Source organism: Veillonella sp. S13053-19 (genome assembly GCF_002959835.1).
Lineage (GTDB): Bacteria > Bacillota > Negativicutes > Veillonellales > Veillonellaceae > Veillonella > Veillonella rogosae.
Window position 1 is genome coordinate 175,514 of sequence record NZ_PPDA01000007.1, and the last position, 57,671, is coordinate 233,184.

The 57,671-nt window shown below is 39.3% G+C and carries 52 protein-coding genes (2 of these 52 running past the window's edge); 38 read left to right on the forward strand and 14 right to left on the reverse strand.

The features are described 5' to 3' along the window. On the reverse strand, window positions 1–124 hold the start of the coding sequence (locus tag VEHSUH06_RS02655; RefSeq protein WP_105097664.1) for an MBL fold metallo-hydrolase. Its footprint begins 662 nt before the window's first position; only the first 124 of its 786 coding nucleotides appear in the window; the start codon lies at window positions 122–124; its stop codon lies off the left edge, out of view. A gap of 161 nt (window positions 125–285) precedes the next feature. On the opposite strand from VEHSUH06_RS02655, the gene VEHSUH06_RS02660 reads away from it, so the two are divergent. Both VEHSUH06_RS02660 and VEHSUH06_RS02665 read left to right on the forward strand, forming a co-directional pair. Beyond that, complete coding sequence (locus VEHSUH06_RS02660; protein WP_105097665.1) at window positions 286–885, forward strand: TetR/AcrR family transcriptional regulator; 600 nt, start codon at window positions 286–288, stop codon at window positions 883–885. Between the two features lie 464 nt (window positions 886–1,349). Next, window positions 1,350–1,712 (forward strand): hypothetical protein, encoded by a 363-nt coding sequence (locus VEHSUH06_RS02665; RefSeq protein ID WP_105097666.1) that lies wholly within the window; start codon window positions 1,350–1,352, stop codon window positions 1,710–1,712. 123 nt (window positions 1,713–1,835) lie between these two features. On the opposite strand, the gene bioB is transcribed toward VEHSUH06_RS02665, so the two are convergent. Then, window positions 1,836–2,864: a biotin synthase BioB gene (gene bioB, locus VEHSUH06_RS02670; RefSeq protein WP_105097667.1), complete on the reverse strand. Its 1,029-nt coding sequence runs from the start codon at window positions 2,862–2,864 to the stop codon at window positions 1,836–1,838. Between the two features lie 340 nt (window positions 2,865–3,204). On the opposite strand from bioB, the gene VEHSUH06_RS02675 reads away from it, so the two are divergent. The 6 genes from VEHSUH06_RS02675 to hemQ all read left to right on the forward strand — a co-directional run bounded on the left by VEHSUH06_RS02675 (window position 3,205) and on the right by hemQ (window position 11,930). Further along, a complete protein-coding gene (locus VEHSUH06_RS02675; protein WP_105097668.1) occupies window positions 3,205–4,476 on the forward strand; it encodes a DNA repair exonuclease in 1,272 nt (423 codons plus the stop codon). Continuing rightward, entirely contained in the window at window positions 4,466–7,348 is a 2,883-nt protein-coding gene (locus VEHSUH06_RS02680) for an AAA family ATPase (protein ID WP_105097669.1), read from the forward strand. The genes VEHSUH06_RS02675 and VEHSUH06_RS02680 overlap by 11 nt, the downstream gene beginning before the upstream one ends. Before the next feature lie 137 nt (window positions 7,349–7,485). Then, entirely contained in the window at window positions 7,486–8,529 is a 1,044-nt protein-coding gene (hemE, locus tag VEHSUH06_RS02685) for a uroporphyrinogen decarboxylase (protein ID WP_105097670.1), read from the forward strand. Between the two features lie 4 nt (window positions 8,530–8,533). Beyond that, on the forward strand, window positions 8,534–9,433 hold the full coding sequence (gene hemH, locus VEHSUH06_RS02690; RefSeq protein ID WP_105097671.1) for a ferrochelatase: 900 nt from the start codon (window positions 8,534–8,536) through the stop codon (window positions 9,431–9,433). Then, the gene (gene hemG, locus VEHSUH06_RS02695; RefSeq protein ID WP_105097672.1) at window positions 9,430–11,079 is read left to right on the forward strand and encodes a protoporphyrinogen oxidase; all 1,650 of its coding nucleotides are present in this window, start codon (window positions 9,430–9,432) and stop codon (window positions 11,077–11,079) included. Before hemH ends, hemG begins: the two co-directional genes overlap by 4 nt. 119 nt (window positions 11,080–11,198) lie before the next feature. Beyond that, window positions 11,199–11,930, forward strand: coding sequence for a hydrogen peroxide-dependent heme synthase (gene hemQ / locus VEHSUH06_RS02700; RefSeq protein ID WP_105097673.1), 732 nt, complete (start codon window positions 11,199–11,201; stop codon window positions 11,928–11,930). A gap of 313 nt (window positions 11,931–12,243) precedes the next feature. On the opposite strand, the gene VEHSUH06_RS02705 is transcribed toward hemQ, so the two are convergent. After that, window positions 12,244–13,581 carry an MFS transporter gene (locus tag VEHSUH06_RS02705; RefSeq protein ID WP_105097674.1) on the reverse strand — a complete coding sequence of 446 codons (1,338 nt, stop codon included), beginning with the start codon at window positions 13,579–13,581 and terminating at the stop codon, window positions 12,244–12,246. A 355-nt stretch (window positions 13,582–13,936) separates the two neighbouring features. Between VEHSUH06_RS02705 and VEHSUH06_RS02710 the strand changes: the two genes are divergently transcribed. The 10 genes from VEHSUH06_RS02710 to VEHSUH06_RS02755 all read left to right on the forward strand — a co-directional run bounded on the left by VEHSUH06_RS02710 (window position 13,937) and on the right by VEHSUH06_RS02755 (window position 26,681). Beyond that, complete coding sequence (locus VEHSUH06_RS02710; protein ID WP_105086443.1) at window positions 13,937–14,623, forward strand: Crp/Fnr family transcriptional regulator; 687 nt, start codon at window positions 13,937–13,939, stop codon at window positions 14,621–14,623. 71 nt (window positions 14,624–14,694) lie between these two features. After that, the gene (locus VEHSUH06_RS02715; protein ID WP_105097675.1) at window positions 14,695–18,372 is read left to right on the forward strand and encodes a nitrate reductase subunit alpha; all 3,678 of its coding nucleotides are present in this window, start codon (window positions 14,695–14,697) and stop codon (window positions 18,370–18,372) included. Then, window positions 18,362–19,789 (forward strand): nitrate reductase subunit beta, encoded by a 1,428-nt coding sequence (gene narH, locus VEHSUH06_RS02720; protein WP_105097676.1) that lies wholly within the window; start codon window positions 18,362–18,364, stop codon window positions 19,787–19,789. The genes VEHSUH06_RS02715 and narH overlap by 11 nt, the downstream gene beginning before the upstream one ends. Then, window positions 19,789–20,313 carry a nitrate reductase molybdenum cofactor assembly chaperone gene (gene narJ, locus VEHSUH06_RS02725; RefSeq protein WP_105097677.1) on the forward strand — a complete coding sequence of 175 codons (525 nt, stop codon included), beginning with the start codon at window positions 19,789–19,791 and terminating at the stop codon, window positions 20,311–20,313. Before narH ends, narJ begins: the two co-directional genes overlap by 1 nt. Continuing rightward, window positions 20,310–20,981 carry a respiratory nitrate reductase subunit gamma gene (gene narI / locus VEHSUH06_RS02730; protein ID WP_009352101.1) on the forward strand — a complete coding sequence of 224 codons (672 nt, stop codon included), beginning with the start codon at window positions 20,310–20,312 and terminating at the stop codon, window positions 20,979–20,981. The genes narJ and narI overlap by 4 nt, the downstream gene beginning before the upstream one ends. 335 nt (window positions 20,982–21,316) lie before the next feature. Continuing rightward, a complete protein-coding gene (locus VEHSUH06_RS02735) occupies window positions 21,317–21,919 on the forward strand; it encodes a hypothetical protein (protein ID WP_105081541.1) in 603 nt (200 codons plus the stop codon). Between the two features lie 253 nt (window positions 21,920–22,172). Beyond that, window positions 22,173–23,444: a putative porin gene (locus VEHSUH06_RS02740; protein ID WP_105097678.1), complete on the forward strand. Its 1,272-nt coding sequence runs from the start codon at window positions 22,173–22,175 to the stop codon at window positions 23,442–23,444. A 146-nt stretch (window positions 23,445–23,590) separates the two neighbouring features. Continuing rightward, window positions 23,591–24,196 carry a hypothetical protein gene (locus VEHSUH06_RS02745; protein ID WP_009351835.1) on the forward strand — a complete coding sequence of 202 codons (606 nt, stop codon included), beginning with the start codon at window positions 23,591–23,593 and terminating at the stop codon, window positions 24,194–24,196. A 190-nt stretch (window positions 24,197–24,386) separates the two neighbouring features. Continuing rightward, the gene (locus tag VEHSUH06_RS02750) at window positions 24,387–25,607 is read left to right on the forward strand and encodes an MFS transporter (RefSeq protein ID WP_105097679.1); all 1,221 of its coding nucleotides are present in this window, start codon (window positions 24,387–24,389) and stop codon (window positions 25,605–25,607) included. Between the two features lie 189 nt (window positions 25,608–25,796). Next, a complete protein-coding gene (locus tag VEHSUH06_RS02755) occupies window positions 25,797–26,681 on the forward strand; it encodes a LysR family transcriptional regulator (protein WP_105097680.1) in 885 nt (294 codons plus the stop codon). Between the two features lie 67 nt (window positions 26,682–26,748). Here the strand turns inward: VEHSUH06_RS02755 and VEHSUH06_RS02760 are convergent, their stop codons facing one another. Both VEHSUH06_RS02760 and VEHSUH06_RS02765 read right to left on the reverse strand, forming a co-directional pair. After that, the gene (locus VEHSUH06_RS02760) at window positions 26,749–27,363 is read right to left on the reverse strand and encodes a LysE/ArgO family amino acid transporter (RefSeq protein ID WP_105081544.1); all 615 of its coding nucleotides are present in this window, start codon (window positions 27,361–27,363) and stop codon (window positions 26,749–26,751) included. A 134-nt stretch (window positions 27,364–27,497) separates the two neighbouring features. Next, window positions 27,498–28,538 carry a YeiH family protein gene (locus VEHSUH06_RS02765; protein ID WP_105081545.1) on the reverse strand — a complete coding sequence of 347 codons (1,041 nt, stop codon included), beginning with the start codon at window positions 28,536–28,538 and terminating at the stop codon, window positions 27,498–27,500. Window positions 28,539–28,885: 347 nt separating this feature from the next. Between VEHSUH06_RS02765 and VEHSUH06_RS02770 the strand changes: the two genes are divergently transcribed. The 4 genes from VEHSUH06_RS02770 (at window position 28,886) to VEHSUH06_RS02785 (ending at window position 34,041) form a co-directional block, all read left to right on the forward strand. Continuing rightward, a complete protein-coding gene (locus VEHSUH06_RS02770; protein ID WP_009351966.1) occupies window positions 28,886–29,431 on the forward strand; it encodes a carbonic anhydrase in 546 nt (181 codons plus the stop codon). Window positions 29,432–30,175: 744 nt separating this feature from the next. Continuing rightward, complete coding sequence (bioD, locus tag VEHSUH06_RS02775; RefSeq protein ID WP_105097681.1) at window positions 30,176–30,928, forward strand: dethiobiotin synthase; 753 nt, start codon at window positions 30,176–30,178, stop codon at window positions 30,926–30,928. A gap of 134 nt (window positions 30,929–31,062) precedes the next feature. Further along, on the forward strand, window positions 31,063–32,451 hold the full coding sequence (gene bioA / locus VEHSUH06_RS02780) for an adenosylmethionine--8-amino-7-oxononanoate transaminase (RefSeq protein WP_105097682.1): 1,389 nt from the start codon (window positions 31,063–31,065) through the stop codon (window positions 32,449–32,451). A gap of 249 nt (window positions 32,452–32,700) precedes the next feature. Continuing rightward, a complete protein-coding gene (locus tag VEHSUH06_RS02785; protein WP_105081548.1) occupies window positions 32,701–34,041 on the forward strand; it encodes an anaerobic C4-dicarboxylate transporter in 1,341 nt (446 codons plus the stop codon). A gap of 92 nt (window positions 34,042–34,133) precedes the next feature. Here the strand turns inward: VEHSUH06_RS02785 and VEHSUH06_RS02790 are convergent, their stop codons facing one another. The 3 genes from VEHSUH06_RS02790 to VEHSUH06_RS02800 all read right to left on the reverse strand — a co-directional run bounded on the left by VEHSUH06_RS02790 (window position 34,134) and on the right by VEHSUH06_RS02800 (window position 36,262). Beyond that, complete coding sequence (locus VEHSUH06_RS02790; RefSeq protein WP_105097683.1) at window positions 34,134–34,544, reverse strand: Fur family transcriptional regulator; 411 nt, start codon at window positions 34,542–34,544, stop codon at window positions 34,134–34,136. A gap of 133 nt (window positions 34,545–34,677) precedes the next feature. After that, a complete protein-coding gene (locus tag VEHSUH06_RS02795; RefSeq protein WP_105097684.1) occupies window positions 34,678–35,496 on the reverse strand; it encodes a metal ABC transporter permease in 819 nt (272 codons plus the stop codon). After that, entirely contained in the window at window positions 35,489–36,262 is a 774-nt protein-coding gene (locus VEHSUH06_RS02800) for a metal ABC transporter ATP-binding protein (RefSeq protein ID WP_105097685.1), read from the reverse strand. Before VEHSUH06_RS02800 ends, VEHSUH06_RS02795 begins: the two co-directional genes overlap by 8 nt. A gap of 148 nt (window positions 36,263–36,410) precedes the next feature. Here VEHSUH06_RS02800 and VEHSUH06_RS02805 point away from each other — a divergent pair, with 148 nt between their 5' ends. From VEHSUH06_RS02805 to VEHSUH06_RS02840, 8 genes are all read left to right on the forward strand, one after another. Continuing rightward, on the forward strand, window positions 36,411–37,316 hold the full coding sequence (locus VEHSUH06_RS02805; protein WP_105097686.1) for a metal ABC transporter substrate-binding protein: 906 nt from the start codon (window positions 36,411–36,413) through the stop codon (window positions 37,314–37,316). A gap of 191 nt (window positions 37,317–37,507) precedes the next feature. Then, window positions 37,508–37,969: an IS200/IS605 family transposase gene (gene tnpA, locus VEHSUH06_RS02810; protein WP_005380067.1), complete on the forward strand. Its 462-nt coding sequence runs from the start codon at window positions 37,508–37,510 to the stop codon at window positions 37,967–37,969. A 333-nt stretch (window positions 37,970–38,302) separates the two neighbouring features. Next, window positions 38,303–38,872: a hypothetical protein gene (locus VEHSUH06_RS02815; protein WP_105097687.1), complete on the forward strand. Its 570-nt coding sequence runs from the start codon at window positions 38,303–38,305 to the stop codon at window positions 38,870–38,872. 170 nt (window positions 38,873–39,042) lie between these two features. Then, window positions 39,043–39,759 (forward strand): hypothetical protein, encoded by a 717-nt coding sequence (locus VEHSUH06_RS02820; RefSeq protein WP_105097688.1) that lies wholly within the window; start codon window positions 39,043–39,045, stop codon window positions 39,757–39,759. A 51-nt stretch (window positions 39,760–39,810) separates the two neighbouring features. Then, window positions 39,811–40,482 carry a hypothetical protein gene (locus VEHSUH06_RS02825; protein WP_105097689.1) on the forward strand — a complete coding sequence of 224 codons (672 nt, stop codon included), beginning with the start codon at window positions 39,811–39,813 and terminating at the stop codon, window positions 40,480–40,482. Between the two features lie 182 nt (window positions 40,483–40,664). Continuing rightward, window positions 40,665–41,348 carry a hypothetical protein gene (locus tag VEHSUH06_RS02830; protein WP_105097690.1) on the forward strand — a complete coding sequence of 228 codons (684 nt, stop codon included), beginning with the start codon at window positions 40,665–40,667 and terminating at the stop codon, window positions 41,346–41,348. Between the two features lie 163 nt (window positions 41,349–41,511). After that, window positions 41,512–42,141 (forward strand): hypothetical protein, encoded by a 630-nt coding sequence (locus VEHSUH06_RS02835; RefSeq protein WP_105097691.1) that lies wholly within the window; start codon window positions 41,512–41,514, stop codon window positions 42,139–42,141. A gap of 150 nt (window positions 42,142–42,291) precedes the next feature. After that, window positions 42,292–42,900: a hypothetical protein gene (locus tag VEHSUH06_RS02840; protein ID WP_105097692.1), complete on the forward strand. Its 609-nt coding sequence runs from the start codon at window positions 42,292–42,294 to the stop codon at window positions 42,898–42,900. A gap of 140 nt (window positions 42,901–43,040) precedes the next feature. Here the strand turns inward: VEHSUH06_RS02840 and fliB are convergent, their stop codons facing one another. Then, complete coding sequence (gene fliB / locus VEHSUH06_RS02845; protein WP_105097693.1) at window positions 43,041–43,943, reverse strand: flagellin lysine-N-methylase; 903 nt, start codon at window positions 43,941–43,943, stop codon at window positions 43,041–43,043. A 159-nt stretch (window positions 43,944–44,102) separates the two neighbouring features. On the opposite strand from fliB, the gene VEHSUH06_RS02850 reads away from it, so the two are divergent. From VEHSUH06_RS02850 to VEHSUH06_RS02860, 3 genes are all read left to right on the forward strand, one after another. Further along, window positions 44,103–44,666 carry a PepSY domain-containing protein gene (locus VEHSUH06_RS02850; protein WP_199179717.1) on the forward strand — a complete coding sequence of 188 codons (564 nt, stop codon included), beginning with the start codon at window positions 44,103–44,105 and terminating at the stop codon, window positions 44,664–44,666. A 516-nt stretch (window positions 44,667–45,182) separates the two neighbouring features. Then, entirely contained in the window at window positions 45,183–45,677 is a 495-nt protein-coding gene (locus VEHSUH06_RS02855) for a ribonuclease E (protein WP_105097695.1), read from the forward strand. Window positions 45,678–45,882: 205 nt separating this feature from the next. Then, entirely contained in the window at window positions 45,883–46,161 is a 279-nt protein-coding gene (locus VEHSUH06_RS02860; RefSeq protein ID WP_105097696.1) for a PepSY domain-containing protein, read from the forward strand. 506 nt (window positions 46,162–46,667) lie between these two features. On the opposite strand, the gene alr is transcribed toward VEHSUH06_RS02860, so the two are convergent. Beyond that, window positions 46,668–47,780: an alanine racemase gene (gene alr, locus VEHSUH06_RS02865; RefSeq protein WP_105081560.1), complete on the reverse strand. Its 1,113-nt coding sequence runs from the start codon at window positions 47,778–47,780 to the stop codon at window positions 46,668–46,670. A gap of 297 nt (window positions 47,781–48,077) precedes the next feature. Between alr and VEHSUH06_RS02870 the strand changes: the two genes are divergently transcribed. Next, window positions 48,078–49,028 carry a 2-hydroxyacid dehydrogenase gene (locus tag VEHSUH06_RS02870; protein WP_105097697.1) on the forward strand — a complete coding sequence of 317 codons (951 nt, stop codon included), beginning with the start codon at window positions 48,078–48,080 and terminating at the stop codon, window positions 49,026–49,028. Window positions 49,029–49,042: 14 nt separating this feature from the next. Here the strand turns inward: VEHSUH06_RS02870 and VEHSUH06_RS02875 are convergent, their stop codons facing one another. Then, a complete protein-coding gene (locus VEHSUH06_RS02875; protein WP_009352112.1) occupies window positions 49,043–49,606 on the reverse strand; it encodes a TetR/AcrR family transcriptional regulator in 564 nt (187 codons plus the stop codon). A gap of 200 nt (window positions 49,607–49,806) precedes the next feature. Between VEHSUH06_RS02875 and VEHSUH06_RS02880 the strand changes: the two genes are divergently transcribed. Then, window positions 49,807–51,702, forward strand: a complete 1,896-nt coding sequence (locus VEHSUH06_RS02880) for a cation-translocating P-type ATPase (RefSeq protein WP_105081562.1) — start codon at window positions 49,807–49,809, stop codon at window positions 51,700–51,702. A gap of 119 nt (window positions 51,703–51,821) precedes the next feature. Here the strand turns inward: VEHSUH06_RS02880 and pflA are convergent, their stop codons facing one another. The 3 genes from pflA to pflB all read right to left on the reverse strand — a co-directional run bounded on the left by pflA (window position 51,822) and on the right by pflB (window position 55,043). Beyond that, window positions 51,822–52,598, reverse strand: a complete 777-nt coding sequence (gene pflA / locus VEHSUH06_RS02885; protein WP_105097698.1) for a pyruvate formate-lyase-activating protein — start codon at window positions 52,596–52,598, stop codon at window positions 51,822–51,824. Between the two features lie 12 nt (window positions 52,599–52,610). Then, entirely contained in the window at window positions 52,611–52,850 is a 240-nt protein-coding gene (gene grcA3 / locus VEHSUH06_RS02890; RefSeq protein WP_005387698.1) for an autonomous glycyl radical cofactor GrcA3, read from the reverse strand. A 75-nt stretch (window positions 52,851–52,925) separates the two neighbouring features. After that, window positions 52,926–55,043, reverse strand: a complete 2,118-nt coding sequence (gene pflB, locus VEHSUH06_RS02895; protein ID WP_105097699.1) for a formate C-acetyltransferase — start codon at window positions 55,041–55,043, stop codon at window positions 52,926–52,928. Window positions 55,044–55,525: 482 nt separating this feature from the next. Between pflB and VEHSUH06_RS02900 the strand changes: the two genes are divergently transcribed. The 3 genes from VEHSUH06_RS02900 to VEHSUH06_RS02910 form a co-directional block, all read left to right on the forward strand. After that, window positions 55,526–56,392, forward strand: coding sequence for a DMT family transporter (locus VEHSUH06_RS02900; RefSeq protein WP_105097700.1), 867 nt, complete (start codon window positions 55,526–55,528; stop codon window positions 56,390–56,392). A 252-nt stretch (window positions 56,393–56,644) separates the two neighbouring features. Further along, on the forward strand, window positions 56,645–57,667 hold the full coding sequence (locus VEHSUH06_RS02905; protein WP_105097701.1) for a methionine ABC transporter ATP-binding protein: 1,023 nt from the start codon (window positions 56,645–56,647) through the stop codon (window positions 57,665–57,667). Further along, window positions 57,667–57,671, forward strand: partial view of a methionine ABC transporter permease gene (locus tag VEHSUH06_RS02910; RefSeq protein ID WP_005381510.1) — the start only. Its footprint extends 667 nt past the window's final position; 5 of the gene's 672 nt are visible here — the first part of the coding sequence; it begins with the start codon at window positions 57,667–57,669; its stop codon lies beyond the right edge, outside the window. Before VEHSUH06_RS02905 ends, VEHSUH06_RS02910 begins: the two co-directional genes overlap by 1 nt.

Here is a 57,671-nt window from a genome sequence, read left to right on the forward strand (position 1 = left end):
AGTTAAATGTTCCTTCGAAGCCAGGATAAGTATCTTTTGGTGCTAAAAATGGATCAATAAGGAAGGTTGTATTTTTTATTGTTAATTTTCCTGTGGCATTTCGAATGTGAGTATATTGTGTCATAGTTATCTCCTTAATTAAATTATTGTCGATTTAGTTGAATAGATTATTATTTGTAATCTCTAGAACTAGTGTACCTTGTTTTGTTATACTAGTCTCAACAATAATTAACACTATGTTTATTAATAGACACATTGTATAAAAGTGTCTATATTGGAGGTTATATGATAACTCGAAAAGAAATGACACGTATGTTGTTAAAAGAAGGCTTGCTTAGTTGTTTGGCAAACAATTCTTTTGAGTCTGTAACAGTAACATCGTTGTGTAAAGCTTCGAGTATAACTCGTTCTACTTTTTATTTACACTATAGTAATATCATGGAAATTGTTGATGATTTAGTAGATGATGCAATCGCTTATTCAAAGCTAGGAATGTTAGATAACAATAATTTACAAATTATAGCTAAAACTTTATCAGCTGCTTCTAATTCTGTTTCGTTGAGAGAAGCATACGATTCTATTTTTGATAGATTGCCTCTATGTCAGCGTATTATACGACATAAAAAGTATTTACCTTTATTTTTAGATGAACAAATTTCAGAATATGTATTACAACGCATTATCAGGAGTGAAAAAGATCGGCAAGGGCTCGTTATGGCAGAAGCACTTGGGATTTCGTTTGATGTAGGTGTATCCGTTTTTGTATTTTTAGTACACGGATTATATGCTATTAATAAAGAATATAAGTGGACTCAGAGTGATGAGTGGTTAGAAGCTCAGAAAGTTATTTTTGAACTCGTTTATCGTGGTTTACAAAGCAAATAGAATTCATACTCGTATATGTTTTGTCCTATAACCCTATGTTTTAGTATTCTATGAAGTTTTTAGACAACGAAAAAAGGACTCCATATGGAGTCCTTTTTTCATGTAAGGGGAGTGTTAGTATTAATATCAAATGAACCATGTATTTAAACAAGTAGTAGGTTTGGGGTTAGTATTACTTGTCGGGAGATAAATACACGTATGGTAACCAGGGAATTGTTACCTCTATTTATCATTTGATGTAGTTATTATAAAAACAATAAATGAGTTAAAAATGAAGATATTTAATAAATTGCTTTAAATTTCTTATATTTCTAAAAAACTTCGTAATTTAGTTTAATTATTGTTGATAAATATGGGGCAATTTTGGTATTATATATAAAGGAGAAGTTGTATATTTTATAAAGGTTTGATGCCATTAAGCTTTTATAAAGTATACAGCTCTATAGCATGAGAGGAGCAGTCATATGAGTAAAATATTAACCATATTATCGCTTTTGTGGCTACTCAGTATAGGGGGGACTGCTTACGCAACGGACTGGTACTATGTTGGACCAGATGCATCAGGAAACCAATTATTTATTGACAACGACAGTGTACAAAAGAGTGATTATGACGCACTTTTGTGGCTGCGAGTCAATGAACTGGGTGGCGACGAATTGCGGTACAAAGTTTATATCAGTAGATATAATAGAACCATGGAAACATTGAAGGTTGATGCGTACATGGCAGACGGGACGCCGTATGAAAATGTAGAATTTAATGAAAACCCTGAGCCTATTGAGGGTAATACTAATGGGCATGCTATTTACAATTTATTATGGAATTAAAAGAACCATCTAGCACAGCAAACTAGATGGTTCTTTTTATGTGTAAAATATTTATAAATCCTTAGGAATATTATCTATATACTACATTCTCAGAACACTGAGAATGGTATATACATGAAGAGATTAAACTTGGGCAGAATTACGACTCAATTCTAAGTCTTGAATCATTTGAAGATCGTCTTGAGGAGAGCGACCGCCCGTTGTTAAGTAGCCACCAACCATGATGCCGTTAAGGCCACCTTTTAAAGCATAAGCTTGTAAGTCTCGTAGATTTACTTCGCGACCACCAGCTGTACGAATCAATGCGTTTGGCAAGATGAAACGGAATACAGCGAAGGTACGTAAAATATCTAGAGGACGTAAAGCTTTATTACTTTCAAATGGTGTACCTTTAACAGGATTTAAAATGTTGAGTGGTACAGAGTCAATATGCAAACGTTTAAGCTCGAATGCCATCTCTACGCGTTGTTCTAATGTTTCATTAAGCCCGAGGATGCCGCCAGAGCAAACGCGAATACCTGCTTTTTGAGCATTATCGATAGTAGACATTTTATCTTCGTAGGAATGGGTTGTACAAATATCTGGGAAGTGACTAGGCGCTGTTTCGATATTGGAGTGGTATCGAGTTACACCCACTTCTTTTAATTTGAGAGCTTGTTCATAAGTTAACAAACCAAGGGAACAGCAAATTTCGAGACCTACTTCGTTTTTAATACGGTCTAATACGCGAATGATTTGGTTAAATTCATCTGGGTTATTAGTATTACGACCACTCGTTACGATAGAAAAACGAATAGCGCCTGCTTCTTTAGCTTTGCGCGCCGCATCGAGGATGCTTTCATCATCCATGAACGGATATACTTGAACACCTGTTTCGTGATGGGCAGATTGGGCACAGAATTTACAGTTTTCAGGACATTTGCCGGATCGTGCATTTACAATGGCGCATACATCCACGGAGTTGTCATTGAAATGCTGGCGAATTTTATCAGCCATAGCAAGTAAAATCATGGTGTCATCGTCTGACGTATGAATCAGCTCGATTGCTTCTTCCTTAGTGATTTCGCCGCCGTTCATAATGCGGTTGGCAATAGTAAGGATTTTTTCGTATGTACCCACTTGGGATGGTTGTTGATCTTTAGGCAAAGCCATAATAGCCTCCAAGAATTGTTAACTTAATAAAAACATAAAATATTGACAATCTGATTGTAAACCTTCGTGCATAAATTGTCAACCAAATGTATTTATTGGTTAACATAGTTAAATCTAGGTTGCTATAAATTTAGTTTGTATTCCTTTTTATGAAAAAAATATGTGATTATCCTATAATTTATATTTATTAATAATTAGGAGAAATTTATTTTAACTATATCTTTTTTGGGCTAATTGATAGCTATTTTTAACTTATCTTTAACGTTTTGTAGTATAATAGACTATTGTAATTACTATATATAACTATAATAAAAAGTACTAATACAAGGAGTGGATATAGATGCAGCCGTTTCGATTTATACACTGTGGTGATCTGCATTTAGGGGCACCCTTTCAATATGCTACAGGTATTAGCCGCGCCGTTGATCGTGCCGTGAGCGAAGCTACCTATGTAGCCTTTGATACAATCATTGACACTGCTATTGACGAGCATGTTCATGCCGTTGTTATAGCTGGTGATATTTATAATAGCGAAGACCATAATTTAGAGGCTCAAGTGCGTTTTGTGCGCGCTATGTACCGTTTAGCGGAACATCGCATTCCGGTCTATATGGTGCAAGGTAATCATGATCCTGCTGAAAGCTGGAAGGCGCAATTGCAAATGCCAGATAATGTACATGTATTCTCTAGTGAACAAGTACAACGTTTCCCGCTCATCGTTAACAATATTGAAATCGGTGGCGTATATGGTATCAGTTGTGGTCATGGTAATGAAGGCGAGAATTATGCGCGTCAATACCGTGCGTTTGAACGAGATGAGTTTTCTCTTGCCGTTATGCATGGCACTGTTGGTTCTAGTGTAGGCGCCGAAAATCACAATGTGACTGGTCCGTGTAATTTGACGGATTTAGCTGAGGCCGCAATGGATTATTGGGCTTTAGGACATATTCATAAATCCCAAATTCTCAGCGAGGAACCTCTCGTTGCATATGCCGGCAATCCTCAAGGCTTACATCGTAAAGAAATAGGTCCTAAAGGGTGCTATTTAGTTTCTGTATCCCATAATGGTCATTGTGAACCGAGATTTATTGAAACCAGTGCCATTCGCTTTGAGGAAATTAAAATCGATATTGCGGGTATGCAAAATGAATCTGATTTATTGGAGATTTTGCGCCATAAAAAAGAGAACTTGCGTAAGCAACACAAGAAAAATATTTTGCTATCCATAGTTCTCAATGGTACTGGCCCTCTACATCGCCTATGTACGCAAGAGGGCGTGCGCAATTTGTGGCTTCAAGAGTCTCAAAGTGAAGAAAAGAGTAAATCTGTATTCGTAATGCCTTATCGGATTATCTCCAATACGCGGCTTAGTATTAATTTAGCGGAACGCCGTTTATTATCTGATGTAGTCGGCGACTATTTGCGTGCTTATGATGATATGGTGGAGGGCAATGCTGTACAGGCAGCACGTCAAATCTTGGCGGATCGCCCTGAATTTAAACGGTTAGGCGTATATGCAGATTTGTTGAGCGATGAATTATTAATGCGCGCTTTGAAACGTTGTGAAATAGAAGGTGTTACGGTATTGATGGGAGCAAATGATGAACATTAAACGCATACGATTTGATGAATTTGGCCCGTATCGTGATTGGTCTTTCACAACGGGTAATAATGGGGTTCAGCTCATGTATGGCCCTAATGAAAGCGGTAAAACATCGCTGCTCGAAGGGATGCGTACCTTATTATTTGGTGGCACTCATAAGGCCTATGGTCCGATGACTGGCGCTCTCGATGTGGAACGCAATGGTGAAAGCTATTATATTGGCCGTAAAGGCAAACAGTTAGACTTTTACAGTCCTGGAAATCCTGCCATCCATGAAGAGCCTGCTCAATATTGGTGGCATGGTATCGATAAAAAGACATATAACCGCATTTTTGCATTAACCTTAGAAGACTTGCAAGGCCTTGATGTGTTGCAAGAGGTAGAGGTTCGGTCTCGTTTCTTTGGCGCTGAAGGGGGCGAGCATTTAGGCTCTGTCGTGAAGGACGTCGAAAAAGGGGCTACCGATTTGCTCGTAGCATCCTCTAACGGGAAACGCCGTATTAATGTGTTGATGGATGAGCTGAAGGAAAATCGCCAAAAGTTAAGTCAATTGGCGGAGCACGAAGCACAATACGTGGAGTTACAGAAAGCCTTTCACAGTACGGAGCAGACGGAAGCTGAGTTACAAGGTCAGTTGCAAGAGTGGAAGGAATACCGCGATGGCGTAGATGTAGTATTGCGCGCCTGGGATACGTATCGCCGCAGTGAAGAGGCACGTATGCACATGCAGCAGTACAACAGTGAGCTTGCCTTGAGCCGTGATGAATTCCTGAATATTGATGAGGAAATTAAACGGGCTCGCGATAATATGCAACTGTGGCAAGAAAAGGAAGCAGCGTTGATGCCAGCTAACTTTAGCCCAGATAGTCCGTTTGGTACCTATGGTCAAGATATTGAGGACCTTATTCAACAAGGTGCTAAGTGGGAGCAATTGCGTCGAGAGTGCGAAGAAGGGGATGCGTATATCCATAAGGTACGAGAGCAACTAGAATACTCTCGCAAGATGTATTCTGCGTGGCGTGATGATGAGCCTATGGCTGAGGATGTTAACTGGTTTGAAGGCGAACGCCTAGCCAGTCGTCTACGCACTGCTAAAGATCAATTGTTGCATTGGCAGGACCGTAAGCCTGCAGAGGCTTCTGATGACCTCCCAACAGCTAACCTTGAAGGGGCCTCTTTGCCAAATTATAGCGAAGAAGAGTTGGCGAAAAAAGAACATCTCGAACGTGAGTTAGAGCTAATCTTAATGGATATAGATCGAGTGACTGCAAAACGAGATAGTTATGGTCCAGATGCTCAACCGACGAATTTACCAAAATGGTTACAACGCATTAGCGGCATAGGTGCTGTTATTGGCGTATTGCTTGTGTTAGCAGGATTATTAGTTCTTGAATCTGTACTCTATACTATTGGGGGCTTTATCTTATTGATTCTGTCTATGGCGCTATTCTGGTACGCTACGTGGAGAGCTCATAATGGTAACTCCGATGTGTCTAAATTGAACTATGAGTTACAAATCTTATCCTCTCGTAGATCCGATGTAGAACATCAGTTAGAAGCGTTGATTAAGGCAGCTACACCAGTCATTAGCCCTGTGCCATCTCTGGAAGGGGCAGCTCACCTCGATCGATGGATTCAAGAAGGCCATACATTGCAAGGTATTTATGATGAAGCCCTTGTGGCTTGGCAGTCTTGGTTGCCTCAAGGGGCGGCGAAGAGCCTCACAGAAGATGATTTCTTCGGCCTCAAGCATGAGTATGATCAATACCATGAACAGTTGCGGACTATTGAAGGTTACGAGAAGCGTTTAGCAGAACATAAAGAAGGGTTACGCGTTATCGAAGACCAAGCGATGACCTTGTGGTATAACCTTGGTGTAGAGGCGCCTGTATCTCCAACCGAGCTTAAACGCATTTACAACCAATATAAAAACTTCCAACAAAATAAAATCGTATGGGAACAAAAGGAAGCACAACGCAAAAGCTTCCGCAACGAATACGATAATTGGCATCGAAAGGAAAAAGAATTACTCCTTCGCCAAAAAGAATTACTCCATAAAGCTGGTATGGAAAGCTCTAACGAGTACCGCCAACATCTTATTGATGAGGACCAATATAAACAGTGGCAAACCATTTACAAGCAAAGTCAGGTACAACTAGATTTATTAGCACCTGATGCGGAGAATAAAGACTTGTTCTACCGTCGTTTGCGAGAAGGTAATAAAGATAATTGGCTCGATGAATTGGCTCATTCCGAACGGGAGATGGCATCTATCGAAGATAAATTAGCTACCTTGTACGAGCGTCGTGGTCAAATTGTGGAGGCTATGCGCGCTCTTGGGTCTGACCAAGAGCAACAGCAAATGTTGCAAGAGCGCGAAGCTCTTCAAAGCGAATTAGAGGCTGCCTTGGAAGACTGGGCTACACAAGTTTTGATGAGCCACTGCATGGATAAAGCACAACAATCTTACGAGCAAGAGAAACAGCCTCATATGCTTGAACTGGCATCCTCTTATATAGAACGTTTGACTGGTGGTATCTATACCTTTGATATCCTCGGTATCAACGAAGGGGTTGCTCTTGTTAACGGTAATGGAGAGCGATTAGAGCTTAAGTTCTGGTCTAGCGGCTTAGCTGACCAAGTATACCTAGCGTTGCGCTTGGCACTGGCAAAGGTATTCTCATACCAAGTCGAGTCCTTGCCGATTATCTTAGACGATATCCTTGTGCGTTTTGACGAAAACCGTCAACGTAGTGCTTTGGAACTATTGGCTGAAATTGGTAAGAACCAACAAATCTGGTTATTTACTTGCCAACGTACTGTATATGATATGGCTCAATCTATTACTGGTATTGATCGGCATAGATTAAGTCGCAATTAACTTAAAATCCCTGTGGAGGCTTTTCGCTTTCACAGGGACTAGTAAAGAATAAAATCATGTAAGAGGTTGTAACTTAAATAACTGTTTTAGTTATGTAACTGTGTTAGGATACATTTAGAAAGAAAGGGGTTGAACACTTGAATACAGCATATTTGGACATGATCCAAGGGAAGAACCCTGGTGTGACACCTGTGTGGTATATGCGGCAAGCTGGTCGTAGCCAAGCGGAATACCGCAAAATTAAAGAAAAATATACTTTATTTGAAATTACAAAAGAACCTGAATTATGTGCTCGTGTTACGGAGTTACCTGTTAAGGAATACGGCGTTGATGCGGCTATCCTTTATAAGGACATCATGAGCCCTATGGTGGCGATGAATGTAAATGTAGAGCTGAAAGCTGGCGTGGGGCCTGTATTCAGCACGCCTATTCGCTCCATGGCTGACATAGATAAATTAGACGCCTTTGACCCTACAAAGGTCGACTATATTGCAAAGACGATTACGTTATTAACATCTGGCATGCTTGACGTACCGCTCATTGGTTTCTGCGGTGCGCCGTTTACGATTGCATCCTACCTCATCGAAGGGGGTCCGACGAAGAACTATAATAAAACTCGCGGCATGCTCATCGGTGCACCCGATGTATGGGATGCGTTGATGACAAAATTGGCTGACATGTCTATTGCGTACTTATCCATGCAAGCCGAGGCAGGTGCTAATGCGCTGCAAATCTTTGACTCTTGGGTAGGTGCTGTTAATGCGGATCAATATAAACAAGGGATTTACCCTCATATGGAACGCATTATCAAGACGGTAAAGGCAAAATACCCTCATTTGCCTATGGCTATGAATGGTGTTGGTACAGACCATTTAGTATCTATTTGGTCTCATTTGCCCCTTGATGTTATCGCTCTAGATTGGCGTAGCTCTATCGTTATGGCGAACGAACGTGGCGTAACACAAACGGTACAAGGTAACCTTGACCCAGCATATCTATTCGGAGATGAAAAAACATTGGCTCGCGAAGTGGACCGTATCTTGCTCGAAGGCATTCGTTATGGTCGCCATATCTTCAACTTAGGGCATGGTGTATTCCCAGAGGCAGATCCTAAAAAACTCCATTGGCTAACGGACTATGTCCATGAACGTAGTCGTGAGCTATGGGCTCAAGAGGGTTAAGCTGGTGAAAGTAGAGAAAAAAGGATTATTATTTCTATCCTATGGAAGCCCTTCGAGTAAGGAGGATTTGGTGCCGTATATGACGAGTATTCGTCATGGCCGCGTGCCCACAGAAGGCGAGATTGCAAATCTTACTCGTCGCTATGACGTGATAGATCAATGGTCTAATATAGAGTTGCAGAAGATGGCAGAGAATCAATATAAAACGTTGATGACTTTATTGCCAACTATGCCATCAGCTGTTGGTTATTTACACATGAAACCATCTATTGCTGAGGCGGTAGACTCTTTAGCCCTCCAAGGGGTGGAGCATATTATCGCTATTGTGACGGCTCCGTTTTTTACATCTCTTGGTACTGGTGCCTATGAAAAACAAGTGCAAGCAGCCATTGGTAAGCATGGGGCTGTAACATTCGATTTTATTCGTTCTTGGTGGGACCAACCGGCTTTTACAGAATACTGGAAACAAGCAGTCGCAGATTGTGTGAATGCGACTGAAGATATATTCGTTATTTTTAGCGCTCATAGCATACCTCTTATCGATAATCACGGCGGTGATTCTTATGCATTCGCCTTACATGAAAGTGCCAAAGAGATTGCAGAGCATTGTAAGTTATCTAAGTGGACAGTGGCGTGGCAGAGTGCGGCTCCTCACGGTCAATGGTTAGGCCCTACAGTGGAAGAGGCTATCGACCAAGCTTTACAGACTGGTGCCGCGCATATTGCTTTCGTGCCTTTTGGCTTTGTAAGTAATCATGTTGAGGTCCTATACGATAATGATGTAGAGTGTAAAGAGCTTGTTGAAAATGGGGGCGCAATGTATTTGCGGGCACAGATGCCGAATTGTAATGAAACATTCTTACAAGCCATGGCGAGTGCAATAGTAGAAAGGATTCATTCGTGAACGTAACAATTGTGGGCGGTGGCCTAACAGGGCTAACAGCGGCTTATTATCTAGGTCATGCTAAGCCAGAGTGGAATATCACTCTTTACGAACAAGCACCACGATTTGGTGGGAAAATACAAACACAACGAGTTGATGATTTCGTTGTAGAACTCGGTCCAGATTCTTATTTGGGCCGTAAAACTGAAATGACAGATCTAGTACACGATTTAGGTTTAGGTGATACCCTTGTATCTAATGAGACGGGGCAAGCCTTTGTATATGATGAGGGCTCAATTCATCCGATCCCTGGAGGCTCTATCATGGGCATCCCTACGGAAATGATGCCTTTTGTGAAAGCAACGCTCATTTCTTGGTCTGGCAAATTGCGTGCTGGCTTAGATTATTTTAAAAAGCCTTATGAGCTCGATGAAAATGGTGATGTGTCTATTGGTCATTTCTTTCAATACCATTTAGGTCAAGAAATGATGGATAAGCTTATCGAACCACTATTAGCTGGTATCTATGGTGGTGATATCTATAAAATCAGCCTATTGTCTACATTCCCTCATTTTATTCAAGTAGAACAAAAATATGGGAACATGGTAAAAGGGATGATGGCGGCTAAGATGGGACACTCAAAGGCGGGCGTCTCTAAGGCTGCCAAAGGTGCCGTAGCAGAAGGCGATATGCCACGTGCTGGTAAAGGTATCATGACAGACCGTCAATTTGAAAGCCATGAAGCAAAGTCCACTAAGGCTCAAGCGGATATGGCAAGTCGTAAGGGGACTGCTGCTCAATCTGGTATGTTCCGCCAGTTAACAGGTGGTCTTGAAAGCGTGATTACCGCTATTGTTGATGTTATGCCTAGTAATGTGCACTTGCATACAGGGACACTAGTTTCTAATATTCGATATGTTGAAGGTATGTATGCTATTGATGTGGAGAACTCTGGAAACGATGCTTGTGGCTGTCAGTCTCATTCTAAATCTATTAGAACTGCGTCTATTAATGCTGAGAACAGTGTAGAAGCTAGTGATTCTACTACAGATTCAGCTATAGAGGTACTCCTTGATAAAGCTCCTGCTATGGCGGATCATGTGATTATCGCGACACCGCCTGCCACATATACGCAATGGTTTAAGGATGACCCGGGTTTTGATTTCTTGCGTTCTATGGAGCAATCAAGCTGTGCGATTGCTATTATGGCCTTTGATAAAAGTACCTTTGATGGCGACTTAAAGGGCTCTGGACTGTTGATTACTCGTAAGACAGACACACCGCTTACAGCGTGCACCATTCTAAATCAAAAATGGCCGCAAACAACGCCTGATGATAAAGTGGTATTGCGCGTCTTTATCGGTAAGCCAGGCAATGATGTGGTAGAACAATATAGTGATGAAGAACTTTCAGAATTAGCAGTCGAAGAAATTCAACACATTATGCGTTTCTCTGCTAAACCTGAATGGGTACGCATCAATCGCCTCATTCACTGCATGCCGCAATATAATGTAGGGCATCGTGCAGGTATCAAGGCTGTACGTGAACATGTAGCTGCAAACTATCCAAATTTACACCTCATCGGCACGCCATTTGATGGCATCGGTATTCCTGACGGCGTAAAACAAGCAAAAGAATTAGTGCAAAAGCTTGTAAATGAGAAGTGAAATCGAAAACTAACTTGAAAAGACTCCATATGCTATAATAGTATATGGAGTCTTTTCGATTCCTATTGTAATAAAACTATATCATTTTAATAGAATCACCATAGATAGGAGTGATCATAATGGGAAAAGCAATCCCTACAGTAGAAGGTTGGCATAGCCAACACATGGTATTTGCCATGGATTTTAGCGCATGGAACTGTTTTACAGCTGATGAAAAAGCAGCAGCGCGCAACGAATTAAAAGCATTTTTAGCAGACCTTGAAGCTACACATCAAGCTAAAGAAGGTAGCTATGCATTCTATGATTGTAATGGTGCAAAAGGGGATTTGATCCTATGGATTCTTGGTCCATCCCTTGAATACTTGGCACAAGTAGAACGCAAGTTCCGTCGCCTTGCAATTGCTAGCGTATTGGTACAAACTTACTCTTATACATCTGTAACAGAAGTAAGTGCCTATGTTAAGGCTAAACTTGATACAGAGGAAGTTAATAAAAAACTATACCCTCATGTACCTCGCGATAAATATATCTGCTTCTATAACATGACTAAAAAACGTGATGGTGCAGATAACTGGTTTATGTTACCACAACAAGAACGCGGTGCGTTGATGCGCTCTCACGGTGAACTTGGTAAAACATACCTAGACGTGCTGTCTGAATACACTACAGGTGGCGTTGGTTTAGACGACTGGGAATGGGGCATTACTATCTTCAGTAACGACGACATCCAATTCAAAAAAATCGTATACGATATGCGCTTCGAAGAAGCCAGCGCAAGATACGGCATCTTCAGCGACTTCTATGTTGGTACCATCATCGACGATGCACTACTAGAAGAAATCTTTGGATAAAAAAGGGGACTGCTTAGCAGTCCCTTTTTCTTCCCTTAATATGAAGGCTATAATTTTTTATAGAAAATTTGCTGTTCGTATTGAACTTGTACTGCGTAAAATATAATTCACGATGTATGAGTACTGTACTTATAACTATATTTCCATAAAAGAGAACCCCGCATCGATCCGACTTACGAGGTCAAGGCCCTAGGCCGCAGACCTGATTCGTATGGAGGAGAGATGCGGGGTTCTCTTTTATCACTTAGTTTAGAAACGTGAATTATATTTTGTTGTACTGTGGAGTGAACGTAAATTTTCTGTTTCCAGAAAATTATACGTTCATGTTTGCTGCTTTACGCACATAGAACCAGTAGCACACAGCTACTGTTACCAGGTTGAATACAAGTAATGCAACGAAAGCTGGGTAGATACTACCGAATGTAGTATATGTGAAACCGAAGATCTTAGGTGTAATGAAGGCGCCGTATGCAGCTACAGCAGCTACGAAGCCAGTGATTAAAGAGGATAATAGCGGATTGCCAAATACGTGTGGAATCATACGGAATGTTGCACCTGTTGCGAAACCACAGCATACGAATGTCAACACGGACATAGCAAAGAAGAATGGGAAGTTGTGCATATCTACGCCAACTGCAATTAGCGCTGTTGTTGCACATAGACCGAGAAGGCTTACAAAGGTAACTTTTGTACCGCTGTTAATTTTGTCTGCTAACCAACCACCTACAGGGCGAAGTGCACCTGATACAAGTGGACCTACGAATGCGATAGAAGCAAATGGTACTTCTGGGAATTCTTTACCTACTAATAAGCCAAGTGCTGCCGCATAACCAGAGAAAGCACCGAAGGAACAAGTGTATAGCAATGTAAGTGCCCAAGTATGTTTGTTCCCAAAGATTTGAACAAGGTTCTTAGGATTTGGTTTTTCTAGTGGCAAGTTATCCATGAAACGTGTCATAAGTGCAAGGATAACAACAAGTGGTACAATCCACATGAAAGCCGCATTGGCAAGGTATACTGCGTTACCTTTGATGATAGCTGGTGTTACACCAAATACGCTACCTAATGCAGCAGAACCCATAGCGAATGGAGCCAAGAAGTAGATTACAGAAATACCAAGGTTACCAACACCGCCGTTGATACCAAGAGCAGTACCTTTTTCGGATTTAGGGAAGAAGTTGCCAATGTACGCCATGGAGGACGAGAAGTTGCCACCCGCTAAACCGATGAGGGCAGTTAAGATCATGAATGTCGTATAAGAAGTTGTTGTATCTTGAACGGCAAAGCCGAGCCATACAACAGGAACTAATAGAATAAGTGTGGAAATAAATGTCCAGTTTTTACCACCGATTAAGGCTGGCATGTAGGTATATACAAAACGTAATGTAGCACCTACAAGACCTGGTAATGCGGCTAATGTAAATAATTGATCGGTTGTGAAATTAAAGCCTGCGCCGTTGAGTTGCGCTGCAATGGTTGCCCACAAGTACCATACACAGAATGAAAGGGTTAATGCGATTGTGGATATAACCAAGTTTTGTTTAGCAATTTTTTTACCAAACTTTTCCCAAAATTCTGGATTTTCTGGTTGCCAATTAGCCACAATTTCGCTACGGCTTGCCCCTACTTGAGGCATTTTTAGTTCGCTCATTTTGAACTTCTCCTTACTGAAAAACTATACATGCAATGAAGACATGGAGGATACAATTATCAGTCAATGTATATGAATATTGCAATTTATAGGATTTCTATAGAAAATATTCGAATTACTTAGAGAACTGAGTTATAATTATTGTATCAACAAAATTTGCAATGTCTTATATCACAAATATATTATATATTGTAAATTTTTTTGTGAATGTGACATAAAACACACATATTCTGAAATTAATAAGTTATAATAATCTTATATATACAAAAAAGTATATAATACATGTGCTTTTACTATAAATAGATTAGTATAACTAATGGATTTTATTTTAAAAGTACAATGGAGTGGTGAAGGTATGGATAAAAATTTAATTAACCAATTACTTGCTTTGCCGGGCGAGGAACTCCATCTTAAAAAAGGTGATTTTCTCTTCCACGAGGGGGACAAGGCAGAACACTTTTACGTAGTGTTAAAAGGTAGAATGAGCATTAAGAAATTCGAATCTAGTGGGCACATTTTTGCGTTGCGTCTAGTAGGTCCGAATAATGTAATTGGTGAGGTTCCGTTGTATGAGGAGAACACAAGAACTTATGTGTTCAACGCCATCGCTCGGGAGGATTGCTCTGTTTATTCCATTCGCTATGATGTGTTAGAGCCAGCTATTGCAAAAGATCATTCATTGGCTATTGCGATGATGCAAATCTACACATTACATATGCGTCGTCAACAGGCAAAATACCGAGACTTGCTACTATATGGCAAGAAAGGAGCATTTTATTCTACCTTGTTGCGCTTAGCCAATAGTTATGGTGTAGAGCGCGAGGATGGTATCTTTATCGATATCGCCCTAACAAATCAAGAGTTGGCTGAATTTGCTGCCACATCAAGAGAAAGTTTAAATCGCATGCTAAGTGAGTTGCGTAAGTTGGGCTATGTAGCCTATGACAAACACCATCTAGTAATCTGTGATTTTGATGCTTTAATCGGATTACTTGATTTAGAGGTTGATAATATAGACCCTAATATTAGTAATATCGAATAACAGGATTTTCTCCCTTGTGTTAGCTCAGCTGGCACAAGGGATTTTTTTGTAGTTTTGAAGGAGGACACGAGATGAGCTTGTTGTCTCAAAAGTTTAAGTTTCTTCGCAAGAAGAACGTATCTCCAAGCGGCCATCAAATAACTGAAGATGGCGGTCGCGAGTGGGAAAATTTTTATCGTGACCGTTGGTCTTACGATAAAGTTGTCCGCACAACGCATGGCGTAAACTGTACTGGTTCTTGTAGCTGGAATATCTACGTTAAGAATGGTGTTGTAGCGTGGGAAAATCAGGCTACTGATTACCCTGAAACACCAGATGATATGCCGGATTACGAACCACGTGGGTGCCCTCGTGGTGCAACATTCTCTTGGTATCTTTATAGCCCATTGCGCGTAAAATATCCATATGTGCGCGGCGAATTGGCTGAGCTTTGGAGAGAAGCTAAAAAGCATGCTAAGAACCCAATCGAAGCTTGGAAATCTATCGTAGAAGATCCTGAAAAAGCGAAGAAATACAAATCTGCCCGTGGTATGGGTGGCTTTGTGCGCTCCACATGGGATGAAGCGACAGAAATTACTGCCGCATCCTTATTATATACTGCAAAAACATACGGCCCTGACCGCAACGCTGGCTTCTCTGTAATTCCAGCGATGTCCATGTTGTCCTATGCAGCAGGTGCTCGTTTCCTTAACTTAATGGGTGGTTCACCATTGTCCTTCTATGACTGGTATGCCGATTTACCACCTTCTAGTCCTCAAGTTTGGGGTGAACAAACTGATACTCCTGAATCTGGTGACTGGTACAATGCTGGTTACATCATGACTTGGGGTTCTAACGTACCATTGACTCGTACGCCAGACGCTCACTTCTTAACAGAGGTTCGTTACAAAGGTACTAAAGTAGTATCCGTATCCCCTGACTATGCGGAATCTACAACTTCTTCCGATGCTTGGCTCAATGTAAAAGCCGGTACTGATGCGGCTCTTGCTATGGCAATGGGCCACGTAATCTTAAAAGAATACTACATCGATAAAGAAACTCCATACTTCAAAGAGTATGCTAAAGAGTTCACAGATATGCCATTCCTTGTACGCGTTGAAGAAATCAACGGCTCTGTACAACCAGGCCGCTTCTTGAATGCTAAGGATTTGGGTCGCCAAGAGGAAGGCGCTGACTTCCAAATGGTATTGATCGATGAAATTACAAATGAAATCATTATCCCTAATGGTACAATGGGCGAACGTCACACAAATCCACAAAAATGGAATTTGCGTCTTGAAAACCGTGATACAGGGGCTAAAATCGATCCTCGCTTATCCGTATTTGATCAACGTGAAGATGTGACTGTTGTTAAGTTGCCATACTTTGGTGATGAAGAGCACGAAGGTGTTATTAAACGTGCTATTCCAACGATTACTGTACAAACTGTTGATGGTCCTGTAAAAGTAACTACAGTATATGACCTTATTCTTGCTAACTATGGTATCGACCGTGGTATCGGCGGTGAAGTGGCTAAATCTTATACTGATGACACTCCATACACACCTACATGGCAAGAAAAAATCACTGGCGTAAAAGCAGACATCGCTATTGCTACGGCTCGTGAATTTGCAGATAATGCAGAAAAAACTAAAGGTCGTTCCATGATTATCATGGGCGGTGGTATCAACCACTGGTACCATGCTGACGTGATTTACCGTACAATCTTGAACCTTATCATGTTCTGTGGTACAGAAGGTGTTAACGGTGGTGGCTGGGCTCACTACGTAGGTCAAGAAAAACTTCGTCCTATTGAAGGTTGGGGCGGTATCATGACAGCTAACGACTGGAGTAAAGCTCCTCGTTTGCAAAATGGTACATCTTGGTTCTACTTTGCTACAGAACAATACCGTTCTGATTGCATCGACTTGGCAGACCGCGTATCTAAATTAGCTAAGCCTCGTTACCGTCACCCTGGTGACTATAATGTATTGGCAGCTCGTTTAGGTTGGTTGCCATCTTACCCTACTTTCAATAAAGGCAGCCAAGAATTGATTAATGATGCTCGTGCAGCTGGTGCTGGTACAGAAGCAGAAATTAACCAATATGTGGCGCAAGCGTTGAAAAATAAAGATTTACAATTCTGCGTAGAAGATCCAGCGGCTAAAGAAAACCATCCACGCAACTTATTCGTATGGCGTGCAAACCTCATCGGTTCCTCTTCTAAAGGTCACGAATACTTCTTGAAACATTTATTGGGCACTAAAAATGCGGTATTGGAAGATGATGATGCGCCTACACGTCCAGAAGAAATTAAATGGCGTGAAGCTGATGCAGCAGGTAAACTAGACCTTCTCATCGATATCGATTTCCGTATGGCATCTACAGGCTTGTACTCTGATATCGTATTCCCAGCGGCTACATGGTATGAAAAAGAAGACTTGTCCTCTACAGACATGCATCCATATGTACACGTATTCCAGGCTGCTGTTGATTGCGCATGGGAAACTAAATCTGACTGGGATACATTCCGTACCCTTGCAGAAACAGTATCTCGCGTAGCAAAAGAGTCTGGCTTCACAGAATACGAAGATATCGTAGCATTGCCTCTTGGTCATGACAGCCCAGGTGAAGTGGCTCAACCAGAAGGTAAGGTTCTCGACTGGAGCAAAGGCGAATGTGAACCAATTCCTGGTAAAACAATGCCTAACCTCGTTCATGTAAAACGCAACTATAGCCAAATCTTTGAAAAATTCATTGCTTTGGGACCTAACATCGAAAACAAAATGGGTGCTCATGGCTTGGCTTGGGATGTATCTGATGAATATCAAACATTGTACGCACAAAATGGTACAATCGATAATCCAGAATTCATTTCTCATGGCCGTCCAAGCATTTACGAATGTAAAGAAGCTTGTAATGCTGTATTGACATTGTCTTCTTGTACAAATGGTAAATTGGCTGTTCGTTCTTGGAAGGCAATGGAAGAAAAAACTGGTCTTTCTGATCTTGAAAAGAACGCAAAAGGTCGTGAACAAGAAAAAATTACCTTTGATGACATGGTTCGCCAACCACGCTTTATCATTAGCTCTGTAACAAGTACTGGTAAAAACGATAAAAACCGTCGTTATTCTCCATTTACTACATCTACAGAGGATAAAGTACCATTCCGTACCGTAACAGGTCGTCAATCCTTCTATTGTGACCATGAAATGATGCGCGATTACGGTGAAGCTATGGCATTGTATAAACCTGTATTGTCCTACAAACCAGTACAAGGTGATTACAAACAAGAAGGCATTCCAGAAATTACATTGAAATACTTAACACCACATAATAAGTGGTCTACACATAGTATGTACTTCGATAGCCAACAAATGTTGACATTGTTCCGTGGTGGTCAAACAATTTGGCTCAACGAAGATGATGCAGCAGAAATCGGTGTTAAAGATAATGACTGGGTAGAAGCTTTCAATAAAAATGGTGTTGTAGCAGCTCGTGCAGTAGTATCCCCTCGTATTCCTCGTGGTATTTCTTACATGCACCACTCCCAAGATCGTCACATTAACGTTCCTGGCACGCAAGTTAAGAAAGATCGTCGCGGTGGTACACATAATGCACCAACTCATATTCACCTGAAACCGACACACATGATCGGCGGTTATGGTCAATTGAGCTATGGATTTAACTATTATGGCCCGACTGGTAACCAACGTGATATGACAATTGTGGCTCGTAAATTGAAGGAGGTGGATTGGCTTGAAGATTAAAGCTCAAGTATCCATGGTCCTAAATTTGGATAAGTGCTTAGGCTGTCATACATGCTCTATCACTTGTAAAAATACATGGACGAACCGCGAAGGCGCGGAATATATGTACTTTAATAACGTGGAAACTCGCCCAGGCGTAGGCTATCCACGTAATTGGGAAGACCAAGAAAAATGGAAGGGTGGCTGGACGCTAGATAATTCTGGTAATTTAGCTCTTTCTACAGGTTCTAAAACAAATCGTTTGATGAAGTTATTCTTCCATCCTGAACAACCAGAATTGAAGGATTATTTCGAACCTTGGACATATGACTATGAAACATTGATTCATGGTGGTCGTAAAAATAACCAACCAGTAGCTCGCCCTCGTTCCCTTGTAACGAAACAAAAAATGGAAGTGACTTGGGGCCCTAACTGGGATGACGATTTGGCTGGCGGTCAACATGCTCGCTCTGATGTGAACTTGACTAAGATGGGGCAAGATATCGTATTTGACTACGAAGAAGTATTCATGCGTTACTTACCGCGTCTTTGTAACCACTGTTTGAATCCTGCGTGCGTAGCTGCATGTCCATCTGGCGCGATCTACAAACGCGACGAAGATGGTGTAGTTCTCGTATCTCAAGACGTATGTCGCGGTTGGAGACATTGCGTTCCATCTTGTCCATACAAAAAAATCTTCTATAACTGGGAAACTAATAAAGCTGAAAAATGCGTATTCTGTTACCCACGCTTGGAAAATGGCTTGCCTCAAATCTGTGCTGAAACTTGTGTAGGTCGTATGCGCTATGTTGGCGTTGTATTCTACGACATGGACAAAGTAGAAGAAATGGCAGCTACAAAAAATGAACAAGACATTTATGAAAATACAGTTGAGTTAATCTTAGATCCTCATGATCCTGAGGTTATTAAAGCTGCTCGCGAAGAAGGTATCTCCGAAGCATGGATTAAAGCAGCTCAAAAATCTCCTGTATACAAACTTGTAAAAGAGTGGGGCGTGGCATTACCATTGCATCCTGAGTATCGCACATTGCCAATGGTTTGGTATGTACCACCACTCAGCCCAATCTTGCAACGTGTAACATCTGATGTATACTTGCCAGATGCACATGAAATGCGCGTACCTGTACAATACCTTGCTAACTTGTTTACAGCAGGTAATACAGAAATCTTAGCTCGTACATTGCAACGTGTTCTTGACATGCGTGAATATATGCGCCGTCGTGAAACCGGTGACGGTCCTATTGAACATAAAGTTGATTTAACAGAGGATCAAATGTACGCTATGTACAAATTGTTGGCATTATCCAAATACAATGATCGCTTTGTTATTCCATCTGATGTAAAGGTATCTCGCGAAGGTCGCCTTGAAATGCAACATAATCGCGGGTTTGCTTGCCCTACAGGGGGATGTCAATAATGAAGGATGCTCAGAAAATCGCTCTTATTGCGTCATTTCTTCTACGCTATCCCGATGAACAATGGTATAACGAACTACCTGAATGGAGAGAGGACGCCCAATCCGTTGGGCATCCTCAACTTCGCCAAGGTTTATTAGAGTTCTTTGACTATGTAGAGGCTGCTAATAAAAAGGAATTCGAAGACCAGTATGTTCGTACCTTTGATTTTAGTCAAAATACAACGATGTACTTATCGACGTATGAATTACAAGGTACAGGGGAACAAGCAGAAGAACTCGTTAGATTTAAAGCTTTCTTCCTAGAAAACGACTATGATTTGCCAAAAGAAATGCCAGACTATATTCCAGCACTTCTTGAATTATGTGCCGTTATCGATGATGAAAAAGCAAAAGAAATTTACGACTATTGTAAGCCAAAATTGGAATACATTAGAGAACGCTTCATTGAGGCTAAATTGCCTTATGCATTCTTGTTTGATATTATCTTGTCTGTTGCAAATGGATTGGAGGACGGTGCACGATGAATCTATTCCTTTGGGGCGCATTGCCTTACATCGCTTTCACCTTCTTAATCGTAGGTACCTTGGTTCGTTTCTTCTATTTTGAAAGAAACTGGACTACAAAATCGAGTCAATTTTTAGAGAAAAAACAATTGCGTATTGCCAATCCATTGTTCCACTTTGGTTTGCTATGCGTTATCGGTGGTCACGTAGTAGGCGTATTAATCCCTAAAACTTGGACTGCTGCTATTGGTATTAATGACCATATGTACCATCAAGGTGCGTTATATATGGGCGCTGTAGCGGGGCTTATCTTTATCGTAGGCTTCTTGCTCTTGATGAAACGCCGCTTCACAGTAGCTGAGTTAAAAGTTAACACATCTCGCCTTGATAAATGGTTATACTTGTTCTTAACATTAGCCATTTTCAGTGGTATGGCTGGTACATTGCTCAATGCATCTGGTTTCTTTGATTACCGCGTATCCATCGGTCCTTGGTTCCGCAGCCTATTAGCGTTTATGCCGGATCCATCCTTGATGGAAGGTGTACCATTTATGTTTAAATTCCACATGTTCGCGTGGATGGCAGTGGCAATCATCTTCCCATTCAGCCGTTTGGTACACTGCTTGAGTGCTCCACTCAACTACTTAACACGTCCGTTTATCGTTTATCGTAAACGAGATGAAAAATAACTAGGATGATGATTGATTTGTATGTCCTTTATAATATGACAAATTAATCTAAGCCCCTTGTATTGCTATTAGTTTATGCTAAGCAATACAAGGGGCTTTTATTTGCTAATTTTGGTTAGCATACTTTAGATACTATAACATTATTTCTGATTGAATTACCTATTTTACCGAAACACTTTGGAGTTGTTTATATAGTTAGAATGAAAGACTAAATTAGAATTATTCTTATAATGAATGGTACCTATCTAATAAAAGTAATCTACAAATCTCGATTTAAATGATAAAATATATTAAGTAAATTTGGCGTTTTAGGAATTATGTTAGAGAGGTTTAAGATGAATCAAGTGGAAACGAAACAGTATAAGAGTATTTACCATATCTTTATATGGATTGCAGTATTTTCTTTAATTATGATCGGTTTGTTGGAATGGGGGTACATTGAGAGTGGTCGTGCCTTTGGTAACTATAAAGTATATACAGGCCTTGTACCTTGGTGCGCGTGGATTGTGATGACTTATTTGGCGACGCGCCCTAAATGGTTTACTAGTCGTTATAACTTAGGTGAAATGTTCAAGATTCACCGTGCATTAGGTATTGCTTCTGTAGCTGTTATTGCGTTCCATTTATATCTCTATTTTGGTAAAGCTGCTAAATCCGTTCTCGGTTGGTGGGGTGGCTATGTAGCCCTTACTTCCTTCAGTATTGGTACAATCTCGGGCCTTGCATTTTTAACTCCAAAACTTAGAAAAGTAACTGCATCTAGCCGTAATGTTGGTATTTGGCTGCATCGTTTCAACTTAGTTGCATTGGTAGCTGCTTCCGTTCATATTCATGGCTTTAAACGTATCTCCAAAATGGTACCATTCCTTCCTGTGTTTGATATCATTACATATGGCCTTGTTATCTACTGCATCTACTTGATGTTTAAAAAGAAATAATAAGATACATACAAATCCCTTCTGTATTATACAGAAGGGATTTTTTCGTTATATTTTTATTGTTTAGGAAATTAAATAGGCCATATTATTAGTTAAAGGTATATATATTTGTGAGATTGATATACATTTTCTCTTTACTCTGTTAATGAAAGTTGTTATTATTTCTATGTTATGTTTGATAATGATAATTAAGTTCATATATTCATTATCTACTCATTTTATTTTTTATTATTTTTAGTGTGTGAGGTTCATTATGATGAAACGTAAAATGACTAGTGCTTTTGCAGTAGCAGCTGTGATGGGTGTAGCTACAGCCTTTGCTGTTAACCCGTTTTCCGATGTTCCGTCCGATAGCTGGGCTTACCAAGCAGTAGATCAATTGGCTACAGCGGGTATTATCAATGGTTATCCTGATGGGACTTTCAAAGGCCAAAATAACATTACTCGTTACGAAATGGCTCAAATGATTGCGAAAGGCATGGCTAATCAAGATCGTGCTAATGCAGAACAACAAGCTATGTTGAACCGCTTGGCTGACGAGTTCTCCAATGAATTGAATACACTCGGTGTGCGTGTAGCTAAATTGGAAGACCGCGTAGGCAATGTTAAAGTAACTGGTGATGCTCGTATCAATTACATTGGTAAGGAGGGTATCGATGGTTACGATTACGAAGACAAAATCACTGCTCGTGTGCGTTTAGGTATCGATGCGAAGGTTAATAAAAACACCTCCGTGAAAGCCCGTATTACGACAGGTTCTATTGAGTTAGGCGATAGTGCTAAAGCGGTAGAGCCTAATTGGGATCTAGTTTATGTAGAGCATAAATTTGGTAAAAATTTTGTAGTAGATGCAGGTCGTTACACTCAAAAATTTGGTGGTGGCTTGATTTATAGCTCTAACTTTGATGGTGTAGGCGCTACAGCGAAGCTAGGTGAAAAGGTTACATTAAATGGTGCATATGGTTATATGACAGCAGGCCGTTTTGCTAAGACTGATAAAGATAATAATGGCGATGTGGGTATCGTAAATGCTAATGTAGCCGTTAATGACCGTTTTGCTTTCGGTGGTATGTTCGCTCATGTAGGGGCTGCAAATGTTCGCATGGGCAATGGCTTGAAAAACAATGATTTTGATAATGTATATGGTTTTAATGCAAAATACAATGTAGGTAAACTAGATGTTCATGGTGAATGGGTAAAAGCATCTGGTTTGAGTGATTCCGATGTTTGGAATGTAGGTGCTAAATGGGGCAACTATAAAATTGATAAAAAGAATTCCTGGGTAGTAAGCTTAGATTACTACGATCAAGCTAAAAATGCGCCGATTTTCAAAACACAAAAATATGAATCTAATGATTTACAAAAAACAACACGTTTTGAAGGTTATAAAGCTTGGGAGTTAGGTGCATCTTACGCTCCAGAGAAAAATATTGGTATTAATGCATACTACGGCTTCAATGCTAAAACACAAGAGGGTAATCGTGTAAATGATTACTACCGTGCAGACCTCAACTTCAAATTCTAGTTCTAATTTTAGGATGGATCTGGATTTAATAACTAATTAGTTTTAAGTTCTAAGTAGAATGCTATGTGGATTGAAATTGTTAGCATGCTACATTAGACCAAACTAGTTATATACTTGTAGTTTGCATAAGGCATAGAGAGGTTTATATGGCAGAAGTAGTAAAAAAACAGTTTAAGAGTAAATACCATATTTTAATATGGATTGCGGTTTTATCCCTAATATTTATGGGAATGGTAGAATATGGTTATGTAACAGGAGGTAAATCATTTGGTAACTGGAAGGTTCACTTAGGTCTTATTCCGTATGTTGCATGGCTTGTATTAACATATATTGCAACAAGACCAAAATGGTTTATCAAACGATATAATCCAAAGGAAATGTTTGAAGTTCATCGCATCGTAGGTATCGTTAGTGTTGTTCTTGTATGTGCACATTGGTATGTATACTTCTTGAAAGCATTGAAGTCCTTCTTAGGATTCTGGGGTGGTTATATCTCTCTTGGAGCCATGTTTATTGCTCTTATCTTTGCCGTATTGTACTTAACGCCTTGGGTAGGCAATATGGCAAAATCTGTATCTCGTAAAAAAGCAATCTGGATTCATCGTTTGAATCTTATTGCTATCATTGCAGCAAATATTCATGTTCATGGTTTTGGACGTTTGTCTAAAATGGTACCATTCTTGCCTGTATTTGATGTAGTGACGTATGCACTTGTTATTTACTACATCTATTGGATGTTTAAACAAAAATAATAGGCTGTATAATTTATCTTTCCTTTAGTAAAAGGAATCATATTATGTTGTAAGAAGACCATCTCTAAACCTTATTGCAAGGAAGAGATGGTCTTTTGTTATTGTTTGCGATACAATAGGACTATAAGTATATATTCTACGGATTTGTGTAAGTATATGCTGTTTGTTATTGTTAAGAAAGAAGGTCATTATGGATTCTTCTTGGAAACGAATTATATATTTAATCTGCACCATACAGGTTGGTGGCGGTATAACCATTATAGGGGTAGTTTCGTTTATTCCTTTGTTTTTGGCTGAACTAGGACTTCATGATCAAGGACAGGCGGCTATGTGGGCAGGGATAGTATCTGGAGTTACACCTTTAATGGTAGCGCTTAGTGCGCCTTATTGGTCTCGTAAGGCAAATCAATGGGGACCTCGTAAGGTGATGATGCTCATATTGTTTATTTTGATGATTACTGTTGGCGCTTGTGCTTTTACACAGACGCCAATGCAATTATTGATTTTGCGTATTTTGCAAGGTGTTGTGGGTGGATATGTTCCGATAGGATTAGCTATTATTGTCCTTATAACACCTGAGAATAAAGTGCCTTGGGCGATGGGCTTATACCAAGCGTCTATGGTTATGGGCCTCGTCTTTGGACCGCTCATGGGTGGTCTTGTGGCTGACTTCTTAGGTTATCGTGCACCATTTTTCGTATTTTCTGCATTGACTGGGATTTGTATGTTAGGGATTTACTTCTTAATGCCCAATTTACAGTTCAAACATAAGGTGGATGAAAGTGTATCAGAAATTTCTCTGATTAAATATTTTTTATCTATACCTCGTGTACGACTCCTTGTAGGAATGCTATTCTTGTGTAATTTTGGTATTACTGGTATAGGTCCTATTTTACCGTTATATATTAAGCACTATATGCATATGACTGACGAGTTTGTGGCGACTATCGTAGGTATTATTATCTTCGGTGCCGGTTTATTCAGTGCCTTAGCATCGATTTCAATTAGTAAGGTAACCAGGTGTGTGACTATGCCTCGTATAGTATTTACTGCTACGTGGGCGGTGGGGACCTTGTTTATACTTCAATATATGATGCCTAGTATATGGGGCCTTGGTATATTCCGTGCTATTGCAGGCTTCTTCATGGGGTTCGTTACCCCTATTGCTAATACGCTCATATCTAAGGCGGTTCCTGTTGAGCGGCGTGGCATTGTGTTTGGTGCTGTATCGAGTGTAGCTATGATGGGCAATGTGTTGGGTCCTGTTATTAGTGGTATGATTGCTCGTACTTTTGGTTATGGTGCTGTATTCTGGACTACGGCAGCCATATTCTTTGTAGCAGCACTATTTATTTATCGTAATTTAGTGCTTCCAAGTGAAAGTGACGCATCACAACTAAGTGACTCTTAGTGAAAGCAACGGACCGCAATTAAGTGATTCTGAGTGAAAGCAAAGCATCGTAATTTAGGGACTTTCACAATTACATACAATTAAATATAATTAGTAATATAAGAAACAGAAGCCAATGAGAGGGGTTGGATTGTGTTGTGGTTGTACGGTGGTGGTCCGTACGATGTTGAGAGATGAGAGTGTATAGTTATGCTATTAAAACAGTTAGAGTATTTTGTGTGTGTAGTAGACAATAATAGTTTTACCCAAGCGGCAACTGAGCAGTATGTGTCCCAGTCTGCAATTTCACAACAAATTAAAGCGCTTGAAAATAGTCTTGGTGTTGAATTGATGGTACGGGAGAAACGCAGCTTTCACCTAACACCTGCAGGGCAATATTTATATCGATCTGGTAAAAAGTTACTAGAACGGTTTCATGATGTTAAGGTAGAAACGACACGCATTGGTACTGATGCGCGAGTGAGTTTGCGCATTGGCTATTTGAATCGGTATAGTGGTATTGCGATGCAACAGACTGTAATTCGTATGGCAAAGCGCTATAAGAATCTAGATATTCGTATGTATAGCGGCAGTCATGAAGAATTATATGGTATGTTACAAGATCGTCGTGTAGATGTAGTATTTAATGATCAATGGCAAGTTTTATCTGATGATTATGAAAGCCAGTTGATCGATAAAGCCACTACTATCATCGAGGTTCCACAAGGCTACACGGATGCTGGTAGTGTGGAGCTGAAGACCATTGATGATTTGCCACTGATTTTAGTGTGTCGCGGTAAATATACTTTGACGGAAGAAGACCATTATCGAAAGGCAATGGGCTATAGTGGTGCTTTTGCGTATGCCCGAACTTTAGAAGAGGCTCGATATTTAGTGGCTGGACAACAAGGTTTGCTATTGTTAGATCGCTTTAAATACCTAACAGATGCGCTACCAGGAATAGAGAGAAAGGCTCTTACGAATTATGGTAAGACCATGGAACGTCATTATTATTTCGTATCTCAAAGGAGTCAGGATAACACCTATGTAGAAGCCTTTAAGGATATGTTTATACAAGTATTAGATGAATTCTAAATGCGAATTAAAATTTGAATTCTAAAACCAAATATAAAAGCCGTTAGCATTGCTAACGGCTTTTATATTAGAAGAACTCTAGTAACATCGTAACACCATCGATGAATAATTTAATACCATAAATAGTAAGGACCGTACCACAGAAGCGATTGATCCATACCATATGACTGATTTTGATTTTCTTAGCTAATAGATGCATAACTGTGGCTAGAGAACCAAACCAAATTGGTGTCATCGCAAGGAAACCACCAAAGAAATAGTAAATTTCCTCTTTTGGAATATTCGCTTGGAACGCTCCAAGTAGCATGGTTGCATCAAGAACAGCTTGAGGATTTCCCCAAGACACGGCAATGGCAGACATGATGAGTTTACGAATGGGAATGTGTGTATTTAGATTGCGCATGTCGGGTTCTGTTCTAAAGATATTGGAACCCATATATATGATAAGCAAGCTACCGAATAGGATAACAATGAGCTTCATAATCGGCCACATTTCTAATACGGCACCTATACCGTAAAAGGCGGCAGCACTAAGACTCATATCAAAAAGCGCTAGAATAGCTAGCGTCAATATAATACGCCGTACAGGCTGAACTAACGCTGTATTAATAATAAATAGGTTTTGCATGCCAACAGGGGCAAACGTAGCGAGGCCGACAAGAAGTCCTTGTAAGAAGTACATATTAACCCTCCTGACTATGGTATGATAAAGTACTAATAAGGTGAATAGTAGCACGAAACCCCTCCATTACTGGAGGGGTTATTACTATTCTAACTATATACAATTATATCATACTATATAAAGTATGTACATTTTTACCATAAATCGATCATATGTTGTGTTACAAGGCTTACGGCCGTGATAGCAATCCAGCAACAAGCACCTAATGCAAGGGCAGAGCCACCAGATTTCAATAATTTCACAATATTAGTATTAAGGCCGATTGCCACCATGGCCATTGTAATAAAGTATTTGGAAATTGTTTTGAAGATACTTAAGAATCCGATATCTACATTAGCATAGGATAATGCTGTTGTAATAAGGGAGCAAATTACAAAGTAGAGAACGAATTTAGGGAAGATTTTCGCAACGCTTACGCTAGATCCATCTGTTTGAGCTGCATTTTGTTTTGCTTTGTATACTTGGTAACTAGCAAGACCTAAACAAATAGGAATAATAGCAAGGGTACGAGTTAATTTAACGATTGTTGCATATTCTAGTACTTGTGTACCAGTGCCTTTCATACTATCCCATACAGCAGCAGTTGCAGTTACAGAGGATGTATCGTTTACAGCAGTACCTGCGAATAAGCCAAAACCCATGTTGGAAAGACCGATAGCATCGCCAAATTGAGGAAAAACGAAAGCGGCTACTACATTGAAGAAGAATACAACAGAAATCGCTTGTGCAATATCTTGATCTTCTGCCTTAATAACTGGTGCTGCCGCAGCGATAGCGGAGCCACCGCAGATGGAAGAACCTACACCGATAAGAACGGCCGTATTGGAATCGATGTGGGTTAGGCGATAGATAACATAAGCCACGATTAAGGATGTAGCGATGGTAGAGATAATGACGGGTAAAGAAATCCAACCTACATGTAAAATCTGTGTAATGTTAAGCCCAAAGCCTAATAAGATAACAGCCCATTGTAAAATCTTTTTGGATGTAAATCCAATGCCAGCACCTGTTTTTTCTCGTTTCCAAGAGGTGAAGATAGTGCCAATAATTATACCTAAAATGATGGCAAAGATTGGACTACCTACTAGATGAAACTGCTGTCCTAGTAGCCAACAAGGAATAGCGAGAACGGCACAGAGCAAAATGCCTGGCAACGTTTTTTGATTGATACCCATTATAAAACCTCCTTACTGTACATACAGTTTACGTCATATGCGGTATCATGTGACGTTTGTTTTCTATAGTATTAATAGTACCACAGGAGTGGTTTTTTAATCTACTATTTATGTAAGAAATATACAATATATTCATCTTTGTGAATGTATTGGTACTGGTGGATATTAGTATGAATATTAATGATGAATATAGAATTATTATGTAATTAATGGTCTTTTTATGAGCTTGATAAGTTATAATAATTATTTATAAATGATAAATTTAACTTGTTTTGTGATGAATACGGTGTATATAATGAGTAGAATCTATTTCAAGTGGAAATAGAATACATATAGTGAGGTACCTTATGATTGACATTGCAAAAATAATAGAAACTAATAAAGAATATGTGAAACAACACCCTGAACTACCTAAGGCTGGGTTAACAAGCCACCCTACTAAGAAGCTTGGCATCGTAACATGTATGGACACACGTTTAGTATGCATGTTAGAAGACGCATTAGGGTTTGATCGCGGTGAAATCATCGTTATTAAAACTGCAGGTAACAGCGTAACACAACCTATCGACAATATCGTACAAAGTCTACTCGTAGCCACCTATGGGATGGAAATTGAAGACGTACTAATCATCGGTCATGAAAACTGCGGCATGATAGATTTTTCTGCTACAACATTTATGGAATCTATGAAAGCAAAAGGCATTAGCGAAGATGCGATTCGCATGATTGAACCAGGCCTTATCGACTGGATGGACCGGTTCCATATATCTGAAGATAATGTAATCTATACAGTAAACTTCTTGCGCCACCATCCACTATTCCCAAAAGGAATGGGATTCTATGGAGGGATGATGGATCCTGATACAGGCGAATTCCGCTACCTCGAAATATAATCCGAGATTTGATGGGGCCCAAGTTGATTTGTACATTTAAGTGAAAAAGGACGCGAACTAACCTCTACGCTCCAAAGCGAGCTAAGTCGCTAATCGGTTAGTTCTCGTCCTTTTTCCTACTGTACCTATGAATTAGTCCCATCAAATCTGAATATCCATTAACGAGTTAGCGTAATTTCGCCATATCAAGAGGGGGGAGAATTTAATGGGGTCCCTCTACATAACTACATTTAGGTAAAAAAGAGTGATGACTAACCTCTACGCTCCAAAGCGAGCTAAGTCGCTAATCGGTTAGTCATCACTCTTTTTATAATTGTATTTATGAACTAGTCCCATCGAGTCTATTCATAAATCAATAAAACGAAATTCACTGTATCAAATAAGTAAGGGGCAAAAAAGTTCGCATCCTTTCTCTTTCCCCATACAGCCAACCTATTATTCTCGCATTTAAGGGTGTAGATAGGACTATATGGGACTGTTACATAAGTACAGCCATAAAAATCACAGAACCTAGTAAAGAGCGACTTAGCTCGCTTTGGAGCGATGAGCTAGGTTCTGTGATTTTTAACAAGGCTCTCACTAATGTGTCGGGGCCCCATATAGTCCTATTACGGTAAACCTTAAGCGTAATAATAGGTTGACTATATATTCCCTTTCGCTGTATATTGTAGTTAGATTGTAAACTTAATCACATAAGTTAGTTAACCTATGCAGCGGTGAGTATTCGCTTGAGAGGAGCCATGTATGAAGCAGTTAGGTATTTCTATAATTGGTACGGATACGGATGTAGGCAAGACGTTTGTAACAGGCTTGTTGGGGGCTATGGCTGTAGATGATGGTTTTGCCGTTGGTATGGTGAAACCCGTATCTTCTAGTGCGGTACCTTTTCCTGAGTGCGTAACGATGGATGAGGATAATTATAATGTAGGCCTTGAAAGTAAGGATGCTACGCATTTAATGCGTGCTGTAGGTATTCCTGAGTCCCGTCGTCATGAAGTAAATCCTTATGCGATTGCTGGAGATTTTTCTCCTCGTCTCGCAGCGGAACTAGCAGGCATAGAAATCGATTATGATAGTGTTGTACAGCATACTCTAGATGTGGTGAACCGCTATGATCTAACCTTTGTAGAGGGGGCAGGTGGTATCACGACTCCTCTGTATGGCGATAAAACTTTCACCGATTTTATGAAGGATATAAAACTACCAGCTATTGTCGTAGCAGATGGCCGACTTGGCTCTATTAACCGTGCTATTTTGACTTGTGAATATGCAAAGATGCATGGTATTGAGGTGAAAGCTATTATCGTAAATGATACGACGGCAGTAGATCCATTCTTGTTGAAAACAAATGTAGCTGACATGGAACGTTATACAGGGATTCCTGTCCTAGCTGTTGTACCGCCATACCAAGGGCCAGATATTCAAAAGGTTCAACTTGGTTGGGCTCGCTCGTTTATTGATTCTAAAAAGTTATGGAATACAGTGTTAGGTCTATAAAGCTTAGGTAGAATGATTTTGTATAAATTAGATCTACAGTTCTGTATAGATTAGATCTACAATTTTGTATACATTAATTAGTTATGTAATAGAGAGTTATAGTTTGTAATACTTGTTAAGTATGAGGTGACAAAATGGCAGAGAAACAGCTTTCACAAGCAGCACAATGGGACCACGAGTTTGTATGGCATCCATTTACACAAATGCAAGATTGGCTAGCACAAGAGCCGGTAGTAATCGAACGCGGTGAGGGGGTTTTCCTCATCGATGAGAACGGTAAAAAGTATTACGATGGCGTTTCCTCCTTGTGGGTTAATATTCACGGTCATAATCATCCTGTGTTAAACCAAGCGTTGAAAGATCAAATCGATAAAATTGCCCACAGTACATTATTAGGTCTTGTAAGCCCACCGTCCGCACAATTATGTAAAGAGTTAGTAGAACTTGCTCCAGAAGGTTTAGATAAAGTATTCCTATCTGATGATGGCAGTACGGCTATCGAGGTAGCTATTAAGATGGCATATCAATACCGTCAACAAGTAGGACAAACGAAAAAGACTAAGTTTATCGCCCTCAATGCAGGCTATCATGGGGATACATTGGGTACCGTATCTGTAGGTGGGATTCAGTTGTTCCATCAAGTATTTCATAATCTATTATTCAAACCATTAACGTTGCCAAGCCCTGGCGTCTATGCAGATGTAGCCGATCGAGATAAAGCCTTTGAAGAATCATTGGCGGAACTAGAGCGTATCCTTAATGAAGAAGGCGATGAAATTACAGCGCTCGTTATGGAACCATTAGTACAAGCAGCAGCAGGTATGCTCGTAATGCCTCACGGCTATTTGAAACGAGTTCGTGAGTTGACAGAAGAACACGATGTATTCCTCATCGTCGACGAAGTAGCGACAGGCTTTGGTCGGACTGGTAAATTCTTTGCTTGTGAACATGAAGGCGTATCTCCAGACTTCATGACCTTGTCTAAAGGTATTACGGGCGGTTATATGCCGTTGGCGGCAACTTTGACTACAAAACGCGTGTTTGATGCATTCCTTGGTACCTTTGAAGAAAAGAAAACCTTCTATCATGGTCACTCCTATACAGGGAATGCCTTGGCGTGTGCCGTTGCATTGGCTTCCTTGAAAGTATTCCGCGATGAAAAGGTTATCGATCAATTACCTGCGAAAGTAGAAGCTTTCACAAAGGCCTTAGAACCTATTAAGTCCTTGAAGCATGTTAAAGAGGTTCGTCAACGGGGCCTCATCGTAGGTATTGAGCTTGAAAAAGATGTGGCTACGCACGAAGCATATCGTCCAAATGATGCGGTTGGTGCTAAGGTGGCCATCCTTGCTCGTGAACAAGGTCTCATCTGCCGTCCTATCGGTGACGTAGTTATCCTCATGCCTCCATTGGCATCCACTGTAGAACAATTAGAGGATATGGTTCGTATCGTTGGTGAAAGTATCCAACGTGCTACCGAAGAAGAAGGCTTGTTGGAAGATTTACGCCCAATTATTTTGTAAATAATAAGGCACACCTTACTATTGAAATATAAGGTATAGAGTTTATTCTATTCATCTATTAAGCATATGTAATTAAAATAGCTACACCTATTGCTTCTTTACGCCTGTGTAAAGGTCGTTAGGTGTAGCTTTTTTATATAAAAAATCGATATTTTCATGAAATTTTTAAAATATATTCTATACATTCTCAAAATCCGATGATTAATTAGCATATCTATGATACTATATATGTATAAAGGAGGTCATCGTATGGACATTTATGTAATTATGCAAGTTCTTATTTTATTTGGTGCCATCTTCCTCGGTGTTCGCCTCGGTGGTATGGGCATCGGTTACGCTGGCGGCCTTGGGGTTGTATTGTTAAGCCTTGGTATGGGTATGTTCCCAGGTCAGATTCCGTGGGATGTAATTCTCATCATCATGTCTGCTATCGCAGCCATCTGTGCCTTACAGTTAGCTGGCGGTCTTGATTATTTGGTGCGTATTGCAGAAAATATTTTGCGCAAAAACCCTAAGCACATTAACTATTTAGCACCAACAGTAACGTATTTCTTAACTCTATTAGCTGGTACTGGTCATACAGCATTCTCTATGATTCCGGTAATTGTAGAGGTGGCGAAAAGTGAAAACATTAAGCCATCTGTACCATTATCCATCGCCGTTGTAGCGAGTCAAATCGGTATTACAGCGAGTCCAGTATCCGCAGCAGTTGTTGCAATGAGTGGTTTCCTTGAGCCGTATGGCGTAAACTACCCTACATTGCTTGCTATCTGTATTTCTACAACATTCGTAGCGGTTATGATTACAGCGTTTATCATGTCTACCTTTGCGAATAATGACTTGTCTTCTGATCCAGTTTACCAAGAACGTTTGGCAGCAGGTCATGTGGCACCGCCTCGTGAAAAAAATACAGATTTCGCTTTGAAACCAGGTGCAAAAACTTCTGTATTGATTTTCTTAATTGGTATTATTTGTATCGTATTCTATGCAACTGCAATCTCCAAAAACATTGGTCTTGTTAAACCAGTTATTTTTGGTCGAAATGATGCTATCATCGGCTTCATGATGATTATTGCAGCAGCAATCACTTACTTCTGTAAGATTGATACAGCACAACTTGTTAATACTAGCACATTCAAATCCGGTTTATCCGCATGTGTCTGCGTACTAGGTGTAGCATGGTTGGGTGATACTTTCGTAAAAGGTCATATTCCTGAAATCAAAGCTCTTGCTTCTAGCATGGTAACGGCATATCCGTTCTTGTTAGCCGTAGCATTCTTCTTTGCAAGTACATTGTTGTATAGCCAAGCGGCAACTACACAAGCATTGGTACCTGCTGTAATTCTAGCTCTCGGTATTACTCCAGAGAACCCAGGATCCGTATACATTATTATCGCATCCTTCGCAGCTGTATCTGCACTCTTCGTATTGCCTACATATCCAACACTCTTGGGGGCTGTACAAATGGATGATACCGGCTCTACACGAATCGGTAAACTCGTATTTAACCATCCGTTCTTTATCCCTGGCGTACTATCCATTGCTATCGCAGTAGCACTTGGCTTCGTAGTAGCTCCATTGATGCTGTAATTGGTGAAAGCTAAATAAGGTTAATACAAAATATATTAAAATCAGAAAAGGACGTAACTTTAAAGGTTACGTCCTTTTGGTTTGCTTATGTATTATTTGTTTTTGCTATTACATTTCTTACAGAGACCTGCAATTTCTAGATGATGTTCTGTGACGGTAAAACCTACGTCGGAGAGCTCTTTGGGCATCTCTACAACAGGGCAAGTATGGAGTGGAACCATAGTGCCACAGCTAGTACATACCGCATAGTGGCGGTGTGTATGCGGCGTAATTTCATAGTAGGCCATATCGCTACCCATGAGTGTTGTACGGGTAACGATTCCTTTTGTTTCTAGTAATTCTAGGGTGCGATAGATAGTAGACATCCACGTAGTATCGCTATCGCCTAATTTTTCAGCAATCTCAATAGCTGTCATAGGTTTATCCGCTGTTATTAATACCGACCAAATGGCTTCGCGCTGTTTGGTTTTTTTTATGCCTTCTGGCCAAGGTGTTGTATTCATAACTCTCTTTCGATTCTATTTAAATACTAAAACTGTTATACACCTGTATGGTTAAATGACTTATATGGCTAATAATTAGATGTCTTATATGGCTTATAATGTAGCTGTTTAAATATATTAACTATTATTTTGTTTATTTGCTAAATTGCATTCGTCTTATGATCGCCCGAATATTTTTAATGACTAACACCACTAGCAAGATTCCTACCGATGTTAGAGATACAAAGCCACCAGGAGCTACGTTGAGATAGTAAGATCCGAATAGACCAATAATCATAGCGAGTAAACTAAATCCAATGGAGCATAGTAAAGTTGTTCTAAATCCTTTTTCTAGCTGTAGTGCCGATGCTATAGGTAAGGCAATCATAGCACTTAATACGAGGACGCCAACGATTTTAATGGAAATAGACACGGCTGCAGCCATTAGGATGGCAAAGATATAGTTAATAAAATCTACCTTAACACCGGCTACGCGAGCTGCTTCTTCATCGTAAGCGATGTAGAGTAAGGAGTTATATAAGAAGTATAGCGTTAATACTGACAAAATAGTAAGGACCGCAATGCTAATCATATCAGCCGCATTTACTGTTAAAATGCTACCGAAGAAAAATACATTGGCATTAGCTTTCAGTTTACCTGAACTAATAAGCGTAATGGCAGTACCAATACTGAGGGATAAGATGATGGTAAGAATTAAATCGAGATGGTGGGAGAAGTATTTTCGCAAAAACTCGATGAGGGCACCACAGATGGCGGTAAAGATGAAAGCCCCTAAGATAGGGTTTGTACTTGTTAACAAGCCTAGAGTGATACCTGCCAGGGATGCGTGGCTCATGGTATCGCCAATCATACTGGACCGGCGTAATACCATGAAAATACCGATACATGGGCATAATAGTGATATGCAGATGGCTACGAAGAAGGCATTTTGCATAAAGTCATAACTAAACATTGCGCACCTCCTCAGTTGTAGTATCATCAGCCTGAGCCTGAGCCTGAGCCTGAGCCTGAGTTGTTACATCTGTGAAGCAAGAACAATTTTCGTGATCTACAGGGTTACGACCTGTATTATGCATGATTTCGCAAGCGTATTGCTCAGGTGAGCAAAGGTGGCCGTGGCCATTTGAGATATGGTAGATGTTGGTAGAATTAGCGATTGCCATTTCCAAGTTATGTTCAACAGAGATTATCGTAATATGATGCTTTTGGTTTAAATCGCGAAGAAGTGTGTAGATGCCTTCTTGGCTTTTTCTGTCGATGCCTGTGGATGGTTCATCAAGGATGATGAGGTCAGGGCTGCCGATAAGGGCTCGGGCGATGGATACTCGCTGTGCCTGACCACCAGAGAGCTTACTGATGAGGCGGTCTTTAAATTCCGTCATATTTGTGAGCTCTAATACGCGATTAACTTCGTTTTTATCTTTTAATTTTAAAAGCTTGCGGTAGGAGTCGAGAATTTCTGTTACCGTAATAGGGAAACCTGCATGGGAGAAATCATTTTTTTGCGATACGTAGCGAATATTATTCGTATTCCGTTTGATAGAGCCTTTTACAGGGGTAAGAAAACCCAATATGAGACGGAGTAAAGTACTTTTACCACATCCATTGTCCCCGACGATGGATATATAGTCACCGCTGTGAATATGTAGATTTAGGTCATTTAACACGTAAGGTGGCTGACCTTGATAGGAAAAATAAAGATGTTCTATGGATAACATATAAAAAACCACATTTCTAATTGACAAAATTCTGAGTAAGTTTATACTATAACTATATTACAAATGCAACTGAGTCGCAACTGCAACAAAAGAATAAGCAGTATTCTATGGAGGCATAGCGTTCAGGATTAACAAAAGGAGGACTACGATGGTCAAGAAACTGGTTTTGTTAGTTGTAGGCATTATGATGGCTGCTCTATTTGCAGGCTGTGGTAATGATGCACCGAAGGAACAAGCAAGTAAAAAGATCCAAGTGGTAACAAGTTTTAATGCAATGGCTGAATTTACAAAGGCTATTGGCGGTGACAAGGTAGAGGTATCTACTATTATTCCAGATGGCGTTGAGCCACATGATTTCGAGTTGAAACCAGAAAATATGAAACAATTGGCAACAGCTCAAGTATTCGTTTATAACGGTTTTGGTATGGAGCCTTGGGCACAACAAGCTATCGAAGCAGCTAAAAATGATAAGCTCGTAACTGTTGTAGCTACTAAAGGCGTAGAAGCTATTAAAAATACTGATCCTGAAGAAATTAAGGAACATGGTGCAGAAGATCCACACGCATGGTTATCTTTAAAAGACGCTAAAATTGAAGTGAAAAACATCAAAGATGCTCTTGTAAAAGCTGATCCAGCAAACAAGGATTACTATGAAAAGAACTACACTGAATACGTTGGTAAACTAGATGCAATGATTAAAAAATATGAAGAGCAATTCGCTAAAGCTCCTCATAAAAACTTTGTTACAGGCCATGCGGCATTTGCTTACTTAAGCCGTGACTTTGGTTTGGAACAAAACAGTGTCGAAGATGTATTTGCTGAAGGCGAACCAAATGCAGCGCAATTAGCTAAACTCATCGAATATGTTAAAGAAAATAACATCACTACTATCTTTGCAGAAGAAATGGCTAGCCCAGAAGTATCTAAAACTTTGGCAAAAGAAGTGGGTGCTAAGGTAGAAACTATTTATACTATTGAAAGCAAAGAAGACGACAAAACATACCTACAACGTATGGACGAAAACCTTACAAAAATTGCAGAATCTTTGAAATAAGATAAACGAAGAGCAGCCCTAAATGGGCTGCTTTTTTATTATTGTCTTTAGACTGGTTCGCGACGTAGTCGCGAATCATAAAACCACCCGCTATGCGGGTGCGGCAACGAAAGTTATACAAAAAAATCACCTTGCTTAAGTATAATGTAGGTGTTCAAGCCGCATTATATACAAAAGAAAGGTGATTTTATATGGCAACAAAGACACAGAGCCTTGCGCACACAAAATGGTTATGCAAATACCACATAGTATTTACACCTAAGTATAGACGTAAAGTTATATATAATCAATACAGAAATAGTTTACGTGAAATACTGAGACGTTTATGTGAATATAAGGGCGTCAAGATTATAGAGGGGGAGCTTATGGCAGATCATGTGCATATGCTAGTGTTAATTCCACCTAAAATATCAGTTTCATCTTTTATGGGATATTTAAAGGGTAAAAGTGCGCTAATGATGTTCGATAAACACGCAAACTTAAAGTATAAATTTGGAAATAGACACTTTTGGTCCGAGGGATATTATGTAAGTACGGTAGGATTAAATGAAGCTACCGTAAAAAAATATATACGTGAGCAAGAGTTACATGACCAAATGAAAGATAAACTTAGTGTAAAAGAATATGAGGACCCTTTTAAGGGTAGCAAGTAATACATATCCCCTTTAAGGGGACCGTTACGAGTCAATGGCTATGCGGCTTGAACGTAGTGAAAGCCAGCGCCTTTAGACGCTGGCCTAGTACTACGGGCTTATAGCCCGTGAGCAAACCACCCGTTTTACGGGTGGTTCTGATTTGGTATGGTATGTTAGTTTCAACTAAAGTTTAACGAATATAGTATAATATATATTACGAGATAAAATAAAAAGGAGGTCCAATATGGTTATCACTAATAAATTAGGTGTTGCTGAATAGGACCTTGATCATAGTTATTATTTTGAAGGATATCAATTGTTTAAGAGTGAGGAGTTATAAGGTAGAGTATTATGAATGGTTTGTTTGGTCCTTATATAGAAAAATGGATGCATTTTGTGACCATTAAAAATATGTTATTACTAGCTATTGGATCGGTTATTATAACGGATTTAGGTTTACATTTGCTAAGAGTAATCTTTCCTAAAAGCTCTTTTTATGAAAGTACTTTATGGCAAGTTATTGGCCCTCTTGACTTTACAATAGATGATATTATCGGCTTTCTAGTTGGTAGTATTATTATGGTTTTGTTAATGTCCGGGGTGTTGTATGTCATTTTTAAAGTTTTTAAAGGGACAGGAACATTTAAACAGTTAGTAGCAGATATGCTACTTACGCTTTTCATAAATAGCTGGATACACTTGGCCTTGGCGTTGATTATTATTCCTATCACTGTTCTTTTAAATGTATCAGCTCAATCTAACTCCTATGGACTAAACTACTTGGAATGGATTAATGTTATTATTATGGCACTGTTGATGGCCAAGCAATTTAATCTTAGCCCATGGTTAACAGGTATTGTTTATTACTTTATTAGTTTTGTTATCACTATAATACAACTAGCATTCTCCGGCATGATTTAGGTGAGTATATAATATAAGATGTTGATAGATATCGTTTAGGTATCTATCAATTTTTTATTTGCTAATCGTGGTCGCTAATCAATTTAAAATAAATTTATATTTATTTTAAAAGTGTCTTGTGATAAAATGAAAAACATATATGTGCGTTGTTTGCGTTTGAAGGAGGGCTTATGGAAACAAAATGGTATTCAGATTTTAAGGAGTTGTGTATATCTCCCTTTAAGAAGGGAATACCCCAAATCGTAGCGTATGGATCTTGTATGAAAGGCTTTTACGGGGCTGCAGCAGTTAGTGTTGTAGGCTCGCTGCTGACCACGTTTATACCGGCTCTTATTATATCGATGATGCAGTTGCATCATACATTCTATGGCCGTATTTTTGTAATGAGTGCCAATGGTGGCGTTGCTATGCAATTAGCCTTTAATTTATTTCTTACCTTTTTAGGTCTATCTCTTAATGCCTATTTAGTTTCTTGGGTGGCTAATAAATTTGATGCTCAGACGACTCCGCAGGAAGTGCTAAAGGTGAATTGGTATTCCTATGCGTATGGACAATTACTGGCGCTTATTGGTGGGCTTTTGATAATGCCTGCTAGCATCTATTTCTTTATTAATATTGATAATTTCGGGCCCTTACAAGATCCACTCGACTTACCTTTGTCGATTATTCTATATGTACTTATCTCTTTCTTTATCCTAATGGGGATTTCTCTGTGGACTTGGTGGGTAAGTCTAAATTTATTAAGCCAACAAATTAACAAACCTAAACTCTCAACATTTGGTATTAGCCTATTGGCTGGTCTCATTCCATTTGTTATTATAAGTGCTATTATGGCGTTCATAGTTTTTACAGTAATGAACATGAGATATTCTAGTGGGTTATTTTAAATAGCCATACTTAGATTGTATGTGATGTAGAGTTATAATTTTGGAGGTTGTATGGAAACAACTTGGTATTCTGATATGGGGGCCCTTATAGTGGCTCCATTTAAACGTGGTATTCCGCAGATAGTGGAGCATGGTTCTTGTAAAAAGGGATTCTATGCTACAGCAGCTTTGGCATTGGTGTCCTTCTTATTTTCAAATATTCTACCGACTCTTGTAAGTATGATATTTGCAGATAAACTTGAGGTTGCTTTCACCGGTGCGGCAGCGTTATCTGGTATTGGCATATTAGGCCTTGCATTTGGCTTGCTATTTGCGTTTATTGGTATTGCTATTTATTCGGCTATTTTTTCTTGGGTGGCCAATAACTTTGATGCTCATACTACCTATGAATCTGTGTTGAAAATCATGTGGTATGAACAAGCTTATAACCAGATTATGGGGCTATTCTATTTCTTGGGTATCCTATTATTATCAGTGCCGTTTTTAGTGATACTAGGATTTAATCCTGATTCTACTGTTTTTGGTATTGTATGGATAACTATGATTATATTTGCATCAATCGCATTTGCAATCTTTACATTTTGGGTATGCTTAACAATGTTAAGTCGCCAAATTAATAAATCCCGTTTAGCTACTTTTGGCATTTCTTGTTTAACTAGTTTAATTCCAGTAATTGTTATCGTGAGCTTCTTCGCCTTAATCGCACTAGCTAGTTCCAGATAATTATATAGTTATGAAAATAATGAAAGCAAGGTATGAATGTACCTTGCTTTTGTGCTATAATAATGAACAGAAAATGAATTAATAATAAACTCATTATTTAAATTCGTGATCTTTGTGTTGTGTGCCGCATCATCCAAATTTGGGTGGTGCTTATTCTTATTGTGTAAAAGGTGGTGAGCGATATGATGGTTGGTTTAGTAGAGTTTATGTATCGCTTATTAAACCCCATTGAAGAAAAAAGTCCGCGCATGTATCACTTTGATGTTGCTTATGGGCAATTGATAGGGATGCTATTATTGTCACTCGTATGCTATCAATTTACCATTGTTGGTGAAGGTGTATATATAGATGCTATACGTGCGTTTATACGCAATTCTTCTTTATTAGTGAAGTGGCAATTATTTGCCCTTCCGGTTGGTCAACATGAAATACAAGTTTTCTTTGATCAGCTAGGAAAGCCGCGAGAGTTTTGGAATGCAGGGCGCTTTACGTGGGTCATTGTAAAAGGCATTCTTATGGCAGGCATCATTGTTGGTTATGCGATGGTACAAAAGCGTAAGTTTTATATACGTGCTATAGCAACTGGCGTATTGCATATGATGGCCTTGGCGCAACTGGTGGTTGCTTTATATACATTTACAGTAGGTATCATGTTGATTCTTACAACTGTACCATTATTGCTACAAGCCGTTATTGGATTCTGTATGATTGTCTTATGTGTTTTAAGTACAGGGTTATTGTTACAAACGATGGGACGTATTACAGGGGCTTGCATTAGCGGAACTACCTATGAAGGTTTGAGCGTTATGCTAGTAGCTATTCTTGTATCACTCTTGTGTGAAGGTCTTTATATGTTGACTCGATAAAATACATATACTATAGTTAGGACGAGGTATGCCTCGTCCTTTTTGTATGGCTCGATGATTTCTACTTTTCTATTGTGCTGCTATTAGCCATATATAACGTCGGCCCACTCAGTATTAATTATTACGGATTACCTAAAATATAGGTTAAATATAAGGAGTATCTATGAATTGGTATAAGGATATATTGCACTTGTTCACAAAGTTGAGTGAGCAATCCTTTCAAAATATTCTTGCATACGGCACTATAGCGAGGGCAGTGACTAATTTAGTAGTCTCTACTATTGTATTATATGGAATGACCTATGCGTTGCCATTGCTGATGAAAGCAATAGCGCCTGTGCTTGGCATAAAGCGTATGACCGGCTTTGCACATTTTGATATGGTCAGTGCTGTTGCTAATGCATCTTTTTTAATTTTTCAGATCCTCATAGGAGCCTTTGTTATATGGCGCTTACTTATTTTATTAGGTGGTAGTGGTACATATAGAGGGGTTATGTGCAATTATATATATGGATTAGCCTATACGAATGCACTTCGTACAGTTGTAATGGTGTTTGTTCATATTCTTGGTCTTATTTTATTTGCCATATCACAGCAAAAATACGTAGCGGATATAGCGTATTTAGTTACTATGTTTAGTCAGTATTATGCTGTATTTATCTGTGCTCAACTTATGCGACGCTATGTAGGTCTTGGCATTGTTAAGACCTATATTGTAATGTTCATTGTAGCCTTACTGTCCGTATCCGTTTTACCTCAATGGATTCGGGTTTTCCATACTTTGGTCAAGTAAACAGCTTTAATATAGCTCTATATAACCGTAAGATGAAAGTCTTGCGGTTTTTTTATGTTTTAATTTATATTAAAATTAATTATATATAATTTAAATCTTGAAATTTATGTTATAATTAACTTTAGAGTGTAGTTGAGAGCGGAGTTAGTTATGGATACGACATTTTTACGAGAGCTATCCCTATTGGTGCGTTCACCAAAGAAGGGGATAGATGAAATTTTCTGGTTTGGTACTTTAGAGAAGGGTATCAAAGCGGGGCTCGCCGGTTGGTGCGCTACCCATATATTAGGCTTTGCCTTAGGTATTGTATTATTACCTTTGGTCGCCGCTTTTGGAGGCTTTTTATTAGGCTTTATACCTGCCGTATATGGTATATTTTCCATCTTACGTGAGGTCATTGGTCTTGGCATGTATTGGTTTGTAGGTAGTTTTATTTTGTGGAAACTACTGAGTGTACTACTTGATCGAGAGTTTGACTTCAAACAAGTATTAATGGGAACAGCTTATATCGAAGGATATACAGGGGCATTGGGCTTAGCATTAATCTTAGTGTCTATTATTTGTATTTACCTTGCCCCTATTTTGATGGTCCTTTTAGTTCCATTGGGGTTAGCTTACGTGGGGGCCGTTATTTACGTTGCCGTTATGCTTTTATCTCGTCTTATGAACGTAGAGCCTCTTACAGTAGGGGCCGTTTATGTGGTCTTATTTATTATCAACCTTTTATATAACTGGATTATGCGTATACTCTTTGCGTAAATAGAATGAGTAAGTGTAATAAAACCTCCTAGTATTAGCTAGGAGGTTTTATTATGTCTTTATCTCTATTAGGTTAAGCAAGCTTATGCTTACATTGATGCTAATAGCTATGCTTATAGTAATGCCTATATATTAGCTTCCTATTGGAGTGTTTCATAATGTTGTAATAATAGCTCTACATTGTCTTCGTCGTATTCGATTTGTTGTGACCATCGAGCAATTTGTTTTAGTGTCTTACCTTCTATGGCGCTGGTCATAAGCATGTATTCAGTGCCATCCTTCGCATAATCAATGATAGATTCTAAGGAATAGTCTGCTAACATATCGATTTGGCGATACAAGATATATTGGTAGACCTTATTAAAAATGCTCATATCTTGTTGATGTACATAACTTGTAACAGAGGTAACGACCTGGTCTATATCCTTAGACAATGCATTGACTTGTGTAGTCCAGGCCTCATCTATAGGTTCCGTAGTCTTGTAGAGATCTAATAGCTGTTTATAATATTCTCCGCTAGGGCTTGGTGTATATTGGAATAGAGCAGGCTCTAAATCAAAGGCTAATAGTTGAAATACATTTTCTAGCTTTAGACGCTCATCAGGACTAAATTCATTATCATCATCCTCAATGGTAAATACTAATTCTCTATTATTATCATCTTTTGCTAGTAGTTCCACGGATGCTTCACAGGATAAACCAACACCACATAGTTCTAGATCTTCAATGTATTTATAAAATCGAGGGTGCATATGACAGGTGTCGCAAAGGCCTTCTTCGCCTAATTCGAGCACTACTTTGCAAAGCCCTTTTTCATTGAGTAAAGGGCACATAGGTTGTTCTTTAGAGAATACGAAATGGCTGCCTTCCTCATCAATGGTAATCGCTTGACGCAAGCTTTCACCAAGAGGTCCCGTCATAGTGTGATAACGCTCAGCCGTCGGTTCATCGATATCGATGGTCCAAAGCTGGCAGCATGTATTTTCACAGCGATCAGCTTTGCACTGAAATTCGTGATATATTGTCGGATAAATTGAAATCATAGTCAGCTCACTTGTAGTTATAAAAATTATTCTACGTGCATTGTATCATAGGGCGTAGGTCCATGCACTAATATTATAAATAAAGATTCATAAAGCTTATTGATTTAGTGTATAATTGTATATATACTATATGGTCCTGTTTGAGAGATGGAGGAGCCTATGAAATCATTACTTATAAAAGGTAGCCTTGTATTGGCGTTAGCAGCAGTGTTTGGCATGCCTAACGCGAGTGCCGCCCCTTTAGTAGCCGTAGAGCCAACTGTTGCGGTTGTTGATGGCAACCATGCAGCGATTGTCGGTGCTAATGGTTTATTAAATGCATTCATTCAAAACCATCCTAATGCGGTTATTACTGAAATTGCCTTTGATGCTGACGGTGGTCAAATTAAGTATGATGTTGAAGGCGTTGATGAAAGCGGCAAGTATGAGTTAACTTATATCTATGCAACGAATCAAATCTTTGAACAACGTGAAGGTGATTATCATAAATCCTTGAAGAAAAAATCTTTTGATCCTCGTGAGATTTTACCTCCAGCAGCAGTAGTTAATTTTGCTTACGCTCAAACACAAGACAAAGCTACGAGCCTTAATGAATGGTCTGTACATCATGAAAAAGGTAAGACTATTTACAAAGTTACCTTTGGTACCGAAGGGGACAAAGAGGTTGATGTACGCATTGATGCTATAAATGGTACATTACTATCTGTTAAGTTTGATGACTAATGTATGATTGACTAGTAATTATAGCTTAATAATTCCTAGTTAATTAATTTTGAATATAATAATTAAATGCCTCAATACTAGTTCTTTCATAGAAAATTACTAGCATTGGGGCGTTTTTTGTGAAAGTTTACTCATGAATGCAAATCTAAAGATAATGAGATTTATAATTATATGCCGTTCGTCCTTTATACATGGGATAAACGGCTTTTGTTATGGTATTCATAGAATATTTAAATAAAAATCGAAAGCTATAGATTTTCATTTTAAATATATGTAAATTCATTTTAGACTCACTCCAAAACGAGGTTTTTAGCACGGTTCTACATTTTGAGTTCATAGATTATCGATAGTATGTGTACCAGTCCAAGGACGAAACTCAAATATATCGGATTTTCCAGACTATATATCTACAGTCCACGCTAGATATATGTTTTGGAACTATATCGATAACACCGAGTTGGTTAAAAATATATATGTGAAATACTTACATATATATGAATTATCAAGGAGGATATTATGAAAAAATCTATTCTTAAAAGCAGTATTGCTTTAGCTGTAGCTGGCGTATTCGGTGCTACTGTAGCAGTAACAGCGGCTGAACAAGCAACTCCAGTACCTGTAGCACAAGACGTAGCCGTAACAGCAGCTCCTGTAGCACAACCTGTTGCAGATCAAGCAGTTCCTGCAATTGAAGTGGCTCCAGACACTACACCAGTTCCAACTGCTACTCAAGATATTAAAACTCCAGTAGCTCAAGAAACTGTAGTTTCTAGCGAAGCAAATCCTGCTGCAGCAGTTCCTACTATTGAAACAGCAGCTGTAGCAAAAGCCCCTAGTGAAACTAAAGTAGTACGCGTTGGAGATAAAAAAACAGAGCCTTCTGCAAAAGCTGAAAAAGCAGTAAAAAACAATAAAAAAGCACATGCAGACAAAGCTCCTAAAGCAAAAGCTGTAAAAGAAGAAAAAAAAGCTGATAAAAAAGAAACTACAAAAGAGGAAAAAAAACTCTAAAAGTAGAAAATCACAACCTAGCACAACAAGTCAGCCCACAGGCGTAGTCGATCAAAATAGTATTTTCGTAATTGGTGCTAATTATCTAATTGACCAATTTGAAACTAAATTTGGTGACTCTAAGATTACGAATGTATCCTTCAAAGCAGCAGATAAAACTGCTATCTATGAAGTAGCTGGTTTCAATGCCAACGGCGCTCATTCTATGACCCTTGATGTAGCGACTGGCAATGTAACTGAAGGTACTCCTAAAGCATATGATGCATCTATGGAAGCTAGTGCTATTGATGCTGGTACTGTGTTACCTCCACATGTGGCGATCAATGCAGCCTTCGCACAGACTGGCAACGTAGCAACGGGTATTAACTCTTGGTCTGTAGCTAATCAAAATGGTACACCTGTATACAACGTAGAGTTCCATGATGCACAAAATAAACCTGTATCCATCGTATTAGACGCAAAAACAGGTATGGCAGTAAAATAAGTGTAAAACCTTATTCCTATACCACTGTAAAGCAAACCCTTTTAACACGAACACTAAACACCCAAAACTATACACACAAAACATAAATACGCTTACACACACATACACAATACACACACAATACACACAATAAACAATTACACACACGCAGCCCTCTGGATTGGATAGACAAACATTGACTCTCTCCTATGCCGTCTGTCGTTCAGAGGGCCCCTTATGAATTGTGGTTCCCTCCCAATCATAAGATTATATACTTGGTATATAATACTCTCTCTCACAATAAGAACGTAACTGCTTTACAGTACGCTAGGTATAGGGGAGCAGAAAAGCCCGTAATACATGTAGACCGCTGCATGTGTTACGGGCTTTTTTCGATATAACTTAATATAACTACATATGATGTAAGTTTCACAAGTGTTGAAAAAGCAAAAAGCGCAGATATTATAATGTATATCTGCGCTTTTGCTTATATGGAGTCTTTAAATTTAGTATTTATACTCAGTATTTTATATATATTGGCGAGGTACGCGCTCAGAGAAGCCACAAAAGATTTCATAAGGAATCGTAGACGCAAGGGCGGCAATCTCAAGTGCCGAGATGCTTTCATGGCCTTGAGAACCTAAGAGAACAACCTTGTCACCAGGTTTTACCGTAATCGTATCTGGAACGGCTACCATGAATTGGTCCATACAGATGCGGCCTACTACAGGGCAGCGTGTACCATGGATCAACACGGTGCCTCGATTGGATAAGCTACGAGGATATCCGTCAGCATAGCCTACAGGAATTGTAGCAATTGTCATAGGCTCAGGCGTAACATACGTAGAACCATAGCCAATGCCTTCGCCTGCCGGAACGTGTTGGACGTGAACGACTTCGCTATGGAAGGATAGAACAGGTTTTAGGCCTAAGCGATTTGGCACATCTAAAGACGGCATAATACCGTATTGAATGATGCCAGGGCGAGCGTCGGTGAACAAGCTATCTTTTACAGATAATAAACCAGCACTATTGGCGAGGGAGAAGCGGTAATCTGCATCAGGGCGGAATGCCTTTATTTCATCTACCATGCGATGAAATTTCATAGCTTGGCTATGAGCGTGCGTCTGATCTGCAGCATCCGCATTACTCATATGAGAGAAGAAACCGTCTACTTCAAGATTTTCGTAGGACTCAACACGTTTGATAAACTCTACAGCATCCTCAGGTTTGATACCAATACGATGCATGCCCGTATCGACTGCTACGGCAACGCGGATAATCATATCGTGATTGTCAGCCACTTTATCGAGGGCGTCTAAATCGGTAGACTCGCAGACGGCAGGGATGGAATTCGTATCTGCTACGAGCTCAAAGGACTGAGGTCTAGTAAGGCCTAATAGATAAATTGGCACCATAATACCTGCGTTGCGAAGAGGTACGGACTCTTCAGGGATGGCAACCGCTAAGGATTCGTAACCTTCCTCTACGGCAATACGGCCCATCATAACACTGCCGTGGCCATAGCCATTGGCCTTGATAACAGCAGTAGATGTGCTCCATTCCGGTAAACTATCTTTAATTTTGCGCAAGTTCTCACGAACGAGACTTGTATTTATGGTCAAATAGGTGGGTCTCATGGTATTCCTCAATTCTATATAACATTACTTTTATTTTATAACTTTTGGGGAATTACACAATACTTTTGTGAAAGTTTTATACAGAAATTCTGTTTTTTATGATTTTTATACATATATTATATACAATAAACGTGAAAGTATACTAATTAATATAGTTCTCTGTGATATTAATGGTATAAATTCATATCAATAATAGTATAATTTATGTAGAAGTGTTTTCCTTAATAGGTGTATGTAACCCTAAATTTAGACATTACGTATACTCTATAAAATTAAATAACTATGTAGGAGGTTCTTATGAGCGAACGTGTAGTAGTGGTAAATGCAAGTAAAATGAATTATGACCATGCATTAGATTTTTCTGTATTATCTAGTGATGTACAGGTTTATGATGATAGTACAAATGCAGAGCTTATTGAACGTATTCAAGGGGCTCGCGTTGTAGTTACAAAAGAATTACCCGTAGGGGCTGATTTGCTTTCACAATTCCCAGATACAGTAAAGCTCATCGTAGAAGCGGGGACAGGTTATAATAATATTAATCTCGACGCTGCTAAGGAAAGAGGCATCACTGTGTGTAATATTCCCGCATATAGTACAGAGCGCGTAGCACATACGGTAATCATGATGATCCTCAATTTTGCATCTACCATGCAGAAACAAATTGGCATGCTTGCTAAAGGTGATCGCAGTAATTTCACACAACATTTACAAGTGAGCCACACAGAAGTGAATGGTAAAACATTAGGTGTTGTCGGTGCTGGTCACATTGGTATGGAAGTGATCAAAGTAGCAAAAGCACTCGGTATGAATATCTTAGTTCATACGCGCACACCAAAGGCTGATGGTGACGGTATCCGTTATGTAAGTCTTGATGAATTACTAGAAAATAGTGATTATATTACATTGCATTGCCCATTGAATGACCAAACTAAGCACATCATTAATAAAGAAGCCATCGGCAAAATGAAACCTAGTGCAGTCATCGTAAATACTGGCCGTGGACCTCTCATTAATGAAGCAGATCTTTGTGAAGCATTATTGTCTAAACGCATTGCCGGTGCAGGTCTTGATGTACAAGAGGTAGAACCTCCAGCAGAGGATAGCCCACTCTATACATTGGATAATGTTATTATCACACCTCATATGGGCTGGAAAGGCCTTGAAACACGTCAACGCTTGGTAGGCATCATTCGTGACAATGTACAGGCCTTTTTTAAGGGCGAACCAATTAATGTTGTATCTTGATAGAATTTAAATAATTATATAATAGGTTCTATAACGGCATGGAAGTAATGGTCTAATTTTGTAGGCGATTCTTTCATGCCGTTTTTTACCCACCATAACACCATTTCGACAAAACTACCTGAAATATGATTGATGATAAAGTCATCCGGTAGATTTGTATTTGCTTTACGGTCTTGATTGATGAAATATCCTTGCACCAACTCATTTAGATGATCTCTAAAATAGCGCAAAAAGATTTCGTTATTATCACTAGCTAGTAGTTCGAGGATTTTATTTTCATTTTGCTGTAAATGTTGTAATAAATGACCAAATACTGAGACTGGGTAAATACTTTGTTGATAAAGCCCATGAGCATGAGGTAAATGATTAATACTATCTTTTATATGTAAAAATAAGTCTTCGCAGAGGGCTTCTAGCAATGCCTCTTTTGTGTCGAAATGAGCATAAAATGTGGTGCGGCCAATATCTGCGGCACTAATGACTTCTTGAACGGTGATTTTGTCATACGCCTTTTTAGATAATAATTCGTTAAAAGCTATAAATATGGCTTTGCGAGTTCTTTTCTGTCTACGATCCATATTAACTCCTGTCATACATTTAGTACAAAACATCATATATGTTCAGTAATGAACATATATGATGTTTTATATATTGTATTAAAACCATAGGTTGATACAATTAAAGTGAACAAAGTGTTCGCTATCGTAATTATTGTACTGTAAGTGTAGTCATAATTCAATTCATATTGATAGTGAAAGTTTTATAAGGGGATTGCTGTATGGTACATCGTATACATGATATATTATCTGGTTTATATATGACGATTTTAGCGGGGCTATTTTTACTGCTTGATGGGATTCCGCATTTGATAGAAGAGTTTGGTGGACAGAGTCCGTTTCAAAATATATTCCCTTTTGAGCCTTCTTGGGTTACCGTTATTATTTGTGGTTTTCCTCTTGTGTATTTATCTATTCGAAGAATTGTATATAATAAGGGAATTAGTAAAATCTCATCGGCTCTATTGATTTCCATGGCTATGTTTGCAGCCATAGCCATCGGAGATATATTTGCGGCCGGTGAGGTAGCGTTTATTATGGCTTTAGGCGCTCTCCTTGAAGAATCAACTACCGAGCGAGCAAAAAAGGGGTTAAAAAAGTTAATTTCATTAGCACCTGTTAAGGGTCGTAAAATACAAGATAACAAAGAAATAATGATTTCCGTAGAGTCTATACAAAGTGGTGATTACTTGCGAATCCTTCCAGGCGAAACAATACCTGTAGATGGGCGAATCATTAACGGTGAAACAACGGTAGATCAATCCATTATGACAGGAGAGTCTATACCTGTTGATAAAACAATTGATGATGATGTATTTGGTGGAACTATTAACTGTTTTGGTGCCATAGATATTATAGCTACTAAAGTGGGCGAAGATAGTTCTATTCAAAAAATGATTCAGCTTATTCGAAATGCAGAACAGAAACAGGCTCCGATTCAGCGCATAGCTGATACTGTTGCTAGTCGATTGGTGCCTATTGCATTGATGATTGCATGTATAGGCTACCTAGTAACTGGAAATATCATCGTCGGTGTTACTGTATTGGTAGTATTTTGTCCTTGTGCATTGGTGCTTGCCACACCTACTGCGGTTATGGCCGCTATTGGTCAAGCTACTAAACATGGCGTTATTATTAAATCTGGTGAAATTCTTGAAACTATGGGTAAAGTGGATACCATGGCATTTGATAAAACCGGCACATTAACACATGGTCAGTTATCGGTTCAATCTATTTTGGTCGTTGATACAGATTATAGTGAGGTCGATATTCTTCAATTAGCAGCATCTGCAGAGGCTAAGAGCGAGCATCCTATTGGCAAGGCTATCGTTTCTCATGCCATACATCAAGATTTACAAATACTTGCTACTACTTCGTTTACAATGTCCGTAGGAAGGGGCATTATTGCCGTAATAAACGGTGTTACATTATATTGTGGTCATGAACGTTTTCTTGAGGAAAATAATATTATTGTTGATGAAAGGGTTCAACAAAACGTTAATACATATCGAAGTGAAGGAAAGGTATCCATCATTATTGCAGATAAAGATCATATTATAGGTATTATTGCTTTATCTGATACAATGCGACGAGATACGGCAGATATGTTGTCTGCAGTCTCTAGCCTAGCTATGAAAACAGTACTTCTTACGGGGGATAGTAAAGAAACGGCTACATATATTGGCAAAAAAGCAGGTATTTCTGAAATACATGCGGAGCTTTTACCTGGCGAAAAAATGAGAATTATTGAAGAGTTGCAAGGAAAACACCACAAGGTTTGTATGGTTGGTGATGGAATTAATGATGCACCAGCTATGAAGACTGCTGATGTGAGTATTGCAATGGGGAGTATCGGTAGTGATATTGCCATAGAAACAGCTGATATTGCGTTGATGAGTGAAGATCTTAGCAAAATTCCTTATATTAAGCGACTATCAGATGCTACGATTAGAACTATTAAATTTAGTATTGCTTTATCAATGGCCATTAACTGTATCGCTATTATTCTCTCATTACTTGAGGTTTTGACACCTACTACTGGTGCGTTAGTTCATAATGTGGGGTCCTGTTTGGTTGTCCTCATTGCAGCCCGTTTGTATGATAGAAAGTTTATTTAAACACAATAAGAGCCGTCCCCGGTTGTGTGGGGGCGGCTCTATTGATTAGGGCTATCATAGATCAAGTCTTGGTATATATATGTATATATATCAAGGGAGGTAGTTATCCTCAAACTTGATTATGATTGATGTTGTGTTTTGATGGGACTCCACCAATGGCGTCGATAGGCCTTGATGCCTTCCACCACGGTTCTTGTCGCTTTGGCCGCTAAATCTTTTGTTGCGGCCGGTATGCCCTCTAGGCGATAGGTAATTCCTAACTCCTTATATTTAGCAGTACCCATAACGTGATATGGTAAGCAATCAACGGCTTGTAAGTTTTTCAGGGATCCTAGGAAAAAGCCTAGACGATAGTGATGATCTGCATTATCTGTAATCGTAGGAACTACAACATGACGAACCCAAATGGGAACTTCTACGTCTGCTGTCAATCGTGCAAAGCCGAGGATAGGCTCTAACGATTTGCCAGTTAACCACAGATGTTTATCAGGATCAATTTCTTTAAGGTCTAGGATGACGAGACTAGTGACACTGAGTAGCTTACGGTAGGCCACCTCTTGGTGGGGATCAAAACAAATTCCACTTGTATCTAAACAGGTATGGACGTTTCTTTCACGGAAATATGTGAAAAGCTCCGTAACAAAGTCAATTTGCATAAGAGCTTCCCCACCTGTGACGGTGATACCACCATTAGTATAAAATTGGCGGTTACGTTCGTACTGGTCCCACAACTCCTCAACAGTCATGAACTTAGCATCATCGCTAATTTCATTCCATGTGTCGGGATTGTGGCAATAAGCACAACGCATGGGGCATCCTTGGAGAAAAACCACCATGCGCATGCCTGGACCATCAACCGTACCCATTGTTTCGACCGAATGAATACGTCCTGTCATAGGAAACCTCGATTAGATTTGTTGATGGAATGTACGGGAAATAACTTCGTCCTGTTGTGCTTTAGTCAATTTGCTGAAGTGCACTGCGTAACCAGACACACGAACAGTCAATTGAGGGTACAACTCAGGATGCTTTTGAGCGTCTAACAATGTTTCGCGAGTGAACACGTTAACGTTCAAATGATGACCGCCTTTTTGGGAGTAGCCATCCAATAACTCTACCAAGTTATCAATTTGTTGTTGGTTGCTCATGGGTATTACCTCCTTTCAACCAAGACTAACACTCGTATCGGTGCCGGTGAAAGCAGTCCGATACTATGGAAGACGTTATTTATCTTCCTTTATAGTAACATTCGGTTCGCTACATGCGAAGTTTGTATTGGAGTTAGGCAATTGAGATGGATCTAACTCGATATCAAAATCGCTGAGGGACACAAATGTTTCACCAGATTTACCTAATGCGTCAGGAATGATAGAGAAGGTATTGGAAATACCATCGGAGCTATCACGCCATGGCATTTTTGCTACGGATGCCAACGAAGAAATAGCACCGTGAGTATCACGACCATGCATTGGGTTAGCACCAGGAGCGAAAGCTTCGCCAGCTTTACGACCATCTGGTGTGGAACCTGTTGCAGTACCATATACTACGTTGGAAGTAATTGTTAACAAGCTCATAGTAGGAACGGATTGACGATATGTAGGATGTTTACGAATTTTATTCATAAATGTGGAAACAACTTTTGCTGCCAAGCTATCTACACGATCGTCATCGTTACCATATTTAGGGAAGTCACCTTCGATTTCGAAATCAACAGCGATGCCGTTTTCGTCGCGAATAGGTTTTACCTTAGCGTATTTAATAGCAGACAAGGAGTCAGCTACTACGGATAAACCAGCAATACCAGTTGCAAACCAACGAGTTACCTTGCGGTCATGCAATGCCATTTCTAGTTTTTCATAAGCGTATTTGTCGTGCATGTAGTGAATGATATTCAATGCATTTACATATACGCCTGCCAACCATTCCATCATGTCGTCGAATTTTTCCCATACTTCGTCGAATTCTAAGTATTCGGAAGTGATAGGGCGGTATTTAGGGCCAATTTGTTTTTTCAATTTTTCATCGACGCCGCCATTGATTGCATAAAGCAAGCATTTAGCCAAGTTGGAACGAGCGCCGAAGAATTGCATCTCTTTACCAATACGCATAGGGGATACGCAACATGCGATGGCGTAGTCATCACCAGAGTTAGGACGCATTAAGTCGTCGTTTTCGTATTGGATGGAAGATGTTTCAATAGATAGTTTCGCACAGAAGCGGCGGAAGCCGATTGGCATGCGAGGGGACCACAATACAGTGAGGTTTGGTTCTGGAGCAGGACCAAGGTTAGTCAATGTATGTAGATAACGGAAGGACATTTTGGAAACCAATGTACGGCCGTCAATACCCATACCACCGATAGATTCAGTTGTCCAAACAGGATCGCCTGTGAACAAGTTGTTGTATTCGTGAATACGTGCGAAGCGAACCATACGCAATTTCATGATGAAATGATCTACGAATTCCTGGATTTGCTCTTCTGTGTATGTGCCATTGCGAAGGTCGCGTTCTGCGTAGATGTCTAGGAATGTAGAGTTACGGCCGATGGACATAGCAGCACCATTTTGTTCTTTAATAGCGCCAAGATAGCCGAAGTAAATCCATTGCATAGCTTCTTTAACGTCTTTAGCTGGTTCAGAAATATCGTAACCGTAGGACGCAGCCATTTCTTTCAATTCTTTTAAGGAGCGGATTTGATCTTGAATTTCTTCGCGGTCGCGAATTACTTCTTCAAGCATATCGCCCATAGTGATGCTGAATTGTTCTTTTTTCTCTTCAATGAGATAATCTACACCATACAACGCGATACGGCGATAGTCACCGATGATACGGCCACGGCTATAAGCATCTGGTAAACCAGTTACGATATGCGCCGTACGAGCAGCACGCATTTCTGGTGTATATACATCAAATACGCCATCATTGTGAGTTTTACGATGTTTTTTGAAGAAGTCTTCTGTTCGGGGATCCATTTTGAAACCGTATTCTTCAATAGCGGATTTCGCAGTACGCAAGCCACCATAAGGGAACATAGCGCGTTTTAATGGTTTGTCAGTTTGCAAACCAACAATCGTTTCAAGGTCTTTGTCGATATATCCTGGCGCATGGGCAGTAATGTGTGTGGCCACGGAAGTATCGGCATCGATCATGCCGCCTTTTTCACGTTCTTCCTCATAAAGCTTCATTACTTGGTCCCATAATTTTGTCGTTCTTTCTGTAGGACCAGCAAGGAAGGAATCGTCCCCTTCATAGGGGATATAGTTTCTTTGAATAAAGTCGCGTACGTCAACGGCTTTATCCCACACACCTGTGTTAAAATCTTTCCATGCAGTATGTTGCATTTTGCACCTCCATAAAAGGATATAACTATAGATTTCTATGCCTATAGTGTACAATGTTTGTCATGATTTAACAAATTTTAAATGATATGAATTTTCAATACATGCTATGCAGTTTTCGTAAGTATAGTAGTTATTTATATTTGAATTCAGTAGTTTGTGTTCTTTATAAAGTCTGTAACTATAGGAACAGATTGTAATGTTTGAACGATATATACTTAGGTGTTGGGGAAATTCTATTATTATTAGATAATGAAAATTTATATCAATAAATAGAAAGAGTTCGATATAAGAGAACTAATTTTTTATAGTATTAGTAATGTATTATGGTAATATTAAAATATGTTATGTAATATAATATATACTGTGTTTTGATGGACTTAGTTTAGATAGGATGCGTTAGTTCTCAATCACTTGTGAATACGTGTATTTAGCGTAATGTAAATTTAAAGATCCTATAAAGATACTGTGAAAGGTGGATGCTAATGACAAATCGAATGAAAGCTATTTTGGGTGCATCTGCCACGATTGCCGTATGGGCTACAGCATTTCCGTTTGGTAAACTGGCATTACAGTCAGTAGATGCATTGACACTCTCTGTAGCAAGAGTGGTAGGTGGTGCTATACTCATGCTAATTATTGGTGTATTCAAAGGATTACACATCCCTACATCTTGGCGCGAGTGGGGCATATATATTTTATTAGGTGCTACAGGGAACTTCGTTTATCAAGTCGTTTTTAATGAAGGACTTCGCACAATCCCAGCGGCTACTTCAAGTATTATTATGGCTTTGACGCCCATGACGACCGCCCTTTTAGCGTTAGTGGTCTATAAAGATAGAATACGTCCTGTCGGATGGATCTTTACTATCACTGCATTTATAGGTGTAGCTATTATTATTCTTTGGAATTCTACTCTTACAATTCCTATGGGTGCATTGTGGACTTTATTAGGTATGATATTGTTTGCGATTTATAATATCCTCAATCGTGGCCTTAGCCTGAAAGGTTATAACTCCATTACTATAGCCATGTGGTCAATGTTTACAGGTGCTATTATGGCATTACCTTTTGCAGATCATGCTATTGAAATGATTGGAGCCGCACCAATTACTGCGAAGCTTGCTATGGTATACCTAGCATTCTTTTCCAGTGCCTTAGGATTTGTATTCTGGAGTTATGCTTTTGAACATGCTGAAAAGGTGTCTGATGTAACCAACTTTATGTATATTTCACCAATCGTGGCAGCTATAGTAGCGGCATTCTTATTGGGAGAATTTCCAAACATGGGGCTTTATATTGGGGCACCAATCATATTAGGATCATTGTTCTTATTTAATCGATATAGATAGGTTAATTTTCTTATTGGCTGAATCGTTTGTATTTGATGTAAAAGATATAAAATTAGATATATAGGAATGTAAATCCTTATAGTATAGAAGCTATATAAAAAAGAACCTCAACTTTTTAATTGGTGAGGTTCTTTTTTTGTTTGACAGTCCTTATAAATTGTAGTAATCTAATTATACAATTAAAACATACCTTAAAGATATGTTTTAGAAAAGTATTAATTCCTACTAATATGTAGGGAGAGAGGTGGTACAGTGATTGCTATACGAAATGTAACGAAAGAGTTTGACGTTAATAAGCAAAAGGTTACTGCATTATCTGATGTAAACTTTACCATAGAAAAAGGCGATATATTTGGCATTATTGGCTTTAGTGGAGCTGGTAAATCTACACTGCTTCGCATGATTAATGCCTTAGAGGTACCTACCTCTGGTCATGTTGAAATAGATGGTGTGAATATCAATGATTTAAGTTTTAATGAGCTTAGAAAGGTGCGTAAGCGCATCGGTATGGTGTTTCAACAGTTCAATTTATTGAATGCTAAATCTGTGTATGATAATGTTGCGATTCCATTGATTCTAAATAAGGTTCCTAAATCAGAAATTGATAGGAAGGTTAAAACCTTGTTAGACTTTGTTGATTTGGGCGATAAAGCAAATGCATATCCTGGAGAATTATCTGGTGGTCAAAAACAACGCGTTGGTATTGCTCGTGCGCTAGCTACAGATCCATCCATATTGCTTTGTGATGAAGCAACTAGCGCTTTAGATCCTGATACAACAGAATCTATATTACAATTACTAGAACGTGTTAATCGGGAACTAGGAGTAACAGTTATTATTGTAACTCATGAGATCGATGTAATTCAGAAAATATGTAATCGCGTTGTAGTTATGGAGCATGGAAAGCTCATAGAGAGGGGATCTGTACTTGAGGTGTTTAGTAAACCTAAACACGAAACAACAAAGCGATTTGTTAGGACTGTAATTCCTGATGAAATTCCATCAACCGTGAAACATACATTAGCTTGTGATAAAAGGCCATACACAATTCTTAAGATGCATTTCTTAGGAAATAATACGACAGATAATGTTCTATATCATATTAATAAAACCTATGATTTAGAAACAAGTGTATTATTTGCTACGGTAACAGAGTTAGAACATACTGTACTTGGTATATTCATTGTTCAATTTATTGGCGATGATCTTGAGGTGGGCAAGGTAAAAGAGTATCTTGTTGCTCAAGGTATTGAATGGCAGGAGGTGACACTATAATGGA

Excerpts from the sequence above, each read along its gene's own strand:
- VEHSUH06_RS02680 (WP_105097669.1), top strand. The coding sequence starts at position 4,466 with ATGAACATTAAACGCATACGATTTGATGAATTTGGCCCGTATCGTGAT.
- VEHSUH06_RS02765 (WP_105081545.1), bottom strand. The coding sequence starts at position 28,538 with ATGGGTATCAATCAAAAAACGTTGCCAGGCATTTTGCTCTGTGCCGTT.
- pflB (WP_105097699.1), bottom strand. The coding sequence starts at position 55,043 with ATGCAACATACTGCATGGAAAGATTTTAACACAGGTGTGTGGGATAAA.
- VEHSUH06_RS02665 (WP_105097666.1), top strand. The coding sequence starts at position 1,350 with ATGAGTAAAATATTAACCATATTATCGCTTTTGTGGCTACTCAGTATA.
- VEHSUH06_RS02770 (WP_009351966.1), top strand. The coding sequence starts at position 28,886 with ATGATTGACATTGCAAAAATAATAGAAACTAATAAAGAATATGTGAAA.
- VEHSUH06_RS02745 (WP_009351835.1), top strand. The coding sequence starts at position 23,591 with ATGGCAGAAGTAGTAAAAAAACAGTTTAAGAGTAAATACCATATTTTA.
- VEHSUH06_RS02795 (WP_105097684.1), bottom strand. The coding sequence starts at position 35,496 with ATGTTTAGTTATGACTTTATGCAAAATGCCTTCTTCGTAGCCATCTGC.
- VEHSUH06_RS02870 (WP_105097697.1), top strand. The coding sequence starts at position 48,078 with ATGAGCGAACGTGTAGTAGTGGTAAATGCAAGTAAAATGAATTATGAC.
- bioA (WP_105097682.1), top strand. The coding sequence starts at position 31,063 with ATGGCAGAGAAACAGCTTTCACAAGCAGCACAATGGGACCACGAGTTT.
- grcA3 (WP_005387698.1), bottom strand. The coding sequence starts at position 52,850 with ATGAGCAACCAACAACAAATTGATAACTTGGTAGAGTTATTGGATGGC.
- VEHSUH06_RS02785 (WP_105081548.1), top strand. The coding sequence starts at position 32,701 with ATGGACATTTATGTAATTATGCAAGTTCTTATTTTATTTGGTGCCATC.
- VEHSUH06_RS02660 (WP_105097665.1), top strand. The coding sequence starts at position 286 with ATGATAACTCGAAAAGAAATGACACGTATGTTGTTAAAAGAAGGCTTG.
- VEHSUH06_RS02710 (WP_105086443.1), top strand. The coding sequence starts at position 13,937 with ATGGATAAAAATTTAATTAACCAATTACTTGCTTTGCCGGGCGAGGAA.
- VEHSUH06_RS02830 (WP_105097690.1), top strand. The coding sequence starts at position 40,665 with ATGATGGTTGGTTTAGTAGAGTTTATGTATCGCTTATTAAACCCCATT.
- VEHSUH06_RS02735 (WP_105081541.1), top strand. The coding sequence starts at position 21,317 with ATGAATCAAGTGGAAACGAAACAGTATAAGAGTATTTACCATATCTTT.
- VEHSUH06_RS02755 (WP_105097680.1), top strand. The coding sequence starts at position 25,797 with ATGCTATTAAAACAGTTAGAGTATTTTGTGTGTGTAGTAGACAATAAT.
- VEHSUH06_RS02790 (WP_105097683.1), bottom strand. The coding sequence starts at position 34,544 with ATGAATACAACACCTTGGCCAGAAGGCATAAAAAAAACCAAACAGCGC.
- VEHSUH06_RS02805 (WP_105097686.1), top strand. The coding sequence starts at position 36,411 with ATGGTCAAGAAACTGGTTTTGTTAGTTGTAGGCATTATGATGGCTGCT.
- VEHSUH06_RS02705 (WP_105097674.1), bottom strand. The coding sequence starts at position 13,581 with ATGAGCGAACTAAAAATGCCTCAAGTAGGGGCAAGCCGTAGCGAAATT.
- VEHSUH06_RS02880 (WP_105081562.1), top strand. The coding sequence starts at position 49,807 with ATGGTACATCGTATACATGATATATTATCTGGTTTATATATGACGATT.
- VEHSUH06_RS02860 (WP_105097696.1), top strand. The coding sequence starts at position 45,883 with ATGACCCTTGATGTAGCGACTGGCAATGTAACTGAAGGTACTCCTAAA.
- VEHSUH06_RS02850 (WP_199179717.1), top strand. The coding sequence starts at position 44,103 with ATGAAATCATTACTTATAAAAGGTAGCCTTGTATTGGCGTTAGCAGCA.
- tnpA (WP_005380067.1), top strand. The coding sequence starts at position 37,508 with ATGGCAACAAAGACACAGAGCCTTGCGCACACAAAATGGTTATGCAAA.
- VEHSUH06_RS02875 (WP_009352112.1), bottom strand. The coding sequence starts at position 49,606 with ATGGATCGTAGACAGAAAAGAACTCGCAAAGCCATATTTATAGCTTTT.
- alr (WP_105081560.1), bottom strand. The coding sequence starts at position 47,780 with ATGAGACCCACCTATTTGACCATAAATACAAGTCTCGTTCGTGAGAAC.
- pflA (WP_105097698.1), bottom strand. The coding sequence starts at position 52,598 with ATGACAGGACGTATTCATTCGGTCGAAACAATGGGTACGGTTGATGGT.
- VEHSUH06_RS02835 (WP_105097691.1), top strand. The coding sequence starts at position 41,512 with ATGAATTGGTATAAGGATATATTGCACTTGTTCACAAAGTTGAGTGAG.
- VEHSUH06_RS02840 (WP_105097692.1), top strand. The coding sequence starts at position 42,292 with ATGGATACGACATTTTTACGAGAGCTATCCCTATTGGTGCGTTCACCA.
- narI (WP_009352101.1), top strand. The coding sequence starts at position 20,310 with ATGAATCTATTCCTTTGGGGCGCATTGCCTTACATCGCTTTCACCTTC.
- hemQ (WP_105097673.1), top strand. The coding sequence starts at position 11,199 with ATGGGAAAAGCAATCCCTACAGTAGAAGGTTGGCATAGCCAACACATG.
- bioB (WP_105097667.1), bottom strand. The coding sequence starts at position 2,864 with ATGGCTTTGCCTAAAGATCAACAACCATCCCAAGTGGGTACATACGAA.
- VEHSUH06_RS02715 (WP_105097675.1), top strand. The coding sequence starts at position 14,695 with ATGAGCTTGTTGTCTCAAAAGTTTAAGTTTCTTCGCAAGAAGAACGTA.
- VEHSUH06_RS02800 (WP_105097685.1), bottom strand. The coding sequence starts at position 36,262 with ATGTTATCCATAGAACATCTTTATTTTTCCTATCAAGGTCAGCCACCT.
- VEHSUH06_RS02760 (WP_105081544.1), bottom strand. The coding sequence starts at position 27,363 with ATGTACTTCTTACAAGGACTTCTTGTCGGCCTCGCTACGTTTGCCCCT.
- VEHSUH06_RS02675 (WP_105097668.1), top strand. The coding sequence starts at position 3,205 with ATGCAGCCGTTTCGATTTATACACTGTGGTGATCTGCATTTAGGGGCA.
- fliB (WP_105097693.1), bottom strand. The coding sequence starts at position 43,943 with ATGATTTCAATTTATCCGACAATATATCACGAATTTCAGTGCAAAGCT.
- VEHSUH06_RS02900 (WP_105097700.1), top strand. The coding sequence starts at position 55,526 with ATGACAAATCGAATGAAAGCTATTTTGGGTGCATCTGCCACGATTGCC.
- VEHSUH06_RS02750 (WP_105097679.1), top strand. The coding sequence starts at position 24,387 with ATGGATTCTTCTTGGAAACGAATTATATATTTAATCTGCACCATACAG.
- VEHSUH06_RS02825 (WP_105097689.1), top strand. The coding sequence starts at position 39,811 with ATGGAAACAACTTGGTATTCTGATATGGGGGCCCTTATAGTGGCTCCA.
- bioD (WP_105097681.1), top strand. The coding sequence starts at position 30,176 with ATGAAGCAGTTAGGTATTTCTATAATTGGTACGGATACGGATGTAGGC.
- VEHSUH06_RS02855 (WP_105097695.1), top strand. The coding sequence starts at position 45,183 with ATGAAAAAATCTATTCTTAAAAGCAGTATTGCTTTAGCTGTAGCTGGC.
- VEHSUH06_RS02815 (WP_105097687.1), top strand. The coding sequence starts at position 38,303 with ATGAATGGTTTGTTTGGTCCTTATATAGAAAAATGGATGCATTTTGTG.
- VEHSUH06_RS02820 (WP_105097688.1), top strand. The coding sequence starts at position 39,043 with ATGGAAACAAAATGGTATTCAGATTTTAAGGAGTTGTGTATATCTCCC.
- narJ (WP_105097677.1), top strand. The coding sequence starts at position 19,789 with ATGAAGGATGCTCAGAAAATCGCTCTTATTGCGTCATTTCTTCTACGC.
- VEHSUH06_RS02740 (WP_105097678.1), top strand. The coding sequence starts at position 22,173 with ATGATGAAACGTAAAATGACTAGTGCTTTTGCAGTAGCAGCTGTGATG.